Here is a 56,693-nt window from a genome sequence, read left to right as displayed (position 1 = left end):
AGACGCGTGATCGGGGCACACCACTTTCTGGCCGATCTGACGCTGCCCTATGGGCGTGTCGTACACGACTACAACAAGGAAGCGGACGATCTGGCCGAGGCGGCGGAATGACCGGCGCTGACATGCGCCTGTAACAAACCTGTCGTCATATCGGATCGGTATTCGGGTGGTTCAATTTCAGCCATCCAGGGCGTCGTAAGTTTTAGGCGTTGGGGCGTATTGTGCAAGCAGAAGCGTTGATGACTGAGAGTGTCGCGGTCGGGCATTCGCCGCATGCGGCACAGATTCCAGGCCTGGTGTGGGCGTTCCGGATTCATGCCAATGGAAATTCCGAAGCGCTGAACGTCGACGAACCAATCGATCTGCGCGGTGACGGGCTGCTCTGGTTACATTTCAATCTCGGCGATGTGCGTGCTCATCACTGGCTGGCGTCGGCTGATCTCGATGTTCCCGAAGCCGGCAAGGCGCTGCTACTGTCGCGGGATAATTTTCAGCAGATCCATGCTGCTGACGACAGCATCTACGGTGTCTTTTCCGATCTTGTGCGTGCCATCGACCGCGTCACCGAGGAAACCGGATACCTTCATTTTGTCATGACGGAACGGCTGCTGCTGAGCGGTCGTCACCATGCACTGTGCGCCGTCGATGCGACACGGCGGGTCCTCGAAAGCGGTCAGCAACGTATTGGTAGCGCGGCTGCTCTGCTTGAAACCATTGTCGAACATGTAGCCGAGACAATGGAGCGTGTTGCAGAACGAGTTGCCGCGAGCCTCGACAGCATTGAGGAGAAGATACTCTCCGACGATACGGCCGACCTTCGCAGGGATTTGGGTCGCTTGCGCCGAACCTGTGTCCGTCTGCATCGTCAATTGTCGGGCTTGCTCCTGATATTCCGACGTCTCGATCTGCAAGGGCCGGATGCACTCAAACCGGCATTGCGGCTGCGCGCCGGCAAGCTGGCGCAGCGGCTGGATGCGCTCGACCACGTGGTCGTGGAAATGCGCGAGCGGAGCAGGCTTCTTCAGGAAGAACTGCATCTCAAGATCGAGGAACAGACCAATAAAAGCATTCACCTGTTGTCCGTGTTGACGGCGCTGCTGCTGCCGCCGACGCTGGTCACCGGCATTTTCGGGATGAACACCAAGGGACTGCCATTAACCGACGTGGAAACCGGCTTTCTGACCGCCAGTGTTCTGATCGTCTCGTCATCCGCGCTCGCATACTTCATCATGAAGCGCCTTGGTATTCTGAGATAACTGGAAACGCCGTGCGGTACCCCTGCGCACTGCTGCGGACGATTGCAACCACCAGCATTATATTTGGGTTATTGCTGCAAGGCGCTGCTGCGGCCGATCCGAAAGCAGCGCCAGACGAGCCTGTCGCGAAAAGCCCGCGCCAGATTCTGGCTGATTGGGGAATTCAGTTCAATGCGACCTATATATCGGAGGTGTTCGGCAATGCATCCGGCGGTATGCGGCGCGGTTCGATTTATACAGGTCGTTTCGATTTCGGCACGGATATCGATCTCGAAAAAGCTGTCGGCTGGACCGGCGCCAAGTTCCACGCCAACATGTTCCAGATTCACGGTCAGGGTCTGTCGCGCGATTATATCGGAAACCTCATGCTGGTCAGCGGCGTCGAAGCGCTCAACGCGACGCGTTTGTATGAATTGTGGATTGAGCAATCGCTGTTCGGCGGCGCATTGCTGGTTCGTGTTGGACAGCAGGCATCCGATGTCGAATTTATCGACAGCAAGTATGACGACATTTTCACCAACTCGGCGCTTGGCTGGCCAGGTATCACCGGCATCAATCTGTTGAGCGGCGGTCCATCGCCGCCGTTGGCTGTGCCGGGCGTTCGCATCAAGGCGCAACTGGCCGACGACATCACGGCTTATGCCGCGATTTTCGACGGCGATGCGGCGCCGCCGGACAGGCTGGTTGATCCACAGATCGCAAATCCGCACGGATTGCTGTTTCGCGTCAATGATCCGGCCTGGATGATTGGGCAGCTCAAGTACGGTTTTCAGATAGGCGAGAGCAAGCTGCCGGGCACTCTCACGGGAGGAGCCTGGAAGCATCTCGGCGATTTCGGCGACATGCGATACGCGGCGGATGGCCTTCTTCAGGCGGACCCTCTGAGCACGGGTGTCCCGCTGAAACGGCGAGGGAATCAGGGAATCTTCGGGGTGTACGAGCAGATGCTATCGCGCGCGACGCCGGGTTCTGACAAGGGTGTCGGCCTTTTCGTCCGGACATCCATCAGTCCGTCGGATCGCAACCTTATCAGCTTTTACATCGACGGCGGTTTCCAGTTTTCCGGCTTCAGTGACGCGCGTCCCAACGACAAGTTCGGCGTGGCTATGACCTATGCGCGCATTTCCGACGCGGCGCGCGCAGCCGATCGCGATGCTCAGGCGTTTACGGGGACACCGTATCCGGTGCGCGATTTTGAAGCTGTGTTCGAGATGACTTACCTGGCGGAGCTTCAAACCGGCTGGACCGTTCAGCCCGTTTTCCAGTATGTCTTTCATCCGGGAGGGGGCGTGGTCGATCCCAACGACCCGACCCAGACAAGGCGCATCAAGGACGCTGCGGTGTTCGGTCTGCGCAGTACCTTCAACTACTGACTATCGTCCCTTGAAATTTCCGGCGCGCCGCTCTGCGGTCGCCTTGATGCCTTCCTGGAAATCCTCGGTTTCGCGTAGCCATGTCTGCTCAGCGAGTTCGTGATCGGTTTGTGCCTTGACCCGATCCGCAAGGCCCGCCCGCATCGTCGCGCGGGTCGACATCAATCCCAGCGGCGAGTTCTCGGCGATCTCGTTGGCGAGCTTGAAAGCTTCGGCACGCACCTGATCCTGCGGCACCAGTACGTTGGCGAGTCCCATATTGAACGCTTCTTCGCCGGTCACGCGGCGGCTGGTATAGAACATCATTGCCGCATTGTTCTTCCCGATCACCTCAGGCAGCGTCACAGTCAGCCCGAAGCCGGGGTGAAATCCAAGCTTGGTGAAATTTGCAGCGAAACGTGCCTCGGGGCAGGTGACGCGGAAGTCGGCTGACACTGCAAGTCCAAGTCCGCCGCCGATAGCCGCGCCCTGGACGGCGGCGACGATCGGCTTCTTGTTGCTGAAGATGCGAACGGCCTCGAGATAAAGGTCGCCGGTCGTCCCGTCGCCTGAAGCGGCATCGCCGTCAAATCCGGCTGGCCGGTTGAAGTTTGCGCCGGCGCAGAAAGCTTTGCCTTGCGAGGCAAGCACAACGGCGCGGCTGTCCATATCCTTGTCTATCTCCCCCAGAGCATCGGCGATCTGGCGTATCAGGGACAAATCGAAGAAATTCAGCGGCGGCCGGCGAATCTCGATCAGCGTAACGTGTCCGTGTTTTTCCACGCCGATGTCGGTGAAGCCGCTCATTGAAAAGTCCTCTTTCATTCGTTGTTGATTCAGCGCAACCCAAGTCCACGCGCGATGATGCCGCGCAGTACTTCCGTCGTTCCGCCCTGGATGGTCAATTTCGGAGCGATCTTGGTGGCGAAGGCCAATTGATCTTCAAGGGTCCGATGGTTTGACGCATCGGTATCGATGAAGGCAGCCAGGTCACGCACGCGATGCGGAAGCTGCTGCTCCCAGATCGTGCCGATATCCTTGACAATCGACGCTTCGACCACCGGTTCCTTCCCAGCCTGCAGCATACCTGCAACAGAGACCGACATGCGGCGCATAGTGTGAAGCTGCGCGACAAGCCGGCCGATGCCTTCTGCACCGCGCGTGTCGGGGTTCGGCCCCAACGCACGCACCAGTTCGGTCAGAACATAATAGGTCTCAAGAAACCGTTCGGGCCCGCTGCGCTCATACGCCAGCTCGCTGGTTGCCTGTTTCCATGCGCCATCGATTTCGCCGAGGACGTGATCGTCCGGCATGAAGGCGTCCTGAAATACAACCTCATTGAATTCCTTCAGCCCGCTGATCTGTGCGATTGGATTGACCGTGATGCCGGGCGTCTTCATATCGACAAGGAACTGCGTCAGGCCGTGGCGGCGGTTCTCCTTCGTGGGAGGCGAGGTACGAAAGATCGCCAGCATATAATCGGCCATGTGCGCCGAAGTGGTCCAGATTTTCGTCCCGTTGATCAGCCAGCCGCCGTCGGTCTTGGTGGCTTTCGTCTTTGCCGCGAACAGATCGGAGCCGGAGTTGGGCTCGCTCATGCCGATGGCGAAACAGACTTCGCCGCGGCAGATGCGCGGCACGATGTCCATCTTGATTCGCTCGTTGGCGTATTTGAGCAACACCGGACCACTCTGGCGGTCGGCTACGAAGAAGCGGCGGGTTGGCGCGTTGGCAATACGCATTTCTTCGGTAACGACGTAACGCTCAAGGAATGTGCGTTCGTGGCCGCCATATTTTTTCGGCCAGGTCATGCCGATCCAGCCGCGCTCACCGACCCGGCGACTGAATTCTGGGACGTCTGTGTCTTCGCGTTGCGGCTCATGCGGATTGAAGGTGCCAGCGGCGATTTCCTCGGCGAGAAAGGCGCGCACCTCATGCCGGAGTGTTTCGCATTCTTCCGGCAGACGAATTTGATCAAAACGAAGCGCTGCGGTCATGTGCCTTGTTTTCCCTTGTCAGCGCGATGCGACCAGCGGCCACAATTCGTCCGCGCCACGCGCGGCGACAAACTTGCCGAGCTCAGTTGCCCAGTAACTTTCGTGGCCGAAATCGTCGCGCCATCCCAGCGCACGCAGCGTGTAACGATGCAGGATATGCTCCATCGAGAAGCCGATAGCGCCGTGCACCTGATGCGCGATCGCTGTGCCTTTCTCTGCGGCTTCCGCGCAGCGAACCTTGGCAGACGCGACCTCGAGGAATACGGCATCGTCGAAGGAGGAACTGTTCGCAATGGTGTCGGCCGCCGATCCAGCCGCTGCGACGGCGGCCGCGACTTCGCCCGCAAGTCGGGCGAGATTGTGCTGCACCGCCTGGAATTTCGAGATCTGCTTTTCGAATGCAATACGCTCATTCGAATAGCGAACCGTGATGTCGAGCATGGTTTCCAGCGCGCCAGCGATTTGCAGGCTGCGCACGGTCGCGCCCATCAGCATCAAGGACGCAGGCGTCGTACCGGACGGAGCGGGCCTTGTCGAAAGCGGTTTGACGTCATCGAACGTTACGGTGTCCGACGCGTCGCTGCCGAGGCTCTCACCAGCTTCGATCCGGCAGGCAGAGGCTTCCACCTGCGCGATGGAGTAGCCCTTCGCGCCTTGCGCGATCACCGCGATATGCGCCGCTTCAGAGGCGAACGGCACGGCGCGGACCCGTCCGCTGAGCGAGCCGTCCGGGTTGATTGTGATGCGATCCTGCGGCCGCGCCGGGGCAACGGTCATTTTACCGACGGGTGAGGGAAGTCCGGCCTGAGCCAGCAGCCAGCCTGCGAGCATTGTTTCGACCAGCGGAATTGAAACCGCAAACCGGCCTGCCGAACCCGCAACGCTGAATCCATCGGCGAGGCTGGCACCCGAACCATCGCAGTCTTCCGGCACCCACGTCAGCGGCAGTCCCGCGTCGGTGAGTGCAACCCAGAGCGGTGTTTTCCAGCTGTCGTTTATGGCGTTGTTGATGTTCTGGGCGTCGGCGAGGTCGGAAAAGATACGTTCGGCGGTTTCCGCAACAATGTTTTCGGTCACGCTAAGATACCTCTTACCAGCTCTGAAAACCGGTGCCCTTGATTGTCAGCAAGCATCGTCCTGCACATTTATTTGCCCAGCATTGGGCCGGGACGTTGTTATTGCAACGCAACTAGCGTCGGATTGGGATGCCAGCCAGCGGCTGTTGGCGATGAAATGACATCGTCCGGAACGGTATCCTTTCGCTCCGAACGGTGTCAAATCAGATCAGGTTTTCAGAAACAGTGCAGCAGAGGCCGGTCACCCGCTCCGAGGCGCTCGCTGAAGCTCCGCAATCTCGCGTCGCAAAGCGAGCTTCTCTTTGAAGGTTCGGGTGACATCGCGAAGAACCGCGACCGTTCCGTCGGGCAGGCCGTGCGCATCGCGCAGCATGACGATTGTAAATTCGACAGAGATGCGTTGGCCGCTCTTGGTAAGCGCTGGAACCGAGAGCAGATCCCCTGCGCCATAGCGGCTCTCGCCCGTCGCCATCGTGTGCCGGTATCCAGCCCAGTGTCGCGCCCTGAGATTCTCGGGAATGATGAAATCGAGCGGCTGTCCCATCGCTTCATCGGATGAGAAACCGAAAATCCGCTCAGCGCCTGGATTCCAGAACGTGACTGTGCCGTCACGATCGGTCGCGATGATGGCATCCGATGCGGATGTCAGTAACGCGTCGGCAAGACCGGATGGAACGGCAATCATATTGTTTTGTCTCATTGGGGTGGTGCTGATGGCGCGTGTGCCGGCTTATTGAAAGTTTCTCTCGAAGACTGATCCGTGTCGGCATCACGGGACCAGCATGGCGAGGCCAGGCATTTCCGGATCTTGCCGGCGAGCTCAGTCTCCTGGCCCGATGATGTCTGATACATCGTTCCTCCATCGCTTGTCGTAAGACAGCTGCTATCCTCGTTGCGGCACACTTGCTGACAAGCGAGAAATCCTGGCCGATCATATCGAAAAAACAGATATATCGGCTTGCGTTGAATACCAAAGGTCAGCGCGATGATGCACGCGCGGCTCGTTTGGCTGGCTTTGTGGCAGTTTTGCCTTTCGCCGCCGAGCCAGCCAGCCGGTGCATGATCTCAATTGCGCCGGCGATGATGTCGCGCCCGCTGTCGATCGGATAAACGGCATAGGCAGGCATGGAGAATTCGGGCGCGCCAGCCACGATGCGCAATCGTTTCGATGCCAGATGCGGACGTACGATCCGCATCGGAAAATAGCCGGACCCACCGTTCTTCATGAGATGCTGCAATCCAAGCCAGCCGATGTTGGCCGTCAGCGCGGGCCCCCCGAAACCCGGAAAGCATGCGCTGTGCCTTGCGTAGAATTCGGGACCCCAGTCCACATAGATGTATCCTGCTTGTGGTTCAGGCGCGTTCTTCGCACTCGTCGATACCATCACAAGACACTCGTCGAACAGTTGCTCGACCTTCAGGCCGGGGCGGCTTTGCGGGGTATACATCACGCCGATATCGATCCGGCCCTCGATGAGGCCTTGCATGATTTCCGGCTCGAGCCCGCTTTCGGCCCTGATGGAGATTGCAGGCGCTGCTTTTTGCATCAGCGGCAGCCAGTCCAGCAGGAATTCTTCCCACAAGCCGATCCGCCCGCCGATCACGAGTGTTCCGCCGAAGCCGTCAGGAATACCGATATCATGACGTGCCTGGGCGACCGTTCGCACCAGTGCCGTCGCGTGCCGCTGAAACTGACGGCCGGCGGGCGTCAGCGTTGTTCCGGCCTTGTTGCGGACAAACAGAACGCAGCCGAGAAGCTCTTCCAGGGTATGGATGCGCGTGCTGACGGTTGACTGGCTGACATGGAGCCGGTCGGCGGCGCTGATGAAGTTGCCGGCTTCGACGACGGTGAGGAAAGTCCGGGCCAGTTCGGTGTCCATCGCCACTTTCTCGCATCGGAAAAACCGATATTAATGGCTAAACTCAAGCAATTGTCAAAAGGATGAAAAACGGCGTAAAAACCCTCTTTCGCGGGCAGGGCTCTCGCAAGGCGTGTCAAACCGGGAGAGCGAATGCATGCCTCGCATGCGTTGCATTCGCGGGCGGCGGTAAACGGCCAAGGATGGTCTTTCGCTCCCGCCACAACAACGATACGATTGAGGGATACCGGCGAGGACCGGTAGATGAATTCACCGATCGTATGATCGATTCCATCCATCTTTACGCAAGAACGCGGCAGTCAAGGGAAACGTCATGACCAATCGTATGCAGTTCTATATCGACGGAAGCTGGGTCGATCCCGTCGTCAAAAAGTCTATTCCTGTCGTCAATCCGGCGACGGAAGAAGCGATGTATGAGATTGCGGTTGGATCGAAAGCCGACGTCGACAAGGCGGTTGCTGCAGCGCGCCGCGCATTCGAAACCTTCTCGCAGACCACTCGCGAGGAGCGTGTCGCGCTGCTCGAAAAGATCATCGCAGTCTACAAGACCCGCATGAAGGATATCGGCGCTGCCGTGTCTGACGAGATGGGTGCGCCGCTGCCGATGGCCGAGAAGATGCAGGCCGGCGCTGGCCTCGGTCATCTTGCCTCCACGCTCGAGGTTCTCAAGAACTACCAGTTCGAAGAGCCGATCGGCTCCGCCGTCGTCGTTCGGGAGCCGGTCGGCGTCGTCGGCATGATCACGCCATGGAACTGGCCGCTCAACCAGATCGCCTGCAAGGTCGCGCCTGCGATCGCGGCTGGCTGCACCATGATCCTGAAGCCGTCGGAATACACGCCGTCGTCGGCACTGATCTTCGCGGAAATCCTCCATGAAGCAGGCGTGCCGAAGGGGGTGTTCAACCTGGTCAATGGTCTCGGCCCCGATGTCGGCGTCGCCATGAGTGAACATCCGGGAATCGACATGATTTCGTTCACCGGTTCGACCCGCGCCGGAATCGACGTTGCGAAGCGTGCCGCCAACACCGTGAAGCGCGTCAGCCAGGAACTGGGCGGAAAGTCGCCGAACATCATTCTCGACGACGCGGACTTCACCAAAGCTGTGACCGGCGGCGTAGCGCACATGTTCAACAACTCCGGCCAGTCCTGCAACGCGCCTTCGCGCATGATCGTGCCGCAAGCGAAGATCAAGGAGATCGCGGCGATCGCCAAGGCTGTGGCAGACAAGACCAAGGCGGGCGATCCGCGCGCCGAGGGCACCACGATCGGTCCTGTCGTCAACCGCATCCAGTGGGACAAGATTCAGGGCCTGATCCAGAAGGGCATCGACGAAGGCGCCACGCTGGTCGCCGGTGGTCCTGGTCTGCCGGAAGGTGTCAACAAGGGCTTCTATGTCCGTCCGACCATCTTCTCGGATGTCACCAGTGACATGACGATTGCCAACGAAGAAATCTTCGGACCGGTTCTCGTGATCATGGGCGCCAAGGACGAGGCGGAAGCCGTGAAGATCGGAAACGACACGCCGTACGGTCTTGCGGGCTATGTCTCCGCTGGCACCGTTGAGCGCGCACGCAAGGTTGGCCGCCAGCTCCGTGCGGGCAACGTCAATCTGAACGGTGTGCCGAACGAGCGCACCGCTCCGTTTGGCGGCTACAAGCAGTCGGGCAACGGCCGCGAGTGGGGCAAGTTCGGTCTCGAGGAATATCTCGAAGCGAAGGCGATCGCCGGTTTCAACGCAGCCTGAGATTGTCCGCTATGGTTTTGCCGGCGCGGGCCTCTCGCGCCGGCATATTTTATTCTAAGGCCAACCTGGATCGATAAGCACCATGGCGACACCCGACACCGTTGTCTTTGTAGGTCTGGGTCAGATGGGCCTGCCCATGGCGAAGCGCTGCATCGCTGCCGGTTTCAAGGTTCGTGGTGCCGATCCGTCAGGGCCTGCGCGCGATGCGCTCGCCGCTGCGGGCGGAGAGGTCTTTGCGGGCGGACGCGAAGCCGCCAAAAACGCGTCGATCCTGATTACCATGCTGCCGGACAGCCGAATCGTGCGCGAGGCTGTGCTCGGCGAGCAGGGCGTCGCCGATGTCCTTGCGAAGAATGCGCTGATCATCGACATGAGTTCATCGGTGCCTGTCGATACGCAGTCGCTTGGCAAGGATCTTGCCGCGCGCGGGATTGCGCTGATCGATGCGCCGGTGTCCGGCGGCGTCAAGCGCGCCATCGACGGCAGCCTGTCGATCATGGCTGGCGGTGATACTGCGCTCGTGGAGCGCGCGAAGCCGGTGCTGCAAGCCATGGCGAAATCCGTTTTTGCGATCGGCCCGCTTGGCTCGGGCCACGCGATGAAGGCGCTGAACAACTACGTCTCCGCCGCTGGACTCGTCGCAGCCTGCGAAGCGCTGCTGGTCGGCCGACGCTTCGGCCTGAAACCGGAGACGGTCATTGACGTCCTCAATGCTTCGACCGGCAAGAACAACTCCACCGACGTCAAGATGAAGCAGTTCGTGATCTCGGAGACGTTCGCGTCAGGTTTTTCCCTGGCCTTGATGGCCAAGGATTTGCGCATCGCCGCCGATCTGTCGAAGCTTGTCGGGCTGGATAACTCGAATGCGGAAACCATCGCCGCGTTTTGGGAGAACGCCAAGTCGGCGCTCGACAAGAACGCCGACCACACCGACATCTATCGATTCATTGCGTCAGCGATTCAGGACCGCTGACGCACAGATGCTTATTTCAAGGCGCTTTGAACCGCCGCATCGATCGCTGCGAGTCCTTTCGCCACATCGCCCGTGATGTGAAGCCGCAGCGCGCGCCGCCCGCGTTCCGCTAGCACACCGAAATCGCCGCGTGCCTGCGCTGCCTCGATAACACCGAAGCTGATCTTCTGGCCGGGTACGTCCAGATCGTCCGAGTTATCCGAAGTGATCTGCAAAAACACGCCGTTGTTCGGCCCGCCTTTGTAGGCCTGTCCTGTGGAATGCAGAAAGCGTGGCCCGAAGCCGACACATGTCGCGGCCTGTTTACTGTCGCGGATCGTCATGCGGATATTCTGTAGCGCAGCGATGTTGGCGTCGTGGCGGTCAAGATAGGCGAGAGCGGCGACATAATCCCCCGCCTTGATGCGCGCGAGGTGGGCCTTGAGCCATGATGCCAGATCGCCGTCGGCCCCGGACTTTCGCAAAGCGTCTGCATTCGCGGCATCGGTAAAGATCGCAATCGCGCCGTCGGTTGCGACAGCCGTCTCGGCCGGCAACGCGCCTGACGTCTCGAACGCGGACGTCAGCTCGCGCGTCTTTGCTTTTGCGGCTTCGACATCCGGCTGGTCGAACGGATTGACACCCATCACCGCCCCGGCCACTGCGGTGGCGATCTCGAAGCGGAAGAATTCCTGTCCGATATGCGCGGGGCTCGTCACGGTAATGCGGACGACGGGATTGCCGGCGGCTTCCAGCGCAGCCAGCGCTGTTTCACGAGCGCTGTCGCTGTCGTCCTTCAGCCGCAGATCGATGAACACGCGATCCTTCCAGTAAATCTCTGGCTTGCCGAGCGGTTCGCCTTCAAGCGGAATCAGTGCCTTGCCGTTCTTGCCGGTGGATTCGGCGATCAGCTGCTCGGCCCACGCTCCAAAATCTGCGATGCGCGTCGATCCGGTCAGGGTGAGCTTGTCGCGGCCATGCCTGGCGGCAGCGGCGAGCGCCACTCCGAACTGAACGCCAGGATTTTCCGCAGGCGGCACGTCGGGGCCGCAGGAACGGACCATTGCGGCAGCAAGGCCGAGAAGCTCCGCGATATCGATTCCTGCCGCAGCCGCCGGAACAAGTCCGAACGGTGAGAGCACCGAGTAGCGGCCGCCGATGGTCGGCTCGCCGTGAAAGATTTGCGCGAAACCGCGCGCGGTCGCTACTTTTTCAAGCGACGAGCCGGGATCGGTGACTGCGACAAAACGCTCGGCAGCCTTTGCCCCGGCGCGCACGAAGAAATACTCCATCAGCGCATTCGGTTCTGTGGTGCCGCCGGATTTGCTCGACACGATAAACAGTGTCTTGTCGAGATTGATCGTGGCTTCAGTCCGTCGAACCTGTGCCGGGTCCGTCGAGTCCAGAATGCGCAGTTTCGGGAAACCGCCGATCTGGCCATAGGTTTCGGCGAGCACTTCCGGTCCGAGACTTGAACCGCCCATTCCGAGCACGATGACGTCGGTGAAATTCTTGCTCTTCACCCATCCCGAGAAAGCCACGTAGCGCTCGATCTCGTTCTGCTCGCGCGCCACGACATCGAGCCAGCCAAGCCATTTGGCCTCGTCGCCGCCGGTCCACACCCTGGCATCGCGCTGCCACAACGCACGAATGGTGCCGCTGGCACGCCACTGCTCCAGGAGAGTCTTGGCGTTCTTCTCAATCTCCACAGGCAGCTTGATTGTTTGCGCGTCGATGCGTGAGCCGAGAATGGCGGCGCGCTTTTGCGCGACTGCTCCAAGCAACTTGTCGAAAGCTTCGGCGAACAGCTTGACGCCATCGTCGACCAGCGCGTCGGTGATTGCATCGAGTGAAATGCCCGCCTTTGCGAGATCCGCGAGAACGCGCTCGGCGTCCGGGATATTCTGTTCAAGACTGTCGCGCGGTTTGCCGTGATCGCGGAAAGCATCGAGCGTTGCAGGGGGAACGGTGTTGACCGTGTCGCGACCGATCAGCTCCTCAACATAGAGAACGTCGCTGTAAGCCTTGTTCTTGGTGCCGGTCGATGCCCACAGCAGACGCTGAACCCGTGCTCCCTTCGCCGCGAGCTTTTTCCAGCGCTCGCTTCCGATCACTCTTAGATAGTGTTGATAGGCCAGCTTGGCATTGGCGATGGCCACCTTGCCCTTGAGTGCTTCGAGCTGCGTCTTTTCCTCACCACTTGCGGCAGCGATCTTGCCGTCGAGTTGAGTATCGACCGAGGTGTCGATGCGGCTAACGAAGAAACTCGCCACGCTGGCGATGCGCTTCGGATCGCCGCCACCGGCGACAAAGTCCTCCAGCCCGGCGATATAGGCTTCGAGAACTTCCGCATACATCTTCTGCGAGAACAGCAGCGTGACATTGATGCTGATGCCCTGCGAAATCAGTGCGCGAATCGCTGGAACGCCCTCGGGGGTGCCGGGGACTTTCACCATCAGGTTACTGCGTCCGACGCTGGTCCAGAGTCGCTGCGCCTCGGCGATGGTGCCTTCGGTGTCGCGCGCCAGATAGGGCGAGACTTCGAGGCTGACATAGCCGTCCGCGCCCTTCAGTTCGTCATAAACCGAGTGCAGCGCGTCCGCCGCTCGCTGGATGTCTTCCACCGCGAGCGTTTCATAGAGATCGCTCGCCGAGCGGTCGCGCTCTTTCAGCAGCGCAGAAACGGCGTCGTCATACTCGTTGCTGCCGCCAATCGCCTTCTCGAAGATCGAGGGATTGGATGTGACGCCGCGCACTCCGTCGCTGTCGACCAGCGCCTTGAGTTCGCCATTGGCGATGAATCCGCGTGCGAGGAAATCGAGCCAGATGGCCTGGCCGTGGGTCGTAAGAGCTTTAACTGGGTTCATGCCGTCTCTGGGGATTGGCGGAGGGAAGGGAACGTTCGTCTCTTTTAGCCAGAATAGATCGCCTATGGGGCAGCAATATAGAGAGTGCCATCGCCGGCCTGATTTTTTGCTGAACGGCGGGAGAAAAATATCCGCCTGCCGCCCTTGGGAGGGGAAGGATTCTCTCCATTTTAAGCCGTGCGGGCAAGAATATCGTTAGTTTTTCAGCGATATGGACCGTTTTCGGGCGGGCGAATAGATAATTGTTCTCCAAATCTTACTGAATGTAGCTGAGGACACTCCGTCATGCCCGGTATCCCGGTCTCCGCTGGTTTCGCGATTGGTCTCGCCTTTGGCGTTGTCGGTCTCCTCAGCGGCTTCTGCCTGATGAGCAGCCTGCGCGACTGGTGGACCGCCAATGACGGCCGCAAGGTCCGCAGCTATGCCGTCGCCCTGGCCGTTGCGATCATCGGTACGCAGTTTGTCGCGGGTGCTGGCCTCGTCGATATCGCCAAGTCGCTTTACCTGCAGCCTTCGTTCTCCGCGCCGCTCATTTTCGCCGGCGGGCTCCTGTTCGGCTTCGGCATGGTTCTCTCCAACGGCTGCGCCTCGCGCGCGCTGGTTCTGCTTGGCAAGGGCAACCTGCGCTCGCTGGTCGTGATCGCCATTATCGGTGTCACCGCGCAGATGACGCTGAAGGGCCTGATCGCGCCTGCGCGCCTTGCATTCCTTCAGGCGACGCAAATCACGCCGACCACTGTTTCCGCGCCCGCGCTGCTCGCCACCATGGGCTTTGATGAGTCTGTCGCCCGTATCGCGCTGACGCTGATCGCGAGCGGTTCGCTGCTGATCTTCGCGTTTTCGGATCGTCAGTTTCGTAATGCTTATGGCCAGATTGCAGCCGGTCTTGCGATGGGCCTTCTGGTCACGGCCGGCTGGCTTGCAACCGGCTGGCTCGGCGCCGATGACTTCAACCCGATTCCTGTGACGTCACTGACCTTCGTCTCTCCGATTGCGGACACGCTGCAGTACACGATGCTCTCGACAGGCCTTTCACTGAGCTTCGGTATCGCGCTTGTTGTCGGTGTTCTCAGCGGCAGCCTTGTGACGGCGATTGCGACCGGACGTTTCAAGCTGGAAGGCTACACCTCGCCGAACCACATGGTGCGCTCGATCTCCGGCGCGGCTCTGATGGGAATCGGCGGTGCGATGGCTTACGGCTGCTCGATCGGGCAGGGCCTGACCGGTCTCTCCACGCTCGGTATGCCGTCGTTCATTGCCGTCGCGGGCATCCTGTCCGGTGCAGCGCTCGGCATCCGCGGCGCGGCTGTCGTTCCCGCTCTCGCAACGCGCTAACGATAGCGTTCACCGGAACGTTCACGGCAAGTGGCTTGTTCTCTTGAGTGCGCTCCGGCATCCTCCGGCGCGTTGTTGTAAGAGGCAGGTTGCCATGAATCGCCGTGAACTTTTTTCCGCCGTTGCCAGCCTCGCGCTGACGTCGGCCATTTCGCATCCTGCACAAGCGCAGACCAGGGCGAAACCTCCCGAGGACAAGCCGTTCGCGGAGCATTTCATCGCGCTGCAAATTTCCGATTCCGATCAGAAGAAGCAGCGTCTGGTGTTGAGTGTGGCGAGCAATCTGCAGAAAGCCTACGGACAGGACAAGATCGCGATCGAGGTGGTCGCGTTCGGCCCTGGCATCGATCTCCTTCGCGCGGAAAGCGAGAACCGTTCGCTGGTCGATAGCCTCATCACACAGGGCGTCCGCTTCGATGTGTGCGGCAATACGCTCGACACCATCGAACGCGAGACCGGACAGCGGCCGAGGATCAATCCGCATGCTGTTGAGGTGCAGGTCGGCGTCGGGCATCTGCTGACCCTAAGCGAAGGCGGCTATACCGTTATTCGCCCCTGATCCTCCTGCAAGCTATTCAGCAGGACCGCCTTTGCCGAGGAAATTCGCCCAGCGCCGCTGAAGCATGTCGCGCGGGGAGCCATCGACCAGAATGGCGATGCCAAGCCGCGCACCGATGACCATGCCGCCGATCGCGAGAGGCGCCGACAGAGCAAGCATCGATCCCGCCGTCAATCCCTGACCAATGGTGCAGCCGCCGGCAAGAATGCCGCCGGCGCCCATCAGCAAGCCGCCGCCGAGGTGGCGCCGCATTTCGTGATCGTCGTCGAAGGCTTCCCAGCGCAGTTCCGCCGAGCGCCATGCGGCAAGCCATGACCCGGCGACCACTCCGAATACGCTGCCGACACCGAAGTCGGCGAAATTCGTGACGTTTTGCAGGCCGGCGTAAAGCGCCTTGCCGATGGTTGAGACGAACGTCAGGCTTTGCGGCCGCGCCGGGCCTGCGAAATCATCCACCACGCACGCGGTCACGATCCAGCCGGCGATAATCAGAATGCCGAGCACGACTCCTGCAGACAGGAGGCGCGGCGCGCGGCGAAGCCGGGGATCGCGCAGCGCGAGCCAGCACAATGCGGTTCCCACCAATACCGCGAGGATGGCTCGCGTATCGATACCGAGAAATTGTGACGACAGCGATGCGATGTCGGCGCGCGTGCCGTCGGGCATGGGTAGCGACAGTGATTCCAGGAACTCGATCCGAAATGTTGCGAATATTCCGCGCAGCGTTGCGTAAGCCGCGCCGCCCAATACGAGAACGACCACAAGGCTGCGCAGGTCGCCGGTGCCGAGCCGCACCAGCGAGCCGAAGCCGCAGGTGCCGACCATCGCCATGCCGACGCCGAACATCACGCCGCCGATCAGGATCGACACCAGCGGCAAGGCTGCGGGCGTGTATGTCACGAGTGCGGGATCGAGAATGCCGCCGATAACAAGCGCCTGTGTTCCGAGAATGGCAATGCCGAGCGCCAGTCCGAACACGCGCAGCCGCCGGCTGTCGCCGCCCATCAGCGCGTCTTCAATCGCGCCGAAGGTGCACAGCCGCGCATGGCGCACGGCAAAGCCCGCGATCACGCCGATGGCGAAACCGCCGATTGCTTGCATCCAGGCAGACATGTTCTGCATGGCGTTCTCCCGGACCGGCGCGACGTGAAGCCTTGCGGGCCTTGTCGCGTCCGCCTGCCGTTGCGGCAGGTTTATTTCTTGTCCGCGGCCTCCACTGGCGCGCAGAAAATATCGTAGACCACCGAGATCACCCGGCGGACATCCTCGTTGGCGAGGCTGTAGTAGATCGTCTTGCCGTCGCGGCGCGTATCGACCATGCCGTCGTAACGCAGGCGCGCGAGTTGCTGCGACACGGCCGACTGGCGCAGCGACAGGATGTTCTCAAGTTCGGTGACAGACCGCTCGCGCTCCGCGAGCAGGCACAGCAGCAGAAGGCGATTTTCGTGCGACAGCGCCTTGAGGAAGTTGCTGGCCTTGCGCGCCTTGCGCATCAACTGGTCGAGTTCTGGCGAATACTCCGCGCCGTCGCGAAGTTCGGTTTCCAGTTCGGATGAAAGGATCGATGTCATAGGCATGGCTTTCAAACGGTGGCTCAGATTCGGTTCGGTTCGCGCGCCGCGGTCTGCACCTTTGCCGCAAGCGCGTCGAGCAATCCCCAGAAGGCATTGTCGTTGCTGTAGCCGGTGATGCGGCCGATCTCGCGGCCGTTGTCCACCACCACGAAAGTCGGCGTGAAGCGAACCGGCGAGGCGAGGGTAACGCCGCTCATTTTCTGGCTCTGGATATCGACCCGCCGCAGCGGCAGCGCCTTGGCCTCGTCGGTCCGGTCGTACAGCGCGCCAACGTCGCGCTCCCATCGCTGACAGTAGACGCAGCCGGCCTGCTCGAACATCACGAGTTCAGCCGCGCCCGCTAAAGCGGGCCAGAGTGCGCCCGCCGCGAACGCGATAGCTGCCATACCGGAGGTTCTTGCGCGCAATCCTGCAAACATGTGATACATATACACGAATTCGCATGTATCTACCAGAGCCGGGAAATCCGTGGTTTCTTCCATTTCTTTTGCTGGGGCGCTGGGGGCGGGGGTGCTGTCGTTCCTCTCTCCCTGTGTTTTGCCGTTGGTGCCGCCGTATCTGTGTTTTCTGGCGGGGATCAGCCTTGATGAGCTGACACACAAGCACAAGGCGCGCGGCTGGCGGCCGGACTGGCGCGTGGTGGCGCTGTCGTTCGCCTTCGTGCTCGGCTTTGCCACGGTGTTCGTCGCGCTCGGCGCATCGGCGTCGGTGATCGGCAAGGCTGTCACCACGTATTTCGATACCCTCGCCATTGTTGCAGGTGTGATCATCATCATTCTCGGTCTGCATTTTCTCGGGGTCTTTCGGATCGGACTCCTGTTTCGCGAAGCGCGATTTCAGAACGTCTCGAAACCCGCGGGATTTTTGGGTGCCTATATCGTCGGCCTTGCGTTTGCATTCGGCTGGACGCCCTGTGTCGGACCGGTGCTGGCTGCGATCTTGATGGTTGCGGGGATCGAGGGATCGGCGGCGCGCGGCGCGCTGCTGCTTGGGGCCTATGCGCTCGGGATCGGCATTCCGTTCATGCTTGCCTCGCTGTTCTCCGGTCCGTTCGTGCAGATGATGGCGCGGCTGCGCGGCCACATGGGCACTATCGAAAAGGTGATCGGCGGGGCTCTTGTGCTGACCGGCGTGCTGTTTTTGACTGGCGGCATGCCGCGCATCGCGGGCTGGCTGCTGGAGACATTTCCTGCATTCAGTTCATTCGGTTGACGCGACAGAGGGAGGCGCAGTTGCCCAACAACAAAAGCCATCTGACCCGGCGGCACGCCATCGCCGCGCTCGGCATGGGAGCTCTGAGCCTGCGCGCATCGCCGTCGTTGGCGAAAGCGACGCTCGGTGACGACGGCATCTATCATATGGACTGGTATCTTGAGAGCTTCCTCGACGTGTCCGAAGATCTCACCGGCGCGACGGCGAAAGGCAAACGCTTTGCGATCATGTGGGGCCTCAAGGGCTGCCCGGCCTGCAAGCGGATGCACGAAGTGCATATGATGGACCCGAAGATCGAGGGTTACATCCGCGACAATTTCGAAATCCTTCATCTCAATCATATCGGCGCGCGCGAAGTGACTGACTTCGATGGGCGCAAGCGCAGCGAGAAGGCGTTCGGCGAAGCCTACGGCATCCGCTTCACCCCCACGATCCAGTTCTTCCCCGAGAAGGCTGACGGGCTTGCCGCACGGAGCGGCCAGGCGCGGGAAGTCGCGCGCATGCCGGGCCTGCTGGAGCCGGCGGAGTTTCTCGCGATGTTCCGTTACGTGCGCGAGAAGGGATATGAGTCCGCGCCATTCCCGGAATGGCTCAAGCGCCAGGCGTGAGATGTCTTATCCCTCCCCCTTGTGGGGAGGGTGGCGCGGTGTGAGCGCAGCGAACAACGGGCCGGGTGGGGGTGATCACCGCGTTACGCTTCTGCCCCCACCCCGGCCTCCGCTTCGCTCGGCCGACCCTCCCCACAAGGGGGAGGGAGATGTCAGCATCGCGCACTCCATCCTGATTCAATTTTCAAACAGCCACGCGTGATTACTCTCGCGCACCGCGCGAGTTGATCTATGAAACGTGCCCCACAAAGAACGAGGGGCATGGAGCGCCGCGAGGCGCACCCTGTGTTCGTTTCGCTTCCGGCATCGCGTGCGAGGCGATGGTCGTCCGGAAGCGCATCGCCTTGCGGCGCTCCATTGCGGCGATTTTGGGCGAGGGGACCGTACTTCCGGGTGCGGACGGGGGAGGTTACTCGACCCCTGATCCGGACGGCTTTCGCCGCCTTCGCCCGCTCCGCGTCCAGCCGGCAAACGGCAGAGCCACATAGTTGGCCCGGACGGTGACCCCAGCCTCCCGGGCGTTGTGTTTGCGAGACACACGCGCAGGCGCCGCATCCTGCTCCGCTTCAAAGCGCCCTCGAGAAGCGCCCCTCACGACCAGGACATGGCGAACTTAAGCGCGCTTCAGAACACGGGGATGCGTATCCCCATCACGAAATGTTGCAGGCTACGCTCGCTCATATGATCCGCCGTCATTCCGGGGCGCGCGGCTTCGCGCGAACCCGGAATCCATGTTCACTCACCGGATTCCCGCAGGATGGATTCCGGGCCTGCGCCAAGCGGCGCATCCCGGAATGACGGGCCAGGAAACGCGCGCCCCGGAATGATGGGATTAGAAGTCGCTGCATCCGGGCTGCGCATGCTTGTTTTATCCTGCGATCGCCGGTCCGTGCGTATTGTTTTGTCTTCCGGAAGATCTCTTTAACCAAGGCGTCATGGCACCTGAGCGCAAGACTCCGCACGCATGCAGGTTTCAAAAGTTGACACCGGCCTGCAACAAGCGAATTCTGACCGGCGTCACGAGGATGCGCTGAAGGCGGCTCCTGCGTTCGAACATGCCGGTGCCATCGGTCGCTCCCGGAGACGGTTGGAAAACAACGGGACGATTGTGCAACGTCAAAGAACGGAGAGATCAATGTCGGACACGTCGGTTCAACCGCGGGCGACCTTACCCCGGTCATTTGCGCTTCGTGAAGCTCTCGCTCAAAACTGGTGGCTGGTGCTGTTGCGCGGCATCGCGGCCATTCTCTTCGGAATATTGGCGTTTATCTGGCCGGGCCTGACGCTGCTGACTCTCACGCTGATGTGGGGCGCATTCGCGCTCGCCGACGGAGTGTTCTCTTTGTGGGGCGCAATATCAGGCAGAGGCGGCGCCATAGCACCGCGCTGGTGGCTCGCTCTCGTCGGCGTCGCCGGCATTATCGCGGGCTTGCTCGCGTTCTTCTGGCCCGGCACGACTGCCCTGATACTGCTGACGTTCATCGCAGTCTGGTCGATCGTTATCGGCGTGCTGGAGATCTGGGGCGCGATTCAATTGCGCAAGGAAATCGAAGGCGAATGGTGGCTGATTCTCGGCGGTCTGCTTTCGATCGGCTTCGGCGTTCTCCTTCTGGCCCGGCCCGGTGCCGGCGCACTGGCGCTGGTCTGGACGATCGCCTGGTTCTCGGTGCTCACCGGGGTGATTTTCATCGGGCTGTCGTTCCGGCTGAAGAAGCTCAAGGCGCCGGCCTGAATCGACAGGAGAAGAGGCGCGCGGCTTTAGAAGTCCAGCTTGTCGCTGATCGCGGCGATGCCTGCCTTGGCGCAGGCCTCGTCCGCATCGCCGCCCGGCGCGCCGGATACGCCGATGCCGCCCAGCATTGAGCCGCCGGCCTCGATCACCACACCGCCGCCGATCAGCACCACATTGGGAAGCTGACGCAGGCCCTGCATCGCAGGCGCCTGAGTGGCGGCGACAAGATCGGTGGTGTTGCTCTTGAAGCTGACCGCGGTCCACGCCTTGCCGGTCGCGGTGGGTGGCGTGTGCGCACCCGCGAAGCGATCACGCAGCATCACCTGCGGCGTGCCTGAACGGTCGACCACCGCGACCGCGACCTGATAGCCACGTTTGCGGCACTCGGCGAGCGCGGCCTTGGCTGCGTCCAGCGCAATCTCGGGGGTGAGCGACTTGGTGGCGACAGTCGCATCCTGTGCGCGCGCCGGAGCCGAGGCAAGGGCGCAGACAGCCGCGATCGCCAGCAGATATCGCATCTTCATCTCGTTCTCCGCTTCGCGTGCCGCTTACTTGTTGACCGGCGATTCCGGATCGAACAGCAGCGCGACGAGGTCCTGGATCTGTTTTTCGCTCAGCACCTTGTTCGCGCCGAAGCGCGGCATGTTGGAGCATGCGAACACAGCCTGCGAATCGTAGATCTTGGTGAAGGCGTTCTTGATCTCGTCGGGCGCGTATTTGCGGTCCTTGCCGTAGTTGGTGAGGCTCGGGCCGAGTGTGCCGAAGGACACCTCCGATTTCTCCAGCTGGTGGCAGGCATAGCAGTTGCCGCCCGCAACGGTATCCGGCGGATCGGAGAACTGTCCGCCGCGGCCGTTGTTGGCGATCTTGCGGCCTTCCTTCCAGTCACCGAGGAATTTTCCGTCGGCGGGATAGACCACCTTCGCCAACTCGCGCTTGGTAATCGCGTCGGCTTCCTTCGACGGCACGTTGTTGTGGAAGGCGTTGCAGGTCTTCAGCGTCTCGTCGGGAACGATGCGCTCCTGCCATTCCGGCGGCGCCTTGCCGAAGGTCGCCTTCACGTAGGCGTCGACAATAGCCGGGTCGATGGTCTTCGGTGCGGTCTGCGCGGCGGCGGAGAAGGGCAGCGTGATGATGCCTGCGGCAAAAGCCAGCGCAGCGATATTCATTGTCTTCGTCATGATGCGCTCCTCTCTCAACGCTTGATCGACGGGACGTTGATTTCCGCGCCCGCCGCCTGCTTCTGCAGGAACACGGTCAGCGCGGTGAGCGCGTCGGATGCGTATTCAGGAACCGGCCAGCGCTGCTGCCGATAACAGTCCCACAACCGGTGCTGCATGGTGCGGAGCGCACCCTGCGACACGCGATAGGTCGGCCAGCCGGCCATGGTTTCCTGCGGCTGCTTGCCGGGCTTCGACAGATCCGGCAGGCCCTGCAGGCGGATGCGCTTGCCTTCTTCGGCATGGCAGGTCGAGCAGGAGAAATCGTTCACGCCGCCGCGACGATAGAACAGCGCTTCGCCGACCGCCGCCATTTCCTGCTCTTTCGGATGGCTGAGAGGAATGTCGATCTTCATGCCGTTCGACTTGTTGGCGATGTAGGCGACAAGGTCTTCCATGTCGGAGGCCTTGCCGGGACCGGAGAAGCGGCGCGCGATCACATCCTTGGTGTCGAGGCCCTGAATGTTGGTCATGCACCAGAGCAGGCGCTGCTCGAGGTCCATCACCTTGTCGGAGTCCTTGAAGTAACGCGGCAATTTTGCGAACGCGCCTTCCAGCTTGCCCGGGCCCTGACCGAGATCGCAGGTTTCGAGCGAGACGTCCTTGGTTCCGCGCTTCTGCTTCCAGAGCACTTCGCCGCGGTCCACCGCGAGATAGCCGGGATTGGACATCGGATCGGAAATCATCGCGCGGTAACGCTCGATTTCCTTTTCGCTGGCGTCCTGCGCCAGAGCAGGGGCGCTCGACGCGCACATCAAAATGGCAAAAGCGATTGCCGACCGAATCGTGGTCCGTCTCATTCCTGGTCCTCCCCTCCGTCAGACCGTCTGTGCGGCCCTTTCGGCTTCCGGTTTAGCCTCGTGTCGAAGTTCGCTTCATTTTGCAGCGCCTTACAAGGCGTGTAGAAATAGGCGGACTCACAGACCCAGACTAGAACATCTTTACATTCACGAAAAAGAATATAATGATGTGTCCCGGATCATGATAGATCAGGCTTGGCATCGTCAAGCGATACTATCGTCAAGGGAAGCAAAAGACTCCCGCAGGAGGAATCATAGATGAAGTTCACTGAACCAACGCGCCGTGACGCGCTGACGCTTGCAGCGATCGCGGGTTTGACCGCCGTGTTCGCGCCGAAAATGGTGTTCGCGGATGAAGCGGCCGTCGCCGCCGAAATCAAGAAACTGTACGGCGACAAGAAACTCGACAGCGGCAAGATCAAGCTCGATGTGCCGGAGATCGCCGAGAACGGCCTCGTGGTACCGGTCAACGTCGAGGTCGAAAGCCCGATGACAGATTCGGATTACGTGAAAGCGGTGCATGTGTTCGCCGACGGCAATCCGCTGCCGGGCGTCGTCACCTACAAGTTCACGCCGGCCTGCGGCAAGGCTTCCGCCTCGACCCGCATGCGCCTCGCGCAGACGCAGAACATCGTGTGCGTCGCGGAGATGTCGAACGGCAGCCTTTACATGACGAAAGCCAACGTGAAGGTCACCATCGGCGGCTGCGGCGGCTGATCGGACATCGCTCAACAAGAAAAGATTCAGGCGAGGAATTTTCCAATGGCCAATGCACCCACACCGCGCGTTCGTGTTCCTGCCACCGCGAAGGCGGGCGAACTGATCGAGATCAAGACCCTCATTTCGCACGAAATGGAATCGGGCCAGCGCAAGGATTCGTCCGGCAAGGTCGTGCCGCGCAAGATCATCAACAAGTTTACCGCGACCTTCAACGGCAAGCCGGTGTTTGAGGCGGACTGGAATCCGGCGATCTCGGCCAATCCGTACCAGTCGTTCTTCTACAAGGCGTCCGAGACCGGCGAGTTCACCTTCACCTGGAAGGATGACGACGGTTCGGAATACACCGCCAAGAACAAGCTGACGGTCGGCTAAGGCGGGACCGTCATTGCGAGGAGCGTGAGCGACGAAGCAATCCAGCTTCTCTCTCAAGAGTGGATTGCTTCGCTTCGCTCGCAATGACAGCTTTATTGTAGGTGGTCTGATGATATCGAGGCGGGAATTCCTGCAGGCGAGCGCGGCTGCGTCTGCGCTCACCATCGGCGGCGGACTTGGGCCGCTCGGGCGCGTCGCGGCGCAGCAGAAGCTGACGCAGGCGGATATCCTCAAGTTCGATCCGCTCGGCACGGTGACCATTCTCTATGTCGCGGACAACCACGCTCAATTGATGCCGCTGTATTTCCGCGAGCCGTCGGTCAATCTCGGCGTCGGCGCGGACAAGGGTCTGCCGCCGCATCTCACCGACGATGCGTTCCGCAAATATTTCAACATCGCCGCAGGATCAGCCGACGCCTACGCGCTAACGGCGGATGATTTCGTATCGCTCGCGCGCAACTACGGCCGCATGGGCGGCATGGACCGCGTCGCGACCCTGATCAACGCGGTGCGTGCGGAACGCGGCGAGGACAAGGTGCTGCTGCTCGACGGCGGCGACACCTGGCAGGGAAGCTGGACCTCGTTGCAGACCAAGGCGCAGGACATGGTCGATGTCATGTCGGCGCTTAAGGTCGATGCGATGGTCGGCCACTGGGAATTCACCTACGGCGCGGATCGCGTCAAGGAGATCGCGGACAAGGCGCCGTTCGCATTCCTTGCGCAGAACATCCGCGACAACGAATGGCAGGAGCCGGTGTTCGAGGCGCGCAAGATGTTCGAGAAGGGCGGCGCGAAGATCGCCGTGATCGGACAGGCATTGCCTCGCACCGCCGTCGCCAATCCGCGCTGGATGTTCCCGAAATGGGAGTTCGGCATCCGCGAAGAAGACATGCAAAAGCAGGTGGACGAGGCGCGGGCCGAGGGCGCGCAGATCGTCGTGCTGCTGTCGCACGACGGTTTCGATGTCGACCGCAAGCTCGCGGGCCGGGTGAAGGGTCTCGACGTGATCCTGACCGCGCATACGCACGATGCGATGCCGGGCCTCGTGCGCGTCGGCGACACTGTGCTGGTCGCGACCGGATCGCATGGCAAGTTTGTTTCTCGCTTGGACATCGAGGTAAAGGACAAGAAGGTATCGGGTGTCCGCTTCAAGCTGATGCCGGTGTTCACCGATGCGATCAAGCCGGATGCCGCGATGAGCGCGCTGGTCGAGAAGGTGAGGGCGCCGTTCGCCAAGGATCTGGCGCGCGTGATCGGCAAGACGGATTCGCTGCTGTATCGCCGCGGCAATTTCAACGGCACGTTCGACGATCTGATCTGCGACGCGATGCTGTCGGAGCGCGATGCCGAGATTGCGCTGTCGCCGGGATTCCGTTGGGGCGGCACGCTGCTGCCGGACAGCCCGATCACATGGGAAGATGTCACCAACGCCACCGCGATCACCTACCCGAACTGCTATCGTAACCAGATGACCGGCGCGCAGCTCAAGGAAATCCTCGAAGACGTCGCCGACAACATCTTCCACCCCGATCCGTACTTCCAGGGCGGCGGCGACATGGTGCGCATCGGCGGCATGGGTTATTCGATCGATGTGTCGAAGCCGATGGGCTCGCGCATTTCCGATCTCACCCATCTGAAATCCGGCAAGCCGATCGATGCGGCGAAGAGCTACAGCGTCGCGGGCTGGGCCAGCGTCAACGAAGGCACGCAGGGTCCGCCGATCTGGGACGTGGTGTCGGCGCATGTCGGCAAGCGTGGCACGGTGAAGGTCGAGCCGAACAGGGCTGTCAAAGTTTCAGGCGCGTAACGCGGGACATTTCAATGCAAAGTCGCGCTCAACATATTCACGTATCGAGATAGATAGAAAGGATGCCGCATGAGTGACACATCATCTGCGGATATTCTCAGCCGCCGCAAATTCCTCGGCGCAGCGAGCCTCGCGGGCGCGGGTGTTGCGCTCGGCGCCAAGCCTGCGATGGCGGAAGGCGCCAAGCCCGATCCGCTGATCACCGAGGTTCAGGACTGGAATCGCTATCTCGGCGACGGCGTGCAGAAGACTCCTTACGGCATGCCCTCGAAGTTCGAGAAGAACGTGATCCGCCGCGACGTGTCGTGGCTGACGGCATCGCCGGAGTCCTCCGTCAACTTCACGCCGCTGCATGAGCTCGATGGCATCATCACACCATCGGGCCTCTGCTTCGAGCGGCATCATTCGGGTGTCGCGGAGATCAATCCCGCCGACCATCGGCTGATGATCAACGGCCTCGTGGACAAGCCTTTGGTGTTCACGATGGACGACATCAAGCGCATGCCGCGCGTGAACAAGATCTATTTCCTCGAATGCGCGGCGAACTCCGGCATGGAGTGGCGCGGCGCGCAGCTTAACGGCTGCCAGTTCACTCACGGCATGGTTCACAACGTGATGTACACGGGCGTGACGCTGAAGACCGTGCTGGATGAAGCGGGCCTCAAGCCGAACGCGAAATGGCTGATGCTGGAAGGCGCGGACGCCGCCGCCATGAACCGCTCGCTGCCGGTCGAAAAGGCGCTGAACGATTGCCTGCTCGCTTTCGGCATGAATGGTGAAGCGCTGCGGCCTGAACAGGGTTACCCGCTGCGTGCGGTGATTCCCGGCTGGGAAGGCAATCTCTGGGTGAAATGGATTCGCCGCATCGAAGCCGGCGATCAGCCGTGGCAGACCCGCGAGGAAACATCGAAGTACACCGACCTTCTCGCCGATGGCCGCTCGCGCAAGCACACCTTCATCATGGATGCCAAGTCGGTGGTGACCAATCCGTCGCCGCAGGCGCCGCTGAAGCACAAGGGCCGCAATGTGCTGAGCGGTCTCGCATGGTCCGGCCGCGGCACCATCAAGCGCGTGGACGTCACCATGGACGGCGGCCGCAACTGGCAGACCGCGCGGATCGACGGGCCGGTGCTGGAGAAGTCGCTGGTGCGCTTCTATGTCGATTTCGACTGGAACGGGCAGGAGCTGATGATCCAGTCCCGCGCGATGGATTCCACCGGCTATGTGCAGCCGACCAAGGACGAACTGCGCAAGGTGCGCGGCGTCAATTCGATCTACCACAACAACGGCATTCAGACCTGGCTGGTGCGTTCAACCGGGGAGACTGAAAATGTCGAAATCGGTTAAGGCCACGGCGTTCGTGGTGCTTGCTGGCGTGGCACTCGCCCTTGCTGCGCCGCGCTCAAGCCATGCGCAGCAAATTGCCGCACAGGCGGCCACCAAGACCTCGTCTAAGCTCGGACTTGGACGTCCCGCGCTGCCCGAGGAAATCAAGGCGTGGGACACCGATGTCCGCCCGGATGGCAAGGGATTGCCGCCGGGTAAGGGCACGGTGAAGCAGGGGGATGCGTTGTTTCAGGAGCGCTGCGCTTCGTGTCATGGCGAATTTGGCGAAGGCGCGGGCCGCTGGCCGGTGCTGGCCGGGGGAGCGGGGACGCTGAAGGCGGATCGGCCCGACAAGACCATCGGCTCGTTCTGGCCGGACCTGTCCACCGCGTTCGACTACATCAAGCGCGCGATGCCCTACGGCAATGCGCGTTCGCTGACCGACGATGAGGTCTACGCGATCGTTGCCTATCTGCTGTCGATGAACGACATCGTGAAGGACGAGAACTTCGAACTCAGCGACAAGAACTTCACCTCGATCAAGATGCCGAACGCCTCGGCCTTCTTTGAAGACGACCGCGAGACGTCCGAAAAGCAGTTCTGGAAGAAAGACCCGTGCATGAAGGATTGCCGCAGCGCACCGAAAGTGACCGGACGGGCGATCTCGGTGGATGTGACGCCCGACAGCAAGTCCGGCCCGAAGGTCGATTGATGGAGCGGCCGTCGGCGAGGGCGTTGCTTTTCGTTCTGGCGGCGGGTCTTGCGCTGGAAAATGCTGCTGCGGGAGACCGGGAACTTGGAGAGTATTTATCGGCGGAATGTGTAACCTGTCACCGTGCTTCGGGCGCGGCTCAGGGTATTCCGAAAATCACGGGATGGCCGGAAGACCAGTTCATCGCCGTGATAAACGCCTACAAGAACAAGCAGCGGGACAACCCGGTGATGCAGACCATAGCCGGACGGCTGGAGGCAGGTGACATCGCCGCTCTGGCGGCTTATTTCAGGACCCAGAAGTAATGGTTCCAAACATTCCGGAGGGTGTCATGACAGATCGGAACGATTCGGCGACACGGCGCAGCCTGCTCATCGGAGCGGCGGGAGGTCTGGTTGCGGCAACGGCGGCGCATGCCGCGCCGAAAGACCTGTCCATGGCGGACCTGAAGAAGGAAGGCGATGTCGCGTGTCTTTATCACTGCGACTACGGCGACAACGCGCGCTTCGCCCAGACGCTCAACAACATCTCCAATCATTATTCGGCTTACGGCGCCGATCCATTCGGCCTGCAGCTTGTCGTTGTCGCGCACAGCGTTGCGGTGAAGTATTTCCTCTCGACGCTGGAAGGCACGCCGTGGAAGGACGAGACCATTGATCCGGCCCTGTTCGAGCGCGTCACCGCACTCGCGAAGAACGGCCTCAAGGTTTATCTCTGCGAAATCACCTTCCAGCGGCTCAAACTCGACAAGGCCAAGGTGAAGGACGCGCCGTTCATCAGCTTCGTGCCGTCGGGTGTTGCCACGGTCGCAGCGCTGCAATCGAAAGGTTTTGCCTATCTCAAGGTCGGCTGATCCTCAGCCGTCCACTGAACGCGCGTTTCAATAAACAATATTGGAGGGGGCATCGTGAGCATCAGTCGTCGGCAGTTGATTTCAGGATCGGCATCGTTCGCGGGCGTCATGATGTTCGGTGCGCCTGCGGTGCTCGGGCAGGGCAAGCCGCGCGTGGTGGTGATCGGCGGCGGCGCAGGCGGCGTGACTGCCGCCAAATACATCGCCAAGGACAGTGCAGGCACGATCAGCGTTACGCTGGTGGAGCCGCTGGCGAAATATCAGACCTGCTTCCACAGCAATCTCTATCTCGGCGGTGTGCGGGATTATCCCTCCATTACCCACGGCTACGGCGCGGTGAAGAAGCACGGCGTCACCATCGTCGCCGACCGCGCGACGAAGATCGACCGCGACAAGAAGGAAGTCATCCTCGCCAGCGGCAAGAAGCTGCCTTACGACCGCCTTGTGGTCTCGCCGGGCATCGATCTGAAATACGATTCCGTTCCGGGCTGGTCGCAGGCCGCGGAAGAGAAGATGCCACATGCCTGGAAGCCAGGCGCGCAGACACTGCTCTTGAAGAAGCGGCTTGATGCCGTGCCCAATGGCGGTGTCATTGTGATGATCGCGCCGCCCAACCCCTACCGTTGCCCGCCGGGACCCTATGAGCGCGTCTCGATGATGGCGCACGCTTTGAAAAAGGCGAAGAAGGACCGCAGCAAGATCATCATCATCGATCCGAAGGATACCTTCTCCAAGCAGGGACTTTTTCAGGAGGGCTGGGAAAAGCACTACAAGGGCATGGTCGAATGGCTCGGCCCCAAAGTGCATGACGGATTGAAATCGGTCGATCCCAAGACCAACACCGTGGTGACGGGGTTCGAGACCTACAAGAACGCGGCGCTGGTCAATGTCATTCCCGCCCAAATGGCAGGTAGCATCGCGCGCGATGCCGGCCTCGCCAACGCAACCGGCTACTGCGCCATCGATCCGACCAACATGAAGTCGGCTACCGATTCCAATATCTACATTCTCGGCGATGCCTGCATCGCGGGCGACATGCCGAAGTCCGCGTTCTCCGCCAACAGCCAGGCCAAGGTCGCCGCCATGATGATCCGGGGTGAACTGGTGTCGGCGCGGACCTTCCCGGCGCGCTACACCAATACCTGCTGGAGCATGATCGACACCGACGATACGGTGAAGATCGGCGGCGCCTATGAGCCGAAGGACGGCAAGATCGCGGCGGCGTCCACCTTCGTCTCGAAGACCGGCGAGGAGGCCGAACTGCGTAAGCAGACGCAGGCGGAAAACATGGGCTGGTATGCCGGAATCACAGCCGATATGTTTGCCTGACATGTTACATCGTTGACGGAACCCGCCGCGGCGCGGCGGGTTTCTGCTACGCCCACCAGTCTTGCGTCTCACCCCACCAGCCAGCCTTCCTGCCCGCTTCAAAGGTCAAACAGATGATTGCTCGTTCGCTCGCCGCCGCACTCGCTTTTTCCGCCGTCAGCTTTGCCGGTGCCGCCAATGCACAGGACGTCGCCGCTGGTGAGAAGTCCTTCAACAAGTGCCGCGCCTGTCATCAGGTTGGTGAAACGGCGAAAAACAGCGTCGGCCCCGAGCTGAACGGCCTGTTCGGCCGCAAGTCCGGCAGCGTTGCCGGTTACAATTATTCCGACGCCAACAAGAACTCCGGCATCACCTGGGACGAGGCGGTGTTCGCCGAATACATCAAGGACCCGAAGGCCAAGATCCCCGGCACCAAGATGGCCTTCGCGGGCATCAAGAAGGACGACGAGATCAAGGATCTCACCGCCTATCTCAAGCAGTTCGGCGCCGACGGGAAGAAGAAGTAAGAGCCCGTCATTCCGGGGCGCGCTTTTGCGCGAGCCCGGAATCTTCATCAGTTGTCATCATGTCTGGATTCCGGATCAGCCCGTAAAACGGCCTGTCCGGAATGACAGCTTCTAAGCCGCTCCACGCGCCTGCCGAGCCGCTTCGACCATGTTGGTCAGCGCAGACCTGACCTCGGGCCAGCCGCGCGTCTTGAGGCCGCAATCCGGATTGATCCAGATCTGCTCCGGCGACAGGTTGCGCCGCGCCTTGCCGATCAGTTCCATCATCTCCGGCACCTCCGGCACGCGCGGCGAATGGATGTCGTAGACGCCCGGTCCGATCTCGTTCGGGTACTTGTAGGTGACGAAGGCGTCGAGCAACTCCATCTTCGAGCGCGAGGTCTCGATCGAGATCACGTCGGCGTCCATCGCCCCGATGGCGTCGATGATGTCGTTGAATTCGGCGTAGCACATATGGGTGTGGATCTGGGTTTCGTCCTTCACGCCGGCCTGTGAAATCCTGAAGCACTCCACCGCCCAGTCGAGATAGGCCTTCCAGGTGCCCTTGCGCAGCGGCAGGCCTTCGCGCAATGCCGGCTCGTCGATCTGGATCACGCCGATGCCGGCTGTCTCGAGATCGGTCACCTCATCGCGCAGCGCGAAGGCGATCTGGCGGCAGACCTGATCGCGCGGAAGATCGTCGCGCACGAACGACCATTGCAGCATGGTGACCGGGCCGGTCAGCATGCCCTTCATCGGCAGCGTGGTGAGCGACTGCGCATAGGACGACCAGCCGACCGTCATCGGCTTCGGCCGCGAGACGTCACCGAAAATGATGGGCGGACGGACGTAGCGGGAGCCGTAGCTCTGCACCCAGCCGTGCTTGGTGAAGGCATAGCCCGACAGTTGCTCGCCGAAATACTGCACCATGTCGTTGCGCTCGAACTCGCCATGCACGAGGACATCGATGCCGATGTCCTCCTGCCAGCGTACCGCCTTCTCGGTTTCCGTGCGCAGGAACGCCTCGTAATCGGCATCGCTGAGCTGGCCCTTGGCGTGCTCGGCGCGCGCCTTGCGCACCTGCTCGGTCTGCGGAAATGATCCAATGGTTGTTGTTGGAAACGAGGGCAGGCGGAGCACCTTGCTCTGGAGTTTCTGCCGCGCGCCGAACGGACTCCTGCGTTGCGACAGCTTGGGCGACGTATCGGCGGCGCGCGATTTCACAGTGGGATTGTGAATCTTCGCCGACGAGACGCGCGTGGCTGCCGCCTGATCGGAAGCCGCAAGCTCACTCTTGATGGCCTCTCGTCCTGCCGATAACCCGCGGTTGAGGGTTGCCAGTTCGCCCATCTTCTGCACCGAGAACGCAAGCCAGCTTTTCAGGTCCGCATCGAGATCGGTCTCCTGATCGAGGTCGATCGGCACGTGGAGCATCGAGCACGAGGGCGCGATCTGGATGCGGTCCGCGCCGCCGCGCGCCGCGATGGCCTTGGCGGCCAGGTCGAGAACCTTCGCAAGATCCGCGCGCCAGATGTTGCGTCCGTCGATGACGCCGAGCGAAATCACGCGATCCGCAGGCAGCTTGCTCAGGACGGTATCGATCTGGCCCTTGCCGCGCACCAGATCGAGATGCACGCCGGCGACGGGTAGTTTGGTGACGAGGTCGGCGTTGTCGCCGAGTTCGCCGAAATAGGTCGCCAGCATGATCCTGATGCCAGGTACCTTCAGCGCGAATTCGCTGTACGCGGCTTTCAGCGCGGCCTTTTCATCCGCACCGAGGTCGAGCACGAGACATGGCTCGTCGATCTGCACCCAGTCCGCGCCTTCGGCGGCGAGTCTGTTGAGAACTTCGATGTAGACCGGCAGCAGTTTCGGCAGCAGCGCCAACCGGTTTTCGCCCTTGCCGAGCTTGAGGAACGTTACAGGGCCGACCAGCACCGGCCGGGTCTGGATGCCGAGCGCCTCGGCTTCGCGGTATTCGTCGATTGCCTTGGTGGAGGCGAGGGTGAAGGTTTGATCCCTGGTGAATTCCGGCACCATGTAGTGATAGTTGGTGTCGAACCACTTGGTCATTTCCTGCGCGGGCACGCCGTGGCCGTGACTATGGTTATGGGCGCAGCCGTCGTCGTGGCCCACATCCTTCTGGCTGCCGCGCGCCATCGCGAAATAGGTTTCCAGCGACACCGGTCCGCCTGTCCAGCCGTAGATTGTCGGAATCGCGCCGACCATGGCGCTGGTGTCCAGCACCTGATCGTAGAGCGAGAAGTCGTTCGAGGGGATCACGGTGACGCCGAGATCGCGCTGGCGCGTCCAGTTGTCGGCGCGGATTTTCGCCGCAGCCTCGCGCAGCGCGCCCTCGTTGATCTTGCCGGACCAGAATTTCTCCAGCGCGATTTTCAGTTCACGGCGCTGACCGATACGCGGTACGCCCAGCGTGGCGACAGGAATGGAAGCAGTAGAAGAACCCGACATTGCAAAACCCCGTGATGTGGGGGCAGGGCCGGACATGCGCGAACGGGAAGGGCGGCGAGCGTCCTTTCGCAAGCGACACACCGGGGCACCCCGCCCGTGGACGTACTGTGATCGCGGCAGGTCTCCTGGCTCACGGTTCAACGCCTGATGTCCGGCCTTCCCGAGGCTTTCACCTCAGTGGCACCGATGGACGAGGCTCACCGTCTACAGTTGCGGGGGCAGCTTCGGAGTTGCGCGAACCTCTCGGGCCGCGCGCACCGCATTCCCTCTTGGCTCCGGATCACCGATCCGCAGAACCGCGATGATCAAGTTATGTGAAGCGGCTTGCCCCCGGTCAAAGGGAAAGCTTCCCACCGCGGCTGTGCCGGACGCGCGCGGGGAGCGAGTGGGCAGCCGGCGCAAGAGAATCATGCAAGCTGATTCTTGATGCGTGATCGCCAGACCTGAACTCCAGGCGCCGTTTCCTCACGCCAGCGGAAAATTTCTTTGACGGTTTTCCGACGCATTCTGCGCTGTTGCGTGATTGTCCCGGTTATTCACACCGCGAGCCGCTTGACATCGCACCGTGAAAGTCACCAGATGTAGACGTCACGGTTCTACAAAGCCGCAAGGCCTTGTGGCGAAGATGGGAAGCTGGTGAGTTGCACTCCGATGCAGCAAGTCCGGCGCTGCCCCCGCAACTGTAAGCAGTGAGTTGAATCCGACCGATGTCACTGGTGCGTTTTCGCATCGGGAAGACCGGATTCAATGCCGACCTGCGAGCCAGGAGACCTGCCGCGACACCAAAAGAACGTCCACGGGCGGGGTGTCCGGCGGTCGCGTGCTTCGGTGCGTTCGCGCGCCGCGACGACGCGCCTTTCGGCCTCAGCCCCCAAAAATTGCAACACGCACGGGGTCTGCCGATGTCTCTCTCGATCGAACGCGAAGCCGCCAAATCCGCTCCTCTCATTCAGTTGCGTTCCGAGTCACTGGCTATCCCTGCGGCAGAGCCGCCGCTCCAGATCATCCGCCGCAACGGCACGGTTTCGCCGTTCGATGCCAGCAAGATCTCGATTGCGATGACCAAGGCGTTTCTTGCAGTTGAAGGCCACACCGCAGCCGCCTCGCGCCGCATTCACGAGGTGATCGAGCAACTCACAAACGAAGTGGTGAGCGCACTCACCCGCCGGATCGGCGAGGGGCGCACCTTCCACATCGAGGACGTTCAGGATCAGGTCGAACTGGCGCTGATGCGCAGCGAGCACCACAAGGTCGCCCGTGCCTATGTGCTGTATCGCGAGGAGCGCGCACGCCAGCGCGCCGAAGCTGACGCCGCCAGGTCGGTCAAAACGCCGTCCGAGCCGCAGCTGCATGTCACGCTGGGCAGCGGCGCGCGCGTCCCGCTCGACGCCGATCGCCTGATGCTGATCATTCAGGAAGCCTGCGCCAATCTCGACGGCGTCGATGCCGCGCCTGTGCTGGCTGAAACAAAGCGCAATCTTTACGACGGCATCAGCCAGGACGAGCTTGCGCTGGCCGGCATCATGGCCGCGCGCACGCTGGTGGAGCAGGAGCCGAACTACGCCTATGTCAGCGCGCGCCTCCTGCTCGACAAGCTACGCACCGAAGTGCTGTCGTTTGTTCATTCCGCGCAGATCAATGCGTCGCAGGCTGATATGACCGCGCGCTATGCGGAATACTTCCCGGTCTATGTCAAAAAAGGCATCGAAGCCGAACTGCTCGATCCTGAACTGGCGCGCTATGACCTGAAGCGGATCGCGGCAGCGCTGAAGCCGGAGCGCGATCTGTCGTTCCAGTTTCTTGGCTTGCAGACGCTGTACGATCGCTACTTCCTGCATCAGGACGGCAACCGGATCGAGCTGCCGCAGGCGTTCTTCATGCGCGTCGCCATGGGGCTTGCGATCCGCGAGATCGACCGCGAGGCGCGCGCCATCGAGTTCTACAACCTGCTGTCGTCGTTCGACTTCATGGCCTCGACGCCGACGCTGTTCAACTCCGGTACGCTGCGGCCGCAGCTCTCGTCCTGCTTCCTGACCACGGTGGCCGACGATCTCGACGGCATTTTCAAGTCGGTGAAGGACAATGCGCTGCTGGCGAAATATTCCGGCGGACTCGGCAACGACTGGACCCGCGTGCGCGGCCTCGGCGCGCACATCAAGGGCACCAACGGCGAAAGCCAGGGCGTGGTGCCGTTCCTGAAAGTTGCCAACGACACCGCAATCGCGGTCAATCAGGGCGGCAAGCGCAAGGGCGCGGTCTGCGCCTATCTCGAGACGTGGCACGTCGACATCGAGGAATTCCTCGATCTGCGCAAGAACACCGGCGACGACCGCCGCCGCACCCACGACATGAACACCGCGAACTGGGTGCCGGATCTGTTCATGCAGCGCGTCGAGGCGGATGGCGAATGGACGCTGTTCTCGCCCGACGAGACCCCGGACCTGCACGACCTTTACGGCAAGGCGTTTGCTGAACGATATGCTTTATACGAGGAAAAGGCTGCGCGTGGAGAGATGCGCGTGTTCAAGAAACTGCGCGCCACGGATCTGTGGCGCCGCATGCTGACCATGCTGTTCGAAACCGGGCATCCGTGGATCACGTTCAAGGACCCGTGCAACCTTCGTTCGCCGCAGCAGCATGTCGGCGTGATTCACTCATCTAATCTCTGCACCGAGATCACGCTGAACACGTCGGACGACGAGGTTGCGGTCTGCAATCTCGGGTCGGTCAACCTGCTCAACCATGTGGGCGAGGGCGGCATCGACCACGCGCGGCTGAAGCGGACGATCTCGACCGCGATGCGGATGCTGGACAATGTCATCGACATCAATTTCTACACCATCCCGGAAGCGCGCCGCTCCAACCTGCAACATCGTCCGGTCGGCCTCGGCCTGATGGGCTTCCAGGATGCGCTGCATGCGCTGCGGATTCCGATGGCGTCGGACGCCGCCGTCGCCTTCGCCGACACCAGCATGGAAGCGATTTCGTTCCATGCCATCACGGCATCGGTCGATCTCGCGGCAGAGCGCGGACAGTATCCGTCGTTCAAGGGTTCGCTGTGGAGCCGCGGCATTCTGCCGATCGACTCCATTGAGATTCTCGCCGACGCCCGCAACGGCCTCGACATGGATCGGAGCGCGACGCTGGACTGGACAGCGTTGCGTGGGCGGGTGCAGTCGGTCGGCATGCGCAACTCCAATGTGATGGCGATTGCGCCGACGGCGACCATCTCCAACATCTGCGGTGTGGCGCAGTCGATCGAGCCCGCCTACCAGAACCTCTATGTCAAATCCAACATGTCGGGCGACTTCACCGAGGTGAACGAGTTCCTCGTCCGCGACCTGAAGGCGCGGGGCTTGTGGGACGAGGTGATGGTGTCGGATCTGAAATACTTCGACGGCAGCGTCGGCTCCATCGATCGCGTACCGGATGATCTGAAGCTGCTCTATGCCACGGCGTTCGAGATCGACAGCGCGTGGCTGATCGAGGCTGCGGCGCGGCGGCAGAAATGGATCGATCAGGCGCAGTCGCTCAATCTCTACATCGCCAATCCGTCGGGCAAGAAGCTCGATCAGTTGTATCGGCTGGCGTGGGCGCGTGGCCTGAAGACCACCTATTATCTGCGTTCGCGCAGCGCCACCCATGTGGAGAAATCCACGCTGAAGGGCACCGACGGCAAGCTCAATGCCGTGTCGTCGTCATCGTCGCTCGCGGCCATGCCGGTGAACAAGCCTATCATCGTGCCACAGACCGCGCCGGATCTGTCCAATGCGGTGGCGTGTTCGATCGACAATCCCGACTGCGAGGCATGCCAGTAAGCAGCCCCGCCGTCATTGCGAGCGAAGCAAAGCAATCCACCTTTGAAAAGTCATGGATTTCTTCGTCGGCTTCGCCTCCTCGCAATGACGAAATTGGCAACATCCGACGTTAGACAAGAAAGACGATCTTCATGCTCGACTGGTCCGAACCCGCACCTGCCAAACCCGCTACCAACCTGCCGCCGATTCTGACCGGTAAGCCTGTCGTATCGGAGCAAGCCGATGCAACCGGCCTCGGCACCATCGACCGCAAGGGCGGCCGCGTTTCTGTCGACGACAAGGCGATGATCAATTGCCGCGCTGACGTCAATCAGCTCCTGCCGCTGAAATACAAATGGGCGTGGGAGAAGTATCTCGCCGGCTGTAACAACCACTGGATGCCGACCGAAGTCTCGATGCAGGCTGATATCGCGCTGTGGAAGTCACGCGACGGCCTCACCGACGACGAGCGCCGCGCCATCAAGCGCAACCTCGGATTCTTCGCGGCCTCCGAAAGCCTCGTCGCCAACAACATCGTGCTGGCGATCTACCGCCACCTGACCAATCCCGAGTGCCGCCAGTATCTGCTGCGTCAGGCGTTCGAGGAAGCGATCCACACCCACACCTTCCAGTACATCGTGGAAAGCCTCGGCCTCGATGAGGGCGAGCTGTTCAACATGTACCGGGAGGTGCCTTCGATCACCGACAAGGCGGCGTGGGCGCTCAAGCACACCCAGAATCTGGAAGACCCGGACTTCAAGACCGGCACGCCGGAAGCCGATCGGGCGCTGCTGCGCGATCTGATCACCTTCTATGTCTGCTTCGAGGGCATGTGGTTCTATACGGGCTTCGCGCAGATCCTGTCGCTCGGCCGCCGAAACAAGATGGTCGGCATCGCCGAGCAGTACCAGTACATCCTGCGCGACGAGAGCATCCATCTGAACTTCGGCATCGACGTGATCAACCAGATCAAGATCGAGAACCCGCATCTGTGGACCGCCGAATTCCAGGACGAGGTCCGCGGAATGATCCGCGAAGCCGCCGAACTGGAAGCAGCCTATGGCCGCGACACCATGCCGAGGGGATTCCTCGGTCTGAACGCAGCGCTGTGCGAACAATACATGCATTTCATCGCCAACCGCCGCTGCGCCCAGCTTGGGCTGACCCGCGTGTTCGACGAGACCGACAATCCGTTCCCGTGGATGTCGGAGGCGATGGACCTGAAGAAGGAAAAGAACTTCTTCGAGACTCGCGTAATCGAATACCAGAACGGCGGCGCGCTGAGCTGGGAATAAATCGTTAATCTTTGCCGCCGCGCGGTGCCGAGATACGGTGCAATGGCGGCCAATGCGCATGATGTTTGCAGGAAACGCCCGCTATGCGGGCGTTTTTGCTGAATGAGGTAGCAATTTACGGGGTGTTATTCAATTTTGTTTACCTTGAGGCACTTTGCGCCGGTTGGAGACCGGCTGGTTTGACATGCAAAAAGAACTTTTGGGGGTTGGAAATGGGCTGGTTCAAAAGCACTCCGGCAAAGCAGAAGACGAGCGTCAGCTTTCTTTCCAATCTGCGATTTCGAACCAAGATCATGCTCGGCTTCGTCACGGTGCTGGGCATCTCCGCCATCAATATGGGCGTTGCCTATTTCGGCTTTGAGCGGATCGTCGAGGGCGTCCAGTCCTATCAGGGCATTGTCGCCGAGACCGACAGCGCGCGGGACATCGACCGCGAACTCGCGGCCTATCAGCTTCTCGCGCGTTATTATGTGACGACCGGTCTTCCTGCCGACGAGGAGGCTGCACGCGCTGCGGAGACCGCCCTTGGCGCCGCCATCGAGCGCGCGGCCAGGGTTGCCACTGCCGGCAACCGGAAGAGCGTTCTCAATCTTTCGGCCAGCTACAGCGAGTTCGCCGGGCTGTTCGGCGAGGTCATCAAGCTCAAGACCGACAACGCCGCGATCGCGTCGAACCAGTTGCTCCGGATGGGCAACGTCATCCGCTACAAGTTCGACGATCTGGCCGATACCGCGATCCTTGCCGGTCTGACGTCGATCCAGCAGAACGCGAAGGAACTGGCGACCCACTCCGCGTCCATCACGTCCAACATCAGCAACTACGTGCTGCGCCCCGACGCCGCCGTCGCCAACAGCGTCAATGCGCGCATGCAGCTTCTGAAGAACAGCTTCGGCACGTTGACCGCCGACGACGCGAAGCTGACATCGAAGATTGCGGAAATCACCCAGGAACTCGATGCCTACAAGGCGGCCTTCACGAAGTTCGTGGAGAACACCGCGAAGATCGCGGCGCTGTCGGCCAAGATGAACGAGGCGGCGGGCAGCGTGACGCAGGAAGCGAAGACCATCAAGGACGGCTTGCTTGCACAGCAGACCCGGCTTGCGAAGGAAGCCGCCGAGGCTGCGCACAGCACCAGCAAGTTCGTGACCATTCTCGGCGGCGGCGGCATCGCGTTCGGCGCATTCCTCGCCTGGATGCTGGGCCGCGGAATTTCGCGGCCGATGATCGGCATGTGCAAGGCGATGCGTGAACTCGCGAGCGGCAATTTCGATGTTGTCCTGCCGGGTCTTGGCCGCAAGGACGAGATCGGCGAGATGGCTGGCGCTGTCGAGGAATTCAAGATGAGGGCGGTCGCCAAGGCGCAGAGCGAGGCGGCAGAGCGCGAGGAACAGGGCAAGTCCGCCAGCGCCGCACGCAGCGCGGAGCTTCGTCGCTTTGCCGACAATTTCGAAACCGCTGTCGGCGTGATCGTGTCGAGCGTGTCGGCGTCGGCCAGCCAGCTTGAATCGTCAGCTACCACCCTGACGCGCACGGTCGAGACGGCACAGGAACTGTCCGGCAAGGTTGCGGGTGCGTCGGAAGAGGCGTCCGCCAACGTGCAGTCCGTGGCTGCGGCCACGGAGGAACTGTCTGCATCGGTTCACGAGATCGGACGGCAGGTGCAGGAGTCGAGCCGCATCGCTGCGGCGGCAGTGTCGCAGGCCGAAGCGACCGACGCGCGTATCGCCAAGTTGTCGCGCGCGGCGCAGGAAATCGGCGACGTGGTCAAGCTGATCACTGCGATTGCCGAGCAGACCAATCTGCTGGCGCTGAACGCCACCATCGAGGCGGCGCGGGCGGGCGAAGCGGGGCGCGGCTTTGCCGTGGTCGCATCGGAGGTGAAATCGCTGGCGAGCCAGACCGCGAAGGCGACCGACGAGATTTCGTCCCATATCGCGGGAATGCAGAGCGCCACGCAGGAATCGGTTTCCGCCATCAAGGAAATCGGCCAGACCATCGGCCAGATTTCGAAGATCGCCGGCAATATCGCAGCCGCCATCGAGCAGCAGAGCAACGCGACCACCGAGATCGCCCGCAACGTCCAGAGCGCCGCCAGCGGCACGCTGGAGATCGCGGAAGGAATCTCCGAGGTCAACCGCGGCGCGAGCGAGACCGGAACCGCGTCGGGCGAGGTGCTGAATTCGGCCCAGACGCTGGCTGTCGAAAGCACCCGGCTGCGTCAGGAACTCGATCGCTTCATGGCGAACATCCGCGCGGCCTGATCCTTCTCTTCACCTCTCCGTGGGGAGAGGTCGATGCACGGAGTGCATCGGGTGAGGGGGTACGCTCTCACAATAGATTCTACGCTCTCACCCCAACCCTCTCCCCACGGGAGAGGGAGCAGATTGTGCCGCTGCGTTGTCATCCTCTGTTATCAATCGGATGGCCGGGCATAGCCGTTCGAAGAACGGCGTCGCTTCCGCTTGCCTATGTCCCGGCCATCCACGTCTTCCCTCAAAGCTCGCAACAAAGACGTGGATCACCGGAACAAGCCCGGTGATGACGACTGCGTTGCCCTAATACGCATCCTTCTTGGCGCGCGCGTCTTTTGCGGTCTGCACGAGGTCGAGCTGCTGCTCGATCTTACCCAGCGCGTTTGCGAACTCCTTCCGCTCCGCCGCCGTCAGGCATGACAGGATGTCCTGTTCCTTGCGGAGCAGGCGGGGAATAAGCTCCTCATAGAGAGCGCGGCCCTTGCGGGTGATCTGCAGCGCCAGTTCGCGGCGGTCGTCCACATTCTCGACGCGCTCGATCAGTTGCTGCTCGAGCAGGTGGGCGACGGCCCGGCTGATGGTCGATTTATGTGTGCGGGTGCAATAGGCGATGTATTGCGCCGTGCAGGCGTCATCGCGGAAACCGAGTGTCGCCAGCACCCGCCATTCCGGAATATCGAGGCCGTAGCGCTCGCTGTACTCGCTGGACAGCGCCGCGCTGACTTCCGCAGCCAGCCGGTTCAGGCGGAACGGCACGAATTTGAAGAGATCGAGCTTGGTCACAGAAAATGTCCGGTTTGGCCGGGCGGCGAGCCTGGCCATTTGGTTGCAGTTGCAACGATAATAGCCTTGGTCTAAGCTTCCCGCCAGAGCTTCGTTCAAGAAGCCCGCAACGGACAGACCAGCCAAATCAGGGACGAAACGTGCCGGTATCACGGATTATTCAGTTCGGCTATCGCCGCCATTCAGATCAGGACCGGACGGCAGCGGATGCCGCGCGCCACCCGGTCGTGGTGGTGGGCGCGGGCCCCGTCGGCCTCACGCTGGCGATCGATCTGGCGCAGCGTGGGCACAGTGTCGTCCTGCTGGATGACGCCGACCGGATCGGCGACGGCTCGCGCGCGATCTGTTTCTCCAAACGTTCGCTGGAACTGTGGGACCGTCTCGGGGTCGGCGAACGCATGGTGGAGAAGGGCGTCGTGTGGAAGGTCGGCAAGATCTTCCTGAACGATGACATGCTCTACCGCTTCGACCTGCTGCCGGAAGACGGCCACAAGATGCCGGCCTTCATCAATCTCCAGCAGTATTACGCCGAGGCCTTTCTGGTCGATCGCGCCAGCGAACTGCCGCAGGTCGATCTGCGCTGGCGCAACAAGGTCGTCGGCCTCGACCAGCGCAACGATCATGTTGTGCTCGCGATCGACACGCCGGACGGGCGTTATCATCTGAAAACAGACTATGTGGTTGCCTGCGACGGCGCGCGCTCCGCGCTGCGCGGCTTTGTCGGCGCGGAATTCACCGGGGAGGTGTTCGAGGATCAGTTCCTGATCGCGGATGTGAAGATGACGGCGGAGTTTCCGACCGAACGCTGGTTCTGGTTCGATCCGCCGTTTCATTCCGGCCAGTCCGCGCTGCTGCATCGCCAACCGGACGATGTCTGGCGGATCGACCTGCAGCTCGGGCCGGATGCCGATCCCGCCGTCGAACGATTGCCGGAGAATGTGCGGCCGCGGATCGAGCGGATGCTGGGTCATGCCAATTTCGATTTCGAATGGATATCGATCTACAAGTTCCAGTGCCGCCGCATGCAGCGCTTCGTCCATGAGCGCGTGATCTTCGCTGGTGACTCGGCGCATCAGGTCTCGCCGTTCGGCGCGCGTGGCGCGAACTCCGGTCTTGAGGATGCGGAGAATGTGGCGTGGAAACTCTCGCTGATCCTGCGCGGCGAAGCGCCGATGGCGCTGCTCGACAGCTACGAGATCGAGCGCAGTGCTGCAGCCGACGAAAATATCCGCGCTTCCACCCGCTCGACCGACTTCATCGCGCCGCATTCGAAGCAGGAGAGCCGGATGCGGCAGGCCGTGCTGCGGCTGGCGAAGGAAACCGAATTTGCCAAACGCATGGTCAACGGCGGGCGACTGTCCACGCCGTCGGTCTATGAATCGCCGCTGTCGACGCCGGACACTGACGCCTGGGCGGCGGGTCCGCGTCCCGGCGCGCATATGATTGATGCGCCGCTGACGACCGCGAGCGGCAAGCCGATCTATCTCACCGAGGCCTTCATCGAGCAGGGCGAGGGCGGTTTCGTGCTGCTGCAAGCGGGGCTGAACGGCGGCGATCATTCCGGTTGCAGGACCATCTCTGTCGGGGAAAACGCGCCGCTGCGCGATTCATCCGGGCTGTTCGCCAAACGCTACGATGCGCCGGAAGGTACGGCCTATCTGCTCCGCCCGGATGGTTACGTCGCGGCACGTTTCAGGAAGCCGACGGCCGCGGCTGTCGAAGCCGCCATGGCCCGCGCCAGCGGGAGAGCCGCGCGATGACACTCTCGACCACGTCGAATTTCAGCGATCCCGACACCGCCTATCGGCTGGTAGTGGAGGCCCATCGCGGGCTCAGCGATGAAGACAGCGCATCGCTGGATACGGCGCTGGTGCTGATCCTCGCCAATCATGTCGGCGATGCTGACGTGCTGCGTGAGGCGATTGCGCTGGCGAAGCGCCAGCTCGCGCAGGGCGGCGACAAGACCAATTCAGAAAAGGACGCAAAATGAGCGCAAAGGGTTTCGCCTCGACCGGCGATATGGCGGAGAAGACAATCACCTTCTCCGAGATCGGTCCGGACATTTATGCCTTCACTGCTGAGGGTGATCCGAATACGGCGGTGATTGTCGGCGATGATGGCTGCATCGTGTTCGATGCGCAGGCGACGCCGGCGATGGCCAACAGCGTGATCGAACGCGTCAAGACCGTGACCGACAAGCCGATCAAATATGTCGTGCTGTCGCACTATCACGCCGTGCGCGTGCTCGGCGCGTCGGCCTACAAGGCGCAGGGCATCGTCGCCTCGTCCGAGACCCAGCGGCTGATCGTGGAGCGCGGCCAGCAGGACTGGGATTCCGAATATGGCCGGTTTCCGCGCCTGTTCCGCGACGCCGAGAGCATTCCCGGCCTGACATGGCCGACGATCACCTTCGACACCGGCATGACGCTTTATCTCGGCAAGCGCGAGGTGCAGCTGATGCATCTCGGCGCGGGCCATACCTCCGGCGACATCGTGGCCTGGGTGCCCGATGCGCAGGTGATGTGCTCCGGCGATCTGATCGAATATCACTCGGCCTGCTATTGCGGCGACGCGCTGCTGCGGGAATGGCCGCTGACCCTGAATGAAATCCGCGAGTTCAATCCGAAGGCCGTTGCGCCGGGCCGCGGCGACGCCCTGAAGGGCGAGGCGACGGTGAACGAGGCCATCGCCATGACGCGCGATTTCGTCACGACGTTGTACGGCGCTGCGGAGCTGTCGGTGGCGAAGGGACGTTCGCTCAAGGAGACCATGGCCGCGACCCGCGAGGTGATGGACCCGAAGTTCTCCTCCTTCGCGATCTACGAACACTGTCTGCCGTTCAATGTCTCGCGCGCTTTCGACGAAGCATCCGGAATCGACGATCCGGTGATCTGGACCGACAAGCGCGACCGCGAAATGTGGGCAGCTTTGCAAGGATGAAGCAGGGCGAATGTATCTAGAGAAGTAGGTCCGTCATTGCGAGGAGCGAGAGCGACGAAGCAATCCATAAAGCGATATAGAAAGAGTGGATTGCTTCGCTTCGCTCGCAATGACGTTTCAGGAACTTGAATCTCGCGCTGATGGAGAGTGAGATGAACATCAACACTGCACCCAAGGTTATGAGTCAGGGCTCGCATGGTGTGACGCCGGGTTATATGTCCGGCTTCGGCAACAGCTTCGAGACCGAGGCGTTGCCGGGCGCGCTGCCGATCGGGCGCAACTCGCCGCAGAATTGCGCTTACGGGCTTTATGCCGAGCAGTTATCGGGCTCGCCGTTTACCGCGCCGCGCGGCACCAACGAACGCTCGTGGCTGTATCGCATTCGCCCGTCGGTGAAACATTCGGGCCGTTTCACCAAGGTCGATGCCGGATACTGGCGCACCGCGCCGTGCACCGAATACGATCTGCCGATCGCGCAACTGCGCTGGGATCCGCTGCCGTTACCGAAGGAAGGCCAGACCTTCCTGCAGGGCGTTTACACCATGACCACGGCGGGCGACGCCAATACCCAGGCCGGCATGGCGGCGCATGTCTACCTCATTACCAAATCCATGGTGGACCAGAATTTCTACAATGCCGACGGCGAGATGATGTTCGTCGCGCAGGAAGGCAATCTGCGCCTTATTACTGAATTCGGCATTATCGACATCGAGCCCGGCGAGATCGCGTTGATCCCGCGCGGAGTTAAGTTTCGTGTCGAGATTCCGAATGGCCCGGCGCGCGGCTATCTTTGCGAGAACTATGGCGGCGCATTCACGCTGCCGGAGCGCGGGCCGATCGGCGCCAACTGCCTCGCCAACTCGCGCGACTTCCTGACGCCGGTGGCGGCCTATGAGGACAAGGAAACGCCGACCGAGCTTTATGTGAAGTGGGGCGGCTCGCTGTTCATGACTAAACTGCCGTATTCGCCCATTGATGTGGTGGCGTGGCACGGCAACTATGCGCCGTATAAATATGACCTGCGCACGTTCTCGCCGATCGGCGCCATCGGCTTCGATCATCCCGATCCGTCGATCTTCACTGTGCTGACGTCGCCGTCGGAGACGGCAGGCACCGCGAATATCGACTTTGTGATCTTCCCGGAACGCTGGATGGTGGCGGAAAACACCTTCCGTCCGCCGTGGTATCACATGAACATCATGTCGGAATTCATGGGACTGCTGTATGGCGCCTATGACGCCAAGCCCCATGGCTTCGAGCCCGGCGGCATCAGCCTGCATAACATGATGCTGCCGCATGGCCCGGACCGCGAGGCGTTCGATCACGCCAGCAATGGCGAACTGAAGCCTGTGAAGCTGACCGGCACCATGGCCTTCATGTTCGAGACGCGGTTTCCGCAGCGGGTGACGCAGTTCGCAGCCACCACGAGCGCGCTGCAGGATGACTACGCCGATTGCTGGCAGGGGCTGGAGCGCCGCTTCGACCCGTCGAAGCCTTAACGTCGTTGAATTGATGAGTGGTATTGAAACGGCAGCAATGTCACTCCCTCTCCCCTGTGGGGAGAGGGTCGGGGTGAGGGGATCCAGATTCATCGAGAGATTCTATGCCCTCACCCGGATCGCTTGCGCGATCCGACCTCTCCCCACGGGAGAGGTGGGCAGCCCGCCGAAATCGAATTTGGAATACCAATATGACTGACGCTGTTCTGTACGGTTACTTTCGCTCGACCGCGGCCTATCGCGTGCGCATCGCGCTCAATCTGAAAGGGTTGAGCGCGGATCACCGCTTCGTGCATCTGCGCAAGGGCGAGCAGACGCAGTCGGCCTACCGCAAGATCAATCCGGCGGGCCTTGTGCCGTACTGGATCGACGACGATCTCGAACTGGCGCAGTCGATCGCCATCATCGAATATCTCGACGAGACCCATCCGCATCCGCCGCTGCTGCCGCCGGATGCGAAGGGGCGGGCGATTGCGCGCGAGATCGCGCTGGTGGTCGCCGCCGATATTCATCCCATCGGCAACCTGCGTGTGCTGAACCGCCTGATCGACATGGGCGTCGATGAGGCGACGCGCGGGGCGTGGTCGAAGCACTGGATCGAGACCGGCTTCGATGCGGTGGAGGCGCGGCTGGCGCATCTGCCGGGGCCGTTTGCGCTCGGCGACCAGCCGACGCTGGCGGACATCTGTCTCGTGCCGCAGGTGTTCAACGCGCGCCGCTTCGGTGTGGATCTTGCGCCCTACAAGCGTATCGTGGCGCTCGATGCCGCCGCCGCGAAGCTCGAAGCCTTTGCTGCGGCTGAACCGGGCCGTCAGCCCGACGCGGAATAGACATGGATGGATACGATGCACCCGAACGATCCGAAGCTGCGCTCATTCATTGAGGTCGATCCGTCGTCGGATTTCCCGATCCAGAACCTGCCGTATGGCGTCTTCTTCACGCCGGAGCAGCCAGACCTGCGCGTGGGCGTTGCCATCGGCGATTTCGTGCTCGATCTTGCGGCACTGGAAGCGGCGGGCCTGTTGCGTGTCGATGGAGCGGCGAATGTCTTCGCAAAACCCTCCTTGAATGATTTCATGGCGCTTGGCCCGAAGGTGTGGCGCAAGACACGCGCGCGGATCAGCGAACTGTTGCGTCACGATCATCCGGAATTGCGCGACAACATGGAGCTGCGGCGGCGCGCGCTGGTCCCGCGCAATTTCGCCGACATGCATATGCCGATCGCCGTGCAGGGCTTCACCGATTTCTATTCGTCGAAGGAACACGCCACCAATGTAGGCATCATGTTCCGCGGCAAGGACAACGCCCTGATGCCGAACTGGCTGTCGATTCCGATCGGCTACAACGGACGCGCATCGACAGTGGTGGTCAGCGGCACGCCGATCCGCCGTCCGCGTGGGCAGCTCAAGCCGCCGACGGCGGAGCATCCGGTGTTCGGTCCCTGCAAGCGGCTCGATTTCGAGCTGGAGATGGGTGTCGTGATCGGGCAGGCGTCGGCGATGGGCGAGATGCTGACCGAACAGCAGGCCGAGGAGATGATTTTCGGCTTCACGCTGCTGAATGACTGGAGCGCGCGCGACATACAGGCATGGGAATATGTGCCGCTCGGTCCGTTTCAGGCCAAGGCGTTCGGCACCTCGATCAGCCCGTGGATCGTGACACGCGAGGCGCTGGAGCCGTTCCGCGTCAAGGGGCCGGCGCAAGACCCGGTGCCGCTGCCGTATCTGCAGCAGAAGGGCGCGAACAACTACGACCTGCAACTGGCCGTCGATCTCAAGACCGAGACGATGAAGGAGGCGGCGGGTATCTGCCGCACCAACTTCAAATACATGTACTGGTCCTCGGTGCAGCAGCTTGTGCATCATGCGTCATCCGGCTGCGCAATGAATGTCGGAGACCTTCTGGGGTCCGGCACCATCAGCGGCCCCGAGAAAAGCGAGCGCGGCAGCATGCTGGAGCTGAGTTGGGGCGGCGCGGAGCCGCTCGATCTCGGCAATAGCGTGCAACGCTCGTTCCTCGAGGACGGCGACTCGCTCACCATGCGCGGCTGGTGTCGGGGCGACGGCTATCGCATCGGTTTTGGCGAGGTCGAGGGGACGATTTTGCCGTCGGTTTGATACAGGGGTGTTTGCAAGGGCGTTATCGGTAGCGTGTCTATACCTCTCCCATGGGGAGAGGTCGACGCGCGAAGCGCGGCGGGTGAGGGGGTACGCTCTCGCGATGGATTCTACGCCCTCACCCCAACCCTCTCCCCACGGGAGAGGGGACCGATCGCGGATGTGGAACGTCCTGCCCTTTAACCCAGCTTCTTCAGCGGCAATTTCCTTGTCGTCTTCAGCCGGTCGAGCACGATGGACGAGCGCACATGCGCCACACTGTCGTGCGGCATCAGCACATTGTTGACGATGTCGGACAGGCTCTTGAGATCGCTCAGCACCACCTTCAGCAGATAGTCGGCATCGCCGGTCAGCGAATAGGCTTCCTGAATCTCGTCAACCCGCCGCATCAGGTCGCGAAAGCGCTTGGCGTTGTTCGGCGAGTGGGTCGCCAGCGTGATCTGAATGAAGGCCAGTACGTTGAAGCCGAGCGCTTCGCTGGCGAGGTCGGCGTGATAGCCGGCGATCACCTTCTCGCCTTCCAGCCGCGTACGGCGTCGCGAGCACTGCGACGCCGACAGGCCCGCGATGTCGGCGAGTTGCTGATTGGTCAGGCGGCCGTCGTCCTGAAGCGCGGCAAGGATCTTGAGGTCGAAACCGTCCAGCGAAACCATGCGCACAATCCTTCAAAAATGCACGATATGTGCGTGATATTAGCAAAATGTGCCCGATTTTGCACGCCCATTGCATGAAAAGCGGCTCATGCTTCCTTCAGATCAGGAATCGCCAGCGCAGACTGGCAAAGAGGAGATCGCCATGGGTCCGTTTCCGCACGACGCGCCGGCCGCCGTCATTTCCGAACAGAACCCGATGGGCACCGACGGCTTCGAGTTCGTTGAGTATGCGCATCCAGAGCCGGAAAAGCTTCATGCGCTGTTCCGCCTGATGGGATTCACGGCGGTCGCCCGCCACAAGACCAAGGCGATCACGGTCTATCGTCAGGGTGATGTGAACTATCTCGTCAACGAGCAGCCCGGCACTCATGGATACGATTTCGTCGCCATGCATGGCCCGTGCGCGCCGTCGATGGCGTTCCGTGTGGTGGATGCAAAGCGGGCCTATGAACGCGCGCTGTCGCTTGGCGCGGAGCCCGCTGATGAGACGTCATCCCGCAAGGCGCTGGACGTGCCCGCGATCAAGGGCATCGGCGGCAGCCTGTTATATTTTGTCGATCGCTATGGCAAGAAGGGCTCGGCTTACGACACCGAGTTCGACTGGCTCGGGCTGAAGGACATTCATCCCGATGGTGCGGGGCTGTTCTATATCGATCACCTGACCCACAACGTGCATCGCGGCCGCATGGACGTCTGGACCGGCTTCTATGAGAAGCTGTTCAATTTCCGGCAGATTCGCTTCTTCGACATCGAGGGCAGGGCCTCCGGTCTCTTTTCGCGTGCGCTGACCAGCCCGGACGGCAAGATCCGGATTCCGATCAACGAGGATGCGGGCGATTCCGGACAGATCGAGGAATATCTCAACATCTATCGCGGCGAGGGCATCCAGCACATCGCCTGCGGCGTGAAGGACATCTATCACACCATCGAAAAGCTGCGCGCGGATGGCCTCCCGTTCATGCCGCCGCCCCCGGATACCTATTTCGAGAAGATCGATACGCGGCTGCCGAAACATGGCGAGGACGTCGCACGGCTTCAGAAGAACGGCATCCTGATCGACGGCGAGGGCGTGGTCGATGGCGGGCATACCAAAGTGCTGCTGCAGATCTTCTCGGCCAATGCGATCGGACCGATTTTCTTCGAGTTTATCCAGCGCAAGGGCGACGACGGTTTCGGCGAAGGCAACTTCAAGGCGCTGTTCGAGTCCATTGAAGAAGACCAGATACGGCGCGGCGTGCTGTCGGTGGACAAGAAGAGCGCGGCTTAAACATTTCCGACGTCATTGCGAGCGAAGCGAAGCAATCCATTGAAGAGTGGATTGCTTCGTCGCTTTCGCTCCTCGCAATGACAAGAGGTCTCGTCTACGACCGCTTCAGGTTGAGCAGGTTGCCGGTCAGGATCAGCGCTGCGCCGATGACAGTCGCGGCATCAACCCGCTCGGAATAGAGCAGCCAGCCGAGCGTCGCCGAGAGCGGGACGCGCAGAAAATCCATTGGCACGACGACAGTGGCGTCGGCATAGCGCATCGCCTGCGCGAAGCAGTAGTGCGAATAGGTTCCGCAGAACGCAATCACCAGAATCCACGGCCAGACGTGAGCCGACGGCCAGTGCCAAGTGTACATCGCCGGAATCAATCCGATGGCCGACTGGATCACCAGCATCCAGAAGATGATCACGGTGACGGAGTCGGTGCGGGTGAGGGATTTCACCATGACAATGGCGGCGCCAAATCCCATCGCCGCCAGAACCATGATCAACTGGCCCGGACTGATCTGCGCGACGCCGGGCTGCACAATGACGATCACGCCGATCAGCCCCAGCACGATCGCCAGCACTTTCCAGACATTCAGGCGCTCGCCAATGAAACTCACGGCGAGCAGCGCGGTCCAGATCGGCATGGTGAATTCGATGGCGACCACCTGCGCGAGCGGAATCAGCGTGAGCGCGAGAAACCAGCCGTACTGGGCGGCGTAGTGGACGATGTTGCGGACGATATGGGTGAGCGGCCGCGCAGTCTTCATGCCCGCAAGGCCGCCGCTCATGTGGATCAGCGGATACAGCATCAGCAGACCGATGACCGACCGCATTTCCATGATCTGAAACACGTCGAGTTCGCGCGTCGCTTCGCGCCCGGCGACCAGCAGCACCAGCATCAGGGTGAGCCAGCCGGCCATCCAGCCGGCGGCCTTCGTGTTGGAAGGCTGCATCGCAACGACCGATTGCGTCACTCGCGCCTCCGTGCTGCACCGCAAATCGACATCTTAAGCCCCCGATTTGTTGGACGGTCTGCTTACGCAATCTCTTATGAGCCCGCAACATCGCGAAACTCGCAGCAGGCCCGTCAAGTTTGCATTGTGAATCGGTGGCTGAACCTGCAACGATCAGGGCGAGCGGGGCACCAGTTCCTGCCGTAAAACAAGCAAAACGAGAGGACACGCCTTGATCGATCCCGCCTCATTGCCGTTCGATACCGAGACCATGCTGGCGGGCCTGCGCCCGTGGGTCGAATGTGAAAGCCCGACCTGGGACGCCGCGGCGGTCAACCGCATGCTTGAACTCGCCGCGCGCGATATGGCGCTCAGTGGCGCCTCGATCGAGTATATCGCCGGACGGCAGGGCTTCGGCGGTTGCATCCGGGCGCGATTTCCGCATCCGAAGCAGGGACAGCCGGGCATCCTGATCGCCGGGCACATGGATACGGTTCATCCCATCGGAACGCTAGAGAAACTTCCGTGGCGGCGCGAGGGAAGCAAGTGCTACGGGCCCGGCATTCTCGACATGAAGGGCGGCAACTACGCCTCGCTCGAGGCGATCCGGCAACTCGCCAAGGCGTCGGTCACGATACCGCTGCCGGTGACGGTTTTGTTCACGCCCGACGAGGAGGTCGGCACACCGAGCACGCGCGATATCATCGAGGCGGAGGCGGCGCGAAACAGGTACGTGCTGGTGCCGGAGCCCGCGTTCAGGAATGCCGGCGTCATCACCGGCCGTTACGCGATTGCCCGGTTCAATCTGGAGGCCGCCGGGAAGCCGAGCCATGCGGGCGCAACATTGGCCGCCGGACGGTCGGCCATCCGCGAGATGGCGCGGCAGATCATCGCCATCGACGGCATGACCGGCGACGATTGCACCTTCAGCGTCGGCGTCGTGCATGGCGGGCAGTGGGTCAACTGCGTGGCCTCGATCTGCCGCGGCGAGGCGCTGAGCATGGCGAAGCGACAGTCCGATCTCGACCGAGGCGTCGAGCGAATGCTCGCGCTGAACGGCACGGCGAACGATGTCACATTCAAGGTGACGCGCGGTGTGACACGCCCGGTCTGGGAACCCAACGCTGGCACCATGGCGCTGTATGAGCAGGCGCGTGCGGTGGGCGCGAAACTCGGCCTTGATCTGATCCAGGGCAGTTCTGGCGGCGGTTCCGATGGAAACTTTACCGGGGCGATGGGCCTGCCGACCCTCGACGGCCTTGGGGTTCGCGGCGCGGATTACCACACGCTGAACGAGCATATCGAAGTCGACAGCCTGGTCGAGCGTGGAAGGTTGATGGCCGGTCTCTTGGCCAGCCTGCAATGATTTGCCAAGATGAGGCCGCGCGTTCAGGCTTTGTCATAAATGATCTTACGAAACGGGATGACGCCGCATGTCCAATATTGAACTGATCGAAAGCTATACAGACGAACTCATTGCCATCCGCCGCGATCTTCATGCCCATCCCGAAATCGGCTTCGAGGAACATCGCACGTCCGGCATTGTCGCGGAAAAGCTCGCCGGCTGGGGCATCGAGGTACATCGCGGCCTCGGCGGCACCGGCGTTGTCGGTTTGCTGAAGGGCAAGGGCAACGGCAAGAAGCGGATCGGCCTGCGCGCGGACATGGACGCGCTGCCGATGGAGGAAAAGACCAATCTGAGCTGGCGCTCCACGATTCCCGATCGCTTCCATGGCTGCGGCCACGACGGCCACACCACCATTCTGCTCGGCACCGCGCGCTATCTTGCCGAGACGCGCAACTTCGACGGCACGGTGGCTTTCATCTTCCAGCCTGCGGAAGAGGGGCTGGGCGGCGCGCGCGCGATGATCAAGGATGGTCTGTTCGAGAAGTTTCCGCTCGATGAAGTCTACGGGCTGCACAATGCACCACAGCTTGATCCGGGTCAGGTCGTGGTCTTCCCGGGGCCGAGCATGGCCTGCGCGGACTTCTTCGACATCACCATCACCGGCTACGGCAGCCACGGCGCGATGCCGGAAATGTCACGCGATCCCGTGGTGATTGCGATGACGCTCGGCCAGGCGCTGCAAACCATCGTCAGCCGCAATGTCGATCCGCTGAAATCCGCGGTGCTGTCGATCACGCAGATTCACGCCGGCTCGGCCTACAACGTCATTCCGGGCGAGGCGACGCTGGCAGGGACGGTGCGCACCTTCTCCGAAAAGATCAGGCTGCAGATCCGCGACCGGATGCGCACCATCGCGGCGGGCATGGCTGCGGCGTTTCAGGTCGAGATCAGGGTCGAGATTCGCGACATCTTCTCGGTGCTGATCAACCACGAAGAGCAATCGCATTTCGTGGCGGATGTGGCGCGGGACGTTGTCGGGAAAGACAATGTGTTGACCACGCCGACGCCGAAAATGGGCAGCGAGGATTTCGCCGACATGCTGCTGAAGGTGCCGGGCGCTTATTTCTGGCTCGGCCACGAGGGATCGGTGCCGCTGCACAATCCGGGATTCGTTCTGGACGACGGCATCCTGCCTGTTGGCGCCAGCCTGTTCTCGCGTATCATCGAGCGGCGGATGCCGTTGGTGGCGTAAAAGCGAATCCAGATTCTGCCCGGGATCGTCATCCAGTAGATTGGAGCGCATCATGCAGGTCTACAATGTCGTCAAGTTCAGGGTGAAGTCCGGCGAACAGGCCGCCTTCCTTGATGCGCACCGGAACGGCAAGGCCAAATGGCCGGGCCTCGAGCGCGGCTTTATTATCCAGACCGGCGAGCAAACGTTCTGTCTCATCGGTGCGTGGTCCAGTCAGGAAGCGCTGGTTGCTGCGCGGCCCGCCATGATCAAGACACTCGACAGCTTCAGGTCCCTTCTCGAGGATCAGGGCGACGGACGCGGCCTCACTGATGCCGTTTCGGGGACTGTAGTGCTCGATCTCTAAGGCATCCAGCGTTGCTCGAACAATTGCCGCACCAGCGTGGTGAGGCGGCCTGAGGGCGAGGCCAGTTCATCCATCATGGTGAAATGGTTCGCCTTCGGGATTTCTTCGTAAACAACCGGCAATCCATACGCCGCGCGGTGCGCGGCGTAGTCGGCGGACTGCTTGCGTAGCAATGGCAATTCGCCGCTGCCCGCGACGATGACGAGCGGCTTGTTCACGCCGCCGGGATTGCGCATTGGCGAATTGCGCTGGATCGTTGCGTCGTCGAGGTTGAGCTTGGCGTTCAGATAGCTGTGGCTGATCGGCTCGAGATCGTAGATGCCGCTGATCAGAAGCCCGGCCTTGATGTGCGGATGACCAAGCGACATCGACGACAGATGCCCCCCAGCCGACCAGCCCGACACGATCATTTTCGCCGGGTCGCCGCCGAGCGCCGGAAGCTCGGCCACAAGGTAGTCGATGCCGATGCGGACTTCGTCCACGATCAGGTCAAGAGTGGCGTCAGGCGCGAGCGTATAGCCGATCAGGGCGACGTTGATGCCGTGGGCCATGGGCCCCGCCGCACAGAAGGTGAAGTTTTCCTTCGCACGGGTCTGCCAGTAGCCGCCATGAATAAAGACCAGCGTGGGTCCGCCGTCCTTCGCTTTCAGAAAATCAATCCGGTTGCGCTCGCGCGGCCCGTAGCGAAGGTCGAGGGATTGCGGATGCCGGGCGCGCATCTGCGCAGAGAGGCGATCCCATTCGGCGACGATGGTCGCGGTCTCGGGCACATGCAGCGTGTTGTTGAAGCCGAGATCGAGCTGCTCCTGTGTCAGCTTGCGCCAATCCGGTGCATCGACAGGCGCGCTCATGAGAACATCCCCGGTTTCGTCCTGTCGTGATGATCGCAACTGCGAGGCATCGGCGCAACCCGCTATTTACTGCCGCAGTGCGGGCACGACGAGGAACGGAATCATGCCGAGGATCACGCTGATGAGGGCGAACAGCAGCAATGCGTCGTAGCTGCCGGTTACGTCATGGATCAGGCCGCCGGCCCATGAGCCGAACGCCGCGCCCAGCCCGCTGCCGATGGAGATCGTCCCGTAGATCGTGCCGACGCGCTCGCCGCGGAAGATCTTCATCGCGGTCGCGGTGATCAGCGGGCCGCGTGAGCCGATCATGCTGCCGAAGCAGATGACGAAGGCGCTGAGCAGCCAGATGTTGGGATAGGATTTCAGCAGCCAGAGCAGGGCGATGCCGATGATCGACAGCGCGTAGCTGAACAGCACCGAGCGCCGCCGGCCGATGATTCCGTCGAGCCAGGTGACGCCGAGCATGCCGAACAGCAGCACCACGCCGCTGAAACCCCATGCCGTCGCGGCCTGCAACGGCGGGAAGCCGGCATCGATCAGATACGCGACGATTTGCGCCGACAGCGAAAACATGCCGATTGCGGTGAAGAAAAATGTCGAGAACAACGCCCAGAATGCGTGATGGCGCACCGCGCTGAGCAGCGTCCAGCCTTCATCGATCAGATCGGCGGCGGCCGTGGTCTTCGCGAGCGTGGCGGACCCCGCTGAAAACAGTTTCCATGGCAGAAGGAGCAGGGGCAGCAGGAGGATCAGCGCGGTCGCGCCGAAGATCTGATACGCGCCGCGCCAGCCCATCCGGTCGATCAGGACCTGCGACAGCGGCAGCAGGATCAGAACGCCGGCGCCGGTGGCGGAATAGACCACCGCCATCGCGGTCGGCAATTTCGGGCCGAACCAGCGGCCGAGCAAGATCGAGTTCGGCACGTTGCCGATGCAGGCGATGCCGAGGCCCACACACAGCCCGAGGCTGAACTGGAATTGCCAGAGCTGCTGCGCGTAGGCGGCGGTGAAGAAAGCGCCCCCCAGCAGCACCAGCCCGAGCGAGTACACCGCGCGGGGGCCGGAGCGGTCGAACAAGCGGCCGATCACCGGGGCGGAAAGGCCGCCGGCCAGCGCCGCCAGTGAATAGATCGAGATGACCTCCGCCCGGTCCCAGCCGAAGCTTTGGGAGATCGGCAGCAGGAAGACGGTGAAGCTTTCGCCGAGGCCGCGTCCCAGCACCGACAGGGCGAAGCACAGCGCCAGCACATTGAGGGCGATATGCACCGGCTTCATGCCCGGTTTCTGATCCGGCGCGGCGGGCGTCACAGGGCAAGCCCGAAGAGTGTGTCGTGAGTCATCAGTCCATGAACCGCAATTCGCGGCGCAGGAGCAGGGGCAGTTTGCGAATACGCCTATGCAATTGCGCGCGCGAGCTTTGTTGCAGTGCCCGGTTGCCGTGCCGGTGGAATGCCGTCATGACAGGAGCGCTGGTAGGATCTCGCCTATCGCAGGGTCAACCTCGGGAGGACGTCATGAGCGGTGAAAGCGAACATTTCAAAAAGGGTCTGGCCGTCCGTCGCGACGTTCTGGGCAAGGACTACGTCGACGGCAGCATCGCCAAGGCCGACGACTTCATGATGGCCTTCCAGGAGATCACCACCGAGTGGTGCTGGGGTTATGCCTGGACCCGGCCGGGTCTCGATCGAAAGACCCGCAGCATGCTCAACCTTGCCATGCTGACGGCGCTGAAGGCGCCGAACGAGATCAAGCTCCATGTCAAAGGCGCGCTGACCAATGGCGTGACCGTGGATGAGATCAAGGAAGTGCTGCTGCACGCCACCGTGTATAGCGGCATTCCCGCGGGTCTTGAGGCCTTCAAGGCCGCGCATGAAGTGCTCAAGGCCGAAGGCGCATTGGAGAAGAAGTAACCTTTTTCACCTCTCCCCGTTTACGGGGAGAGGTCGACCGCGAAGCGGTCGGGTGAGGGGCAGAATTCGCGTTCGACATGGGTTGCCCCTCACCCCAACCCTCTCCCCGCTAGCGGGGAGAGGGAGCGCATCGCGCTCGCTGAATGAACTGGATGAGGTCTGCGGTTAATCCTCACACGCCCAGGTAAACCTGCTGGATATATTTGTCGCCGGCGATCTCCTTGGCCGTCCCCTCGCGGACGGTGCGGCCGTGCTCAAGCACATACACTCGGTCGGTGATCTTCAGCGTCGAGGTCGCGTCCTGCTCGACAATCAGGATGGCGGTGCCGTCTTTCCTGATCTGCTGGATCGAGTCGAAGATCAGGCCTTTCAGGCGCGGTGCGATGCCGACCGACGGTTCGTCGAGCAGCAGCAGTTCCGGCCGCCCCATCAGCGCGCGGCCGATGGCCACCATCTGCTGTTCGCCGCCGGACAGTGTGCTGGACTGCTGCCACTGCCGTTCGCGCAGCACTGGAAACAGCGTGAACACACGTTCGAGGTCGGCGTTGATCTCGGCCTTGTTGCTGCGGAGATAAGCGCCGAGCTGGAGGTTCTTTAGCACCGACAGTTCCGAGAACAGCTTGCGGCCTTCAGGGCAGTGGCAGATGCCGCGCGCGACCACGTCGTAGGGCGCGACACCGTCCAGCGTCTGGTCCTTGAATTTCAGCGTGCCTTGCGAGCCGATGGAGCGCGAGATTGCCTTCAGCAGCGTGGTCTTGCCGGCGCCGTTGGGGCCGAGCACGCCGACCAGTTCGCCCTTTTCGACCTTGATCGACACGGATTCGATGGCGAGCGCCTTGCCGTAGCTGACGCGCAGGTCTGAGACTTCAAGCAGAGGCATGTGCATCCTCCGTCTTGCCGATATAGGCCTCGATGACTTTGGGATTCTTCACGATCTCCTCGGGTGGCCCGGCCGCGATGATCTCGCCGAAATTCATCACGATCACCCGCGAGACCAGCGCCATAAACTCGCGCAGCTTGTGTTCGATCAGAAGGATGGTCAGGTTTTCCTCCCGATGCAGCCGCTTGATCAGTTGTGCCAGCGGCTCGATCTCGCTGCTGCCGAGGCCCGCGAAGGGTTCATCGAGCAACAGGAGACCGGGCCGGGTCGCCAGCGCGCGCGCGATTTCGAGCCGCCGCAAGTCGCCGTAGGGCAGCGTTTCG

At 61.6% G+C, this 56,693-nt stretch carries 53 protein-coding genes and 2 riboswitches (2 of these 55 cut by a window edge); of the genes, 33 read left to right on the top strand and 20 right to left on the bottom strand.

The window, feature by feature from the left end:
* The 3 genes from AC1Q67_RS21755 to AC1Q67_RS21745 all read left to right on the top strand — a co-directional run.
* On the top strand, positions 1–111 hold the 3' end of the coding sequence (locus AC1Q67_RS21755; RefSeq protein WP_492237369.1) for an acetoacetate decarboxylase. Its footprint begins 663 nt before the window's first position; 111 of the gene's 774 nt are visible here — the last part of the coding sequence; its start codon lies beyond the left edge, outside the window; the stop codon is at positions 109–111.
* Between the two features lie 128 nt (positions 112–239).
* Positions 240–1,256: a CorA family divalent cation transporter gene (locus AC1Q67_RS21750; protein ID WP_492237370.1), complete on the top strand. Its 1,017-nt coding sequence runs from the start codon at positions 240–242 to the stop codon at positions 1,254–1,256.
* A gap of 11 nt (positions 1,257–1,267) precedes the next feature.
* Complete coding sequence (locus AC1Q67_RS21745; protein WP_492237371.1) at positions 1,268–2,629, top strand: carbohydrate porin; 1,362 nt, start codon at positions 1,268–1,270, stop codon at positions 2,627–2,629.
* Here the strand turns inward: AC1Q67_RS21745 and AC1Q67_RS21740 are convergent, their stop codons facing one another.
* The 5 genes from AC1Q67_RS21740 to AC1Q67_RS21720 all read right to left on the bottom strand — a co-directional run bounded on the left by AC1Q67_RS21740 (position 2,630) and on the right by AC1Q67_RS21720 (position 7,561).
* Positions 2,630–3,415, bottom strand: coding sequence for an enoyl-CoA hydratase/isomerase family protein (locus tag AC1Q67_RS21740; protein WP_492237372.1), 786 nt, complete (start codon positions 3,413–3,415; stop codon positions 2,630–2,632).
* 29 nt (positions 3,416–3,444) lie between these two features.
* Positions 3,445–4,605 (bottom strand): acyl-CoA dehydrogenase family protein, encoded by a 1,161-nt coding sequence (locus AC1Q67_RS21735; protein ID WP_024573723.1) that lies wholly within the window; start codon positions 4,603–4,605, stop codon positions 3,445–3,447.
* An 18-nt stretch (positions 4,606–4,623) separates the two neighbouring features.
* Entirely contained in the window at positions 4,624–5,682 is a 1,059-nt protein-coding gene (locus AC1Q67_RS21730) for an acyl-CoA dehydrogenase family protein (RefSeq protein WP_492237373.1), read from the bottom strand.
* A 240-nt stretch (positions 5,683–5,922) separates the two neighbouring features.
* Positions 5,923–6,366: a PAS domain-containing protein gene (locus AC1Q67_RS21725; protein WP_492237374.1), complete on the bottom strand. Its 444-nt coding sequence runs from the start codon at positions 6,364–6,366 to the stop codon at positions 5,923–5,925.
* Positions 6,367–6,658: 292 nt separating this feature from the next.
* Entirely contained in the window at positions 6,659–7,561 is a 903-nt protein-coding gene (locus tag AC1Q67_RS21720) for a LysR family transcriptional regulator (protein ID WP_492237375.1), read from the bottom strand.
* A gap of 313 nt (positions 7,562–7,874) precedes the next feature.
* Here AC1Q67_RS21720 and AC1Q67_RS21715 point away from each other — a divergent pair, with 313 nt between their 5' ends.
* Entirely contained in the window at positions 7,875–9,305 is a 1,431-nt protein-coding gene (locus AC1Q67_RS21715) for an aldehyde dehydrogenase family protein (protein WP_024573727.1), read from the top strand.
* Between the two features lie 82 nt (positions 9,306–9,387).
* Positions 9,388–10,278 carry an NAD(P)-dependent oxidoreductase gene (locus tag AC1Q67_RS21710; RefSeq protein WP_492237376.1) on the top strand — a complete coding sequence of 297 codons (891 nt, stop codon included), beginning with the start codon at positions 9,388–9,390 and terminating at the stop codon, positions 10,276–10,278.
* A gap of 11 nt (positions 10,279–10,289) precedes the next feature.
* Here the strand turns inward: AC1Q67_RS21710 and AC1Q67_RS21705 are convergent, their stop codons facing one another.
* Complete coding sequence (locus AC1Q67_RS21705; protein WP_492237377.1) at positions 10,290–13,124, bottom strand: bifunctional transaldolase/phosoglucose isomerase; 2,835 nt, start codon at positions 13,122–13,124, stop codon at positions 10,290–10,292.
* Between the two features lie 285 nt (positions 13,125–13,409).
* Here AC1Q67_RS21705 and AC1Q67_RS21700 point away from each other — a divergent pair, with 285 nt between their 5' ends.
* On the top strand, positions 13,410–14,459 hold the full coding sequence (locus AC1Q67_RS21700) for a YeeE/YedE family protein (protein WP_492237378.1): 1,050 nt from the start codon (positions 13,410–13,412) through the stop codon (positions 14,457–14,459).
* A 94-nt stretch (positions 14,460–14,553) separates the two neighbouring features.
* Positions 14,554–15,018: a DsrE family protein gene (locus tag AC1Q67_RS21695; RefSeq protein WP_492237379.1), complete on the top strand. Its 465-nt coding sequence runs from the start codon at positions 14,554–14,556 to the stop codon at positions 15,016–15,018.
* A gap of 12 nt (positions 15,019–15,030) precedes the next feature.
* Here the strand turns inward: AC1Q67_RS21695 and AC1Q67_RS21690 are convergent, their stop codons facing one another.
* The 3 genes from AC1Q67_RS21690 to AC1Q67_RS21680 all read right to left on the bottom strand — a co-directional run bounded on the left by AC1Q67_RS21690 (position 15,031) and on the right by AC1Q67_RS21680 (position 17,074).
* On the bottom strand, positions 15,031–16,140 hold the full coding sequence (locus AC1Q67_RS21690) for a YeeE/YedE family protein (RefSeq protein ID WP_492237380.1): 1,110 nt from the start codon (positions 16,138–16,140) through the stop codon (positions 15,031–15,033).
* A gap of 71 nt (positions 16,141–16,211) precedes the next feature.
* Entirely contained in the window at positions 16,212–16,589 is a 378-nt protein-coding gene (locus tag AC1Q67_RS21685) for an ArsR/SmtB family transcription factor (protein WP_006019580.1), read from the bottom strand.
* A 23-nt stretch (positions 16,590–16,612) separates the two neighbouring features.
* Positions 16,613–17,074, bottom strand: a complete 462-nt coding sequence (locus AC1Q67_RS21680; RefSeq protein ID WP_492237381.1) for a thioredoxin fold domain-containing protein — start codon at positions 17,072–17,074, stop codon at positions 16,613–16,615.
* On the opposite strand from AC1Q67_RS21680, the gene AC1Q67_RS21675 reads away from it, so the two are divergent.
* The 3 genes from AC1Q67_RS21675 to AC1Q67_RS21665 all read left to right on the top strand — a co-directional run bounded on the left by AC1Q67_RS21675 (position 17,061) and on the right by AC1Q67_RS21665 (position 20,144).
* The gene (locus AC1Q67_RS21675) at positions 17,061–17,804 is read left to right on the top strand and encodes a cytochrome c biogenesis CcdA family protein (RefSeq protein ID WP_492237382.1); all 744 of its coding nucleotides are present in this window, start codon (positions 17,061–17,063) and stop codon (positions 17,802–17,804) included. The two genes, AC1Q67_RS21680 and AC1Q67_RS21675, sit on opposite strands and share 14 nt — an antisense overlap.
* Positions 17,805–17,824: 20 nt before the next feature.
* Positions 17,825–18,412, top strand: coding sequence for a SoxW family protein (locus AC1Q67_RS21670; protein ID WP_492237383.1), 588 nt, complete (start codon positions 17,825–17,827; stop codon positions 18,410–18,412).
* A gap of 1,135 nt (positions 18,413–19,547) precedes the next feature.
* Positions 19,548–20,144 (top strand): HdeD family acid-resistance protein, encoded by a 597-nt coding sequence (locus tag AC1Q67_RS21665; protein WP_492237384.1) that lies wholly within the window; start codon positions 19,548–19,550, stop codon positions 20,142–20,144.
* A 26-nt stretch (positions 20,145–20,170) separates the two neighbouring features.
* Here AC1Q67_RS21665 and AC1Q67_RS21660 read toward each other — a convergent pair whose 3' ends face one another.
* From AC1Q67_RS21660 to soxA, 3 genes are read right to left on the bottom strand one after another with little or no spacing between them, the layout of a single operon-like run.
* Positions 20,171–20,668, bottom strand: coding sequence for a GlcG/HbpS family heme-binding protein (locus tag AC1Q67_RS21660; protein ID WP_492237385.1), 498 nt, complete (start codon positions 20,666–20,668; stop codon positions 20,171–20,173).
* 24 nt (positions 20,669–20,692) lie between these two features.
* Complete coding sequence (soxX, locus tag AC1Q67_RS21655; protein WP_492237386.1) at positions 20,693–21,325, bottom strand: sulfur oxidation c-type cytochrome SoxX; 633 nt, start codon at positions 21,323–21,325, stop codon at positions 20,693–20,695.
* 14 nt (positions 21,326–21,339) lie between these two features.
* Positions 21,340–22,164, bottom strand: coding sequence for a sulfur oxidation c-type cytochrome SoxA (gene soxA / locus AC1Q67_RS21650; protein WP_024573739.1), 825 nt, complete (start codon positions 22,162–22,164; stop codon positions 21,340–21,342).
* A gap of 258 nt (positions 22,165–22,422) precedes the next feature.
* On the opposite strand from soxA, the gene soxY reads away from it, so the two are divergent.
* The 9 genes from soxY to AC1Q67_RS21605 all read left to right on the top strand — a co-directional run bounded on the left by soxY (position 22,423) and on the right by AC1Q67_RS21605 (position 29,789).
* Entirely contained in the window at positions 22,423–22,881 is a 459-nt protein-coding gene (soxY, locus tag AC1Q67_RS21645) for a thiosulfate oxidation carrier protein SoxY (RefSeq protein WP_492237387.1), read from the top strand.
* Between the two features lie 45 nt (positions 22,882–22,926).
* Positions 22,927–23,256, top strand: a complete 330-nt coding sequence (gene soxZ, locus AC1Q67_RS21640) for a thiosulfate oxidation carrier complex protein SoxZ (protein ID WP_002710965.1) — start codon at positions 22,927–22,929, stop codon at positions 23,254–23,256.
* 109 nt (positions 23,257–23,365) lie between these two features.
* Positions 23,366–25,063, top strand: coding sequence for a thiosulfohydrolase SoxB (gene soxB, locus AC1Q67_RS21635; RefSeq protein WP_492237388.1), 1,698 nt, complete (start codon positions 23,366–23,368; stop codon positions 25,061–25,063).
* Between the two features lie 69 nt (positions 25,064–25,132).
* Complete coding sequence (gene soxC, locus AC1Q67_RS21630; protein WP_492237389.1) at positions 25,133–26,410, top strand: sulfite dehydrogenase; 1,278 nt, start codon at positions 25,133–25,135, stop codon at positions 26,408–26,410.
* A complete protein-coding gene (locus AC1Q67_RS21625; RefSeq protein WP_492237390.1) occupies positions 26,394–27,101 on the top strand; it encodes a c-type cytochrome in 708 nt (235 codons plus the stop codon). The genes soxC and AC1Q67_RS21625 overlap by 17 nt, the downstream gene beginning before the upstream one ends.
* Positions 27,102–27,124: 23 nt before the next feature.
* Positions 27,125–27,406 carry a c-type cytochrome gene (locus AC1Q67_RS21620; RefSeq protein ID WP_051389522.1) on the top strand — a complete coding sequence of 94 codons (282 nt, stop codon included), beginning with the start codon at positions 27,125–27,127 and terminating at the stop codon, positions 27,404–27,406.
* A 26-nt stretch (positions 27,407–27,432) separates the two neighbouring features.
* Positions 27,433–27,954, top strand: coding sequence for a DsrE family protein (locus AC1Q67_RS21615; protein WP_492237391.1), 522 nt, complete (start codon positions 27,433–27,435; stop codon positions 27,952–27,954).
* Between the two features lie 54 nt (positions 27,955–28,008).
* A complete protein-coding gene (locus tag AC1Q67_RS21610; RefSeq protein ID WP_492237392.1) occupies positions 28,009–29,283 on the top strand; it encodes an FCSD flavin-binding domain-containing protein in 1,275 nt (424 codons plus the stop codon).
* 113 nt (positions 29,284–29,396) lie between these two features.
* A complete protein-coding gene (locus AC1Q67_RS21605) occupies positions 29,397–29,789 on the top strand; it encodes a c-type cytochrome (protein ID WP_492237393.1) in 393 nt (130 codons plus the stop codon).
* A gap of 111 nt (positions 29,790–29,900) precedes the next feature.
* Here the strand turns inward: AC1Q67_RS21605 and metE are convergent, their stop codons facing one another.
* Positions 29,901–32,240: a 5-methyltetrahydropteroyltriglutamate--homocysteine S-methyltransferase gene (gene metE / locus AC1Q67_RS21600; RefSeq protein WP_492237394.1), complete on the bottom strand. Its 2,340-nt coding sequence runs from the start codon at positions 32,238–32,240 to the stop codon at positions 29,901–29,903.
* Between the two features lie 98 nt (positions 32,241–32,338).
* A riboswitch (cobalamin riboswitch) is annotated at positions 32,339–32,556 on the bottom strand.
* A 258-nt stretch (positions 32,557–32,814) separates the two neighbouring features.
* Positions 32,815–33,033: riboswitch (cobalamin riboswitch) on the top strand.
* A 109-nt stretch (positions 33,034–33,142) separates the two neighbouring features.
* Between metE and AC1Q67_RS21595 the strand changes: the two genes are divergently transcribed.
* The 3 genes from AC1Q67_RS21595 to AC1Q67_RS21585 all read left to right on the top strand — a co-directional run bounded on the left by AC1Q67_RS21595 (position 33,143) and on the right by AC1Q67_RS21585 (position 39,593).
* Complete coding sequence (locus AC1Q67_RS21595; RefSeq protein ID WP_492237395.1) at positions 33,143–36,058, top strand: ribonucleoside-diphosphate reductase subunit alpha; 2,916 nt, start codon at positions 33,143–33,145, stop codon at positions 36,056–36,058.
* A gap of 131 nt (positions 36,059–36,189) precedes the next feature.
* A complete protein-coding gene (locus AC1Q67_RS21590; protein ID WP_492237396.1) occupies positions 36,190–37,332 on the top strand; it encodes a ribonucleotide-diphosphate reductase subunit beta in 1,143 nt (380 codons plus the stop codon).
* A 212-nt stretch (positions 37,333–37,544) separates the two neighbouring features.
* The gene (locus AC1Q67_RS21585; RefSeq protein ID WP_492237397.1) at positions 37,545–39,593 is read left to right on the top strand and encodes a methyl-accepting chemotaxis protein; all 2,049 of its coding nucleotides are present in this window, start codon (positions 37,545–37,547) and stop codon (positions 39,591–39,593) included.
* Between the two features lie 294 nt (positions 39,594–39,887).
* Here the strand turns inward: AC1Q67_RS21585 and AC1Q67_RS21580 are convergent, their stop codons facing one another.
* A complete protein-coding gene (locus tag AC1Q67_RS21580; RefSeq protein WP_492237398.1) occupies positions 39,888–40,406 on the bottom strand; it encodes a MarR family winged helix-turn-helix transcriptional regulator in 519 nt (172 codons plus the stop codon).
* A 101-nt stretch (positions 40,407–40,507) separates the two neighbouring features.
* On the opposite strand from AC1Q67_RS21580, the gene AC1Q67_RS21575 reads away from it, so the two are divergent.
* The 6 genes from AC1Q67_RS21575 (at position 40,508) to fahA (ending at position 46,923) form a co-directional block, all read left to right on the top strand.
* Positions 40,508–42,127: an FAD-dependent oxidoreductase gene (locus tag AC1Q67_RS21575; protein ID WP_492237399.1), complete on the top strand. Its 1,620-nt coding sequence runs from the start codon at positions 40,508–40,510 to the stop codon at positions 42,125–42,127.
* Positions 42,124–42,357 (top strand): DUF2783 domain-containing protein, encoded by a 234-nt coding sequence (locus AC1Q67_RS21570; RefSeq protein WP_492237400.1) that lies wholly within the window; start codon positions 42,124–42,126, stop codon positions 42,355–42,357. The genes AC1Q67_RS21575 and AC1Q67_RS21570 overlap by 4 nt, the downstream gene beginning before the upstream one ends.
* A complete protein-coding gene (locus tag AC1Q67_RS21565; protein ID WP_492237401.1) occupies positions 42,354–43,307 on the top strand; it encodes an MBL fold metallo-hydrolase in 954 nt (317 codons plus the stop codon). Before AC1Q67_RS21570 ends, AC1Q67_RS21565 begins: the two co-directional genes overlap by 4 nt.
* Positions 43,308–43,459: 152 nt before the next feature.
* Positions 43,460–44,806, top strand: a complete 1,347-nt coding sequence (gene hmgA / locus AC1Q67_RS21560; RefSeq protein ID WP_492237402.1) for a homogentisate 1,2-dioxygenase — start codon at positions 43,460–43,462, stop codon at positions 44,804–44,806.
* Between the two features lie 191 nt (positions 44,807–44,997).
* Entirely contained in the window at positions 44,998–45,636 is a 639-nt protein-coding gene (maiA, locus tag AC1Q67_RS21555) for a maleylacetoacetate isomerase (RefSeq protein ID WP_492237403.1), read from the top strand.
* Between the two features lie 15 nt (positions 45,637–45,651).
* Positions 45,652–46,923, top strand: coding sequence for a fumarylacetoacetase (gene fahA / locus AC1Q67_RS21550; protein WP_492237487.1), 1,272 nt, complete (start codon positions 45,652–45,654; stop codon positions 46,921–46,923).
* Between the two features lie 179 nt (positions 46,924–47,102).
* On the opposite strand, the gene AC1Q67_RS21545 is transcribed toward fahA, so the two are convergent.
* On the bottom strand, positions 47,103–47,576 hold the full coding sequence (locus AC1Q67_RS21545) for an Lrp/AsnC family transcriptional regulator (protein ID WP_492237404.1): 474 nt from the start codon (positions 47,574–47,576) through the stop codon (positions 47,103–47,105).
* A gap of 142 nt (positions 47,577–47,718) precedes the next feature.
* On the opposite strand from AC1Q67_RS21545, the gene hppD reads away from it, so the two are divergent.
* Positions 47,719–48,843: a 4-hydroxyphenylpyruvate dioxygenase gene (gene hppD, locus AC1Q67_RS21540; protein ID WP_492237405.1), complete on the top strand. Its 1,125-nt coding sequence runs from the start codon at positions 47,719–47,721 to the stop codon at positions 48,841–48,843.
* Positions 48,844–48,937: 94 nt separating this feature from the next.
* Here the strand turns inward: hppD and AC1Q67_RS21535 are convergent, their stop codons facing one another.
* Positions 48,938–49,804, bottom strand: a complete 867-nt coding sequence (locus tag AC1Q67_RS21535; RefSeq protein ID WP_492237406.1) for a DMT family transporter — start codon at positions 49,802–49,804, stop codon at positions 48,938–48,940.
* Between the two features lie 214 nt (positions 49,805–50,018).
* Between AC1Q67_RS21535 and AC1Q67_RS21530 the strand changes: the two genes are divergently transcribed.
* The 3 genes from AC1Q67_RS21530 (at position 50,019) to AC1Q67_RS21520 (ending at position 52,729) form a co-directional block, all read left to right on the top strand.
* On the top strand, positions 50,019–51,149 hold the full coding sequence (locus AC1Q67_RS21530; protein WP_492237488.1) for a M20/M25/M40 family metallo-hydrolase: 1,131 nt from the start codon (positions 50,019–50,021) through the stop codon (positions 51,147–51,149).
* 67 nt (positions 51,150–51,216) lie between these two features.
* Positions 51,217–52,383 (top strand): M20 aminoacylase family protein, encoded by a 1,167-nt coding sequence (locus tag AC1Q67_RS21525; protein WP_492237407.1) that lies wholly within the window; start codon positions 51,217–51,219, stop codon positions 52,381–52,383.
* Positions 52,384–52,435: 52 nt separating this feature from the next.
* The gene (locus tag AC1Q67_RS21520) at positions 52,436–52,729 is read left to right on the top strand and encodes a hypothetical protein (RefSeq protein ID WP_024573764.1); all 294 of its coding nucleotides are present in this window, start codon (positions 52,436–52,438) and stop codon (positions 52,727–52,729) included.
* Here the strand turns inward: AC1Q67_RS21520 and AC1Q67_RS21515 are convergent.
* Both AC1Q67_RS21515 and AC1Q67_RS21510 read right to left on the bottom strand, forming a co-directional pair.
* Positions 52,726–53,580: an alpha/beta hydrolase gene (locus AC1Q67_RS21515; protein ID WP_492237408.1), complete on the bottom strand. Its 855-nt coding sequence runs from the start codon at positions 53,578–53,580 to the stop codon at positions 52,726–52,728. The two genes, AC1Q67_RS21520 and AC1Q67_RS21515, sit on opposite strands and share 4 nt — an antisense overlap.
* Positions 53,581–53,646: 66 nt before the next feature.
* Positions 53,647–54,855 (bottom strand): MFS transporter, encoded by a 1,209-nt coding sequence (locus AC1Q67_RS21510; protein WP_192817760.1) that lies wholly within the window; start codon positions 54,853–54,855, stop codon positions 53,647–53,649.
* A gap of 239 nt (positions 54,856–55,094) precedes the next feature.
* Here AC1Q67_RS21510 and AC1Q67_RS21505 point away from each other — a divergent pair, with 239 nt between their 5' ends.
* A complete protein-coding gene (locus tag AC1Q67_RS21505; RefSeq protein ID WP_024573767.1) occupies positions 55,095–55,490 on the top strand; it encodes a carboxymuconolactone decarboxylase family protein in 396 nt (131 codons plus the stop codon).
* A 172-nt stretch (positions 55,491–55,662) separates the two neighbouring features.
* Here the strand turns inward: AC1Q67_RS21505 and AC1Q67_RS21500 are convergent, their stop codons facing one another.
* Positions 55,663–56,370: an ABC transporter ATP-binding protein gene (locus AC1Q67_RS21500; RefSeq protein ID WP_024573768.1), complete on the bottom strand. Its 708-nt coding sequence runs from the start codon at positions 56,368–56,370 to the stop codon at positions 55,663–55,665.
* Positions 56,357–56,693 carry the 3' portion of an ABC transporter ATP-binding protein gene (locus AC1Q67_RS21495; RefSeq protein WP_492237409.1) on the bottom strand. 407 nt of this gene lie beyond the right edge of the window, so the window shows 337 of its 744 coding nt (coding positions 408–744); its start codon lies beyond the right edge, outside the window; it ends in the stop codon at positions 56,357–56,359. Before AC1Q67_RS21495 ends, AC1Q67_RS21500 begins: the two co-directional genes overlap by 14 nt.

Source organism: Afipia sp. GW823-FHT06G09 (assembly GCF_058794875.1).
The sequence above is the reverse complement of the archived record's forward strand: the minus strand, read 5'-3'. Positions and strand labels throughout refer to the sequence as shown.

What these genes read in the sequence shown, in the direction of transcription:
- AC1Q67_RS21690 (WP_492237380.1), bottom strand. Translation starts at nt 16,140, where the DNA reads ATGCAGAACATGTCTGCCTGGATGCAAGCAATCGGCGGTTTCGCCATC.
- maiA (WP_492237403.1), top strand. Translation starts at nt 44,998, where the DNA reads ATGACTGACGCTGTTCTGTACGGTTACTTTCGCTCGACCGCGGCCTAT.
- fahA (WP_492237487.1), top strand. Translation starts at nt 45,652, where the DNA reads ATGCACCCGAACGATCCGAAGCTGCGCTCATTCATTGAGGTCGATCCG.
- AC1Q67_RS21705 (WP_492237377.1), bottom strand. Translation starts at nt 13,124, where the DNA reads ATGAACCCAGTTAAAGCTCTTACGACCCACGGCCAGGCCATCTGGCTC.
- AC1Q67_RS21665 (WP_492237384.1), top strand. Translation starts at nt 19,548, where the DNA reads ATGTCGGACACGTCGGTTCAACCGCGGGCGACCTTACCCCGGTCATTT.
- AC1Q67_RS21520 (WP_024573764.1), top strand. Translation starts at nt 52,436, where the DNA reads ATGCAGGTCTACAATGTCGTCAAGTTCAGGGTGAAGTCCGGCGAACAG.
- AC1Q67_RS21505 (WP_024573767.1), top strand. Translation starts at nt 55,095, where the DNA reads ATGAGCGGTGAAAGCGAACATTTCAAAAAGGGTCTGGCCGTCCGTCGC.
- AC1Q67_RS21735 (WP_024573723.1), bottom strand. Translation starts at nt 4,605, where the DNA reads ATGACCGCAGCGCTTCGTTTTGATCAAATTCGTCTGCCGGAAGAATGC.
- AC1Q67_RS21700 (WP_492237378.1), top strand. Translation starts at nt 13,410, where the DNA reads ATGCCCGGTATCCCGGTCTCCGCTGGTTTCGCGATTGGTCTCGCCTTT.
- soxZ (WP_002710965.1), top strand. Translation starts at nt 22,927, where the DNA reads ATGGCCAATGCACCCACACCGCGCGTTCGTGTTCCTGCCACCGCGAAG.
- AC1Q67_RS21710 (WP_492237376.1), top strand. Translation starts at nt 9,388, where the DNA reads ATGGCGACACCCGACACCGTTGTCTTTGTAGGTCTGGGTCAGATGGGC.
- hmgA (WP_492237402.1), top strand. Translation starts at nt 43,460, where the DNA reads ATGAACATCAACACTGCACCCAAGGTTATGAGTCAGGGCTCGCATGGT.
- AC1Q67_RS21615 (WP_492237391.1), top strand. Translation starts at nt 27,433, where the DNA reads ATGACAGATCGGAACGATTCGGCGACACGGCGCAGCCTGCTCATCGGA.
- AC1Q67_RS21625 (WP_492237390.1), top strand. Translation starts at nt 26,394, where the DNA reads ATGTCGAAATCGGTTAAGGCCACGGCGTTCGTGGTGCTTGCTGGCGTG.
- AC1Q67_RS21595 (WP_492237395.1), top strand. Translation starts at nt 33,143, where the DNA reads ATGTCTCTCTCGATCGAACGCGAAGCCGCCAAATCCGCTCCTCTCATT.
- AC1Q67_RS21525 (WP_492237407.1), top strand. Translation starts at nt 51,217, where the DNA reads ATGTCCAATATTGAACTGATCGAAAGCTATACAGACGAACTCATTGCC.
- AC1Q67_RS21685 (WP_006019580.1), bottom strand. Translation starts at nt 16,589, where the DNA reads ATGACATCGATCCTTTCATCCGAACTGGAAACCGAACTTCGCGACGGC.
- AC1Q67_RS21720 (WP_492237375.1), bottom strand. Translation starts at nt 7,561, where the DNA reads ATGGACACCGAACTGGCCCGGACTTTCCTCACCGTCGTCGAAGCCGGC.
- soxY (WP_492237387.1), top strand. Translation starts at nt 22,423, where the DNA reads ATGAAGTTCACTGAACCAACGCGCCGTGACGCGCTGACGCTTGCAGCG.
- metE (WP_492237394.1), bottom strand. Translation starts at nt 32,240, where the DNA reads ATGTCGGGTTCTTCTACTGCTTCCATTCCTGTCGCCACGCTGGGCGTA.
- AC1Q67_RS21515 (WP_492237408.1), bottom strand. Translation starts at nt 53,580, where the DNA reads ATGAGCGCGCCTGTCGATGCACCGGATTGGCGCAAGCTGACACAGGAG.
- AC1Q67_RS21660 (WP_492237385.1), bottom strand. Translation starts at nt 20,668, where the DNA reads ATGAAGATGCGATATCTGCTGGCGATCGCGGCTGTCTGCGCCCTTGCC.
- AC1Q67_RS21740 (WP_492237372.1), bottom strand. Translation starts at nt 3,415, where the DNA reads ATGAGCGGCTTCACCGACATCGGCGTGGAAAAACACGGACACGTTACG.
- soxA (WP_024573739.1), bottom strand. Translation starts at nt 22,164, where the DNA reads ATGAGACGGACCACGATTCGGTCGGCAATCGCTTTTGCCATTTTGATG.
- AC1Q67_RS21545 (WP_492237404.1), bottom strand. Translation starts at nt 47,576, where the DNA reads ATGGTTTCGCTGGACGGTTTCGACCTCAAGATCCTTGCCGCGCTTCAG.
- AC1Q67_RS21750 (WP_492237370.1), top strand. Translation starts at nt 240, where the DNA reads ATGACTGAGAGTGTCGCGGTCGGGCATTCGCCGCATGCGGCACAGATT.
- AC1Q67_RS21725 (WP_492237374.1), bottom strand. Translation starts at nt 6,366, where the DNA reads ATGATTGCCGTTCCATCCGGTCTTGCCGACGCGTTACTGACATCCGCA.
- AC1Q67_RS21565 (WP_492237401.1), top strand. Translation starts at nt 42,354, where the DNA reads ATGAGCGCAAAGGGTTTCGCCTCGACCGGCGATATGGCGGAGAAGACA.
- AC1Q67_RS21500 (WP_024573768.1), bottom strand. Translation starts at nt 56,370, where the DNA reads ATGCCTCTGCTTGAAGTCTCAGACCTGCGCGTCAGCTACGGCAAGGCG.
- AC1Q67_RS21580 (WP_492237398.1), bottom strand. Translation starts at nt 40,406, where the DNA reads ATGGCCAGGCTCGCCGCCCGGCCAAACCGGACATTTTCTGTGACCAAG.
- hppD (WP_492237405.1), top strand. Translation starts at nt 47,719, where the DNA reads ATGGGTCCGTTTCCGCACGACGCGCCGGCCGCCGTCATTTCCGAACAG.
- soxB (WP_492237388.1), top strand. Translation starts at nt 23,366, where the DNA reads ATGATATCGAGGCGGGAATTCCTGCAGGCGAGCGCGGCTGCGTCTGCG.
- AC1Q67_RS21605 (WP_492237393.1), top strand. Translation starts at nt 29,397, where the DNA reads ATGATTGCTCGTTCGCTCGCCGCCGCACTCGCTTTTTCCGCCGTCAGC.
- AC1Q67_RS21695 (WP_492237379.1), top strand. Translation starts at nt 14,554, where the DNA reads ATGAATCGCCGTGAACTTTTTTCCGCCGTTGCCAGCCTCGCGCTGACG.
- AC1Q67_RS21510 (WP_192817760.1), bottom strand. Translation starts at nt 54,855, where the DNA reads ATGAAGCCGGTGCATATCGCCCTCAATGTGCTGGCGCTGTGCTTCGCC.
- AC1Q67_RS21570 (WP_492237400.1), top strand. Translation starts at nt 42,124, where the DNA reads ATGACACTCTCGACCACGTCGAATTTCAGCGATCCCGACACCGCCTAT.
- AC1Q67_RS21715 (WP_024573727.1), top strand. Translation starts at nt 7,875, where the DNA reads ATGACCAATCGTATGCAGTTCTATATCGACGGAAGCTGGGTCGATCCC.
- AC1Q67_RS21585 (WP_492237397.1), top strand. Translation starts at nt 37,545, where the DNA reads ATGGGCTGGTTCAAAAGCACTCCGGCAAAGCAGAAGACGAGCGTCAGC.
- soxC (WP_492237389.1), top strand. Translation starts at nt 25,133, where the DNA reads ATGAGTGACACATCATCTGCGGATATTCTCAGCCGCCGCAAATTCCTC.
- AC1Q67_RS21680 (WP_492237381.1), bottom strand. Translation starts at nt 17,074, where the DNA reads ATGGAAGAAACCACGGATTTCCCGGCTCTGGTAGATACATGCGAATTC.
- soxX (WP_492237386.1), bottom strand. Translation starts at nt 21,325, where the DNA reads ATGACGAAGACAATGAATATCGCTGCGCTGGCTTTTGCCGCAGGCATC.
- AC1Q67_RS21590 (WP_492237396.1), top strand. Translation starts at nt 36,190, where the DNA reads ATGCTCGACTGGTCCGAACCCGCACCTGCCAAACCCGCTACCAACCTG.